The organism is Streptomyces sp. Inha503 (assembly GCF_047215865.1).
Lineage (GTDB): Bacteria > Actinomycetota > Actinomycetes > Streptomycetales > Streptomycetaceae > Streptomyces > Streptomyces lycopersici.
Genome location: NZ_CP178360.1, coordinates 1 through 56013 on the forward strand (window position 1 = coordinate 1; position 56013 = coordinate 56013).

The following is a 56013-nucleotide window of genomic DNA, read 5'->3' on the forward strand; positions in this document are numbered from 1 at the left end:
CACGCCCGCGCCTACGCCAACGAACATGGCCACCTGTGCGCCCCCACCTCCACACGCCAGGACGGCTTCCCCATCGGCAAATGGCTGCACAGCCAGCGAGTACGCGCACGACGCGGCCAACTCGACCTCGCACTCGACCAGGCGCTGACCGACATCGACTCCGGCTGGAACCCGCCCTGGCCCACCGACTGGCAACGCGAACACCACATCGCCCACGCCGCCGTCGCCGCGGGCAGTCTCCTCGATCCCGAAGCCGGATTCCGCAACTTCGACGACCTCACCGGGCAGTGGCTGTATGCCCAGTGCGTCAACTACACCGCCCTCCAGCCCGGCCAACAGCACCTCCTCGCCCGCCTCGGCCTCACCAAACCCCTCGCCGCCACCGCCCAGCCCAACCCGGCCACCCGACACCCGGCCATGGAGACCGGCCTGCGCTACGCCCGCGCCTGGGCAGCCGAACACGGCACCCTCGGCCTCTCCCGCACCACCCACCACGGCGGATTCCCCCTCGGCCGCTGGCTGGTCCGACAACGACACCAGGCCAACCTCCACCGCGAACTCTTCGACACCCCCTGGCCGCACGAAGAGGCCATCGCCCGCATCGACCCGTACTGGAACCCGCCCTGGGGCATGAAATGGCAGCGCCGCTACCAGGCCGCCCGCACACAGCTCACCCCCGGCCAAAGCCTCGCCCCGAACAAGGGCTTCCCCGGCACACCGGACTGGACCGGACAGTGGCTGTACAGCCAGTGCGCCGTCTACGACGAACTCCATCCCCGCCAGCAGCAGCTCCTCGCCGACATCGGCCTCACCGCTCAAGGCGCCCGCACCGCCCGGCCCCGCCGCATCCCCCAAGCCGCAGCCTTCGCGGCCGGTCTCGCCCACGCCCGCTCCTGGGCTGCCCAGCACGGCCACCTCACAGTCGCCGGAGACACCTCCCACGACAGCTACCGCCTCGGCGCCTGGCTGCGCACCCAACGTCGCCGCGCCACCCGAGGAAAACTACCCACCGACCGCATCAAAGCCCTGGAAGCCATCGACCCTCACCGGAACCCGGCAGGAGGACCGCGCTGGCACCAGACCTACCTCACCGCCCGCACCCACACCACCGGCCGCTCCCTGGCCACCACCGCCGACCTCGACGCGCTCCCATCCGCGACAGCGAAATGGCTGTTCACCCAGTGCTCCAGCTACGACAGCCTCCACCCCGAGCAGCAACAGCTGCTCGCCGAGATCGGCCTCACCAGCGAACGCCCCGCGCGCTGGCACCGCCCCCGAAAGCTCCCCAACCAGCCCGCCCGGCCCGCCCGCGGCTGAAGAACCCGCCCTCCGCCTTCGCGGCCGGCCTGCCCTACGCCCAAGCCTGGGCCACCCAGCACGGCCACCTCACCTCAGCCGGCTACCGCACCGAACACGACGGCTTCCCCCTGGGATGGTGGCTGCACAAACAACGCCGAGCCGCTTATACCCACCTGAAACGAACCGGCCAGCCCTGGCCCCACCACAATCAACTCGCCGCGCTCGACCCGTGGTGGAACCCACCCTGGCGCGCCACCTGGAACCACAGCTGGCACCAAGCCCACACCCACCACAGCACCGGCCTGCCCTTCCCCAACCAGACCACCAAATGGATCCGCACCCAGCAACGCACCTGGGAACAGCTCCACCCCACCAACAACACCTCATGACCACCATCGGCATCCACAGCCCCACACCCCTATGCCGCTACAACAGCCGCCCAGCGAACCTGACCGACCAACCAACAGAACTGATCAACACCCACGAAACCACCCCGGAACAGGAAACCCGCAGCTCACAAGCCCGCCCAGTCCGGGCCCGCAAGCAACGCCAAGCACCTCACCAGCACACACCACACCGCCGGACCCAACCAACCAACTGATCAACCCAGCTCAACACCCCGGATGCCGATCAGAACGGACGAACCGCGACAGGTGGAGCTGACCTTGCTGCCCGAGCACCGCCGCGGGCACGGCGCGATGTACGACGGGCTCAACCAAGGCCGGATCGACACCGACAGACTGCGGTCATTGCTGGTCAGCATGCCCCTACCCCAGTTCCCCGACGGGCGCCTGGTGCTGGCCGTCGACGTCTCGCCATGGCTGCGGTCAGATGCGCCGTGCTCGCCGGAACGGCTTTTCTGCCGCGTCTACGGCCGGGCCAAGACAGCCTCGCAGTTCATCCCCGGCTGGCCGTACTCGTTCGTCGCGGTGCTGGAGATGGGCGCCAGGTCCTGGACACAGATCCTGGACGTCGTCCGGCTCGGCCCGGCAGACGACGCCACCGCGGTCACCGCCGCCCAGCTCCGCGATGTCGTCGACCGGCTCATCACCGCGGGCCAGTGGCAGCCCGGCGAGCCGGACATCCTCATCGTGACCGACGCCGGCTATGACGTCACCCGCCTGGCCTGGGTCCTGCGCGGCCTCCCGGTCGAGCTGGTCGGGCGCATCCGCAGCGACCGCGTGATGCGGTTACCGAAGCCGCCGCGGTTGCCCGGGACGAACGGTCGGCCGCCCAAGCACGGGCCGGAGTTCCGCTTCGCCAAGCCGGAGACCTGGCCCGAACCGACGGTCACTACCCGCACCGCCACCGCGAACTACGGCAAGGCTGGTCACCCAGGCGTGGGGCCGGGTCCATCCCCGGCTCACCCACCGGGCCGCCTGGCTCGACCACGAAGGCGGACTCCCCTTGATCGAGGGCACATTGATCCGGTTGGAAGTCGAGCACCTGTCGAAGGACCGGGAGGCACCGGCGGTGTGGTTGTGGTCCTCGAGGACCGGTGCCACCGACGCGGACGCCGACCGGGCCTGGCAGGCGTTCCTGCGGCGCTTCGACCTGGAGCACACGTTCCGGTTGTTCAAGCAGACGCTGGGCTGGACCAAACCCGGGCTGCGGGAGCCGGAAGCAGGCCGACCGATGGACCTGGTTGATCACCGCTGCCTACACCCAGCTCCGGCTCGCCCGCCCACTGGCCCAGGACCTGCGGCACCCATGGGAGAGGCCAGCCGCCCCCGGTCGGCTCACCCCGGCCCGGGTCCGCCGGACGTTTCGGAACCTCCGCCAGCACATGCCCTGTCCCGCCGGAGCACCGAAACCCCATCGGCCTGGCCCGGGACGACCGCCCGGCACCAGGAACAGGCACCGGGCACCCCGCTACGACGTGGGCAGAACCGTCCGCCGCGAGAAGACGCTCATCGCCTTGCAACGGTTGAAAGGTTAAAGAACAAGCTAAGTGACGTGCCATGCGTCACCGGTTTGGTGCGGGTGTGACGTGTGGGGGGCGCGTGGCGCAGTTGGAGTGTGGCGGCTGGTTATCGGCGAGTCGGATCCGCAGGCTCTCCATGTCTGTGGATCTCTTTCTCCGGTACGGGCGGAGAGCCCTGCCCGTACCACAGTCCGCGCCGGTCCCGGACCGCGGTTGTGGTCCCGGTCGCCTCATACAAGAGATCACTGATGAAGGAAGCGTGCTTTATGAGCAACCAAGCCCAGATCGAGACCCGCGAGATATCCGACGCCGACTTGGACGGCGTTGCCGGCGGCGCGGCCGGTCTGGCCCTGCAGGGCGGCCCGGGCCACCTGGAGGGCATCGGCGGCGCGGAGCTGGCCGGCCACAGCGTCACCGTGGACGGTGCGGCGAACCTGCAGAGCGGCCAGGCAGGCCTCAACGTCACCGCCGTCTGATCAGCCGTAACGGCTGAGCATCCTCGATGCCTGAACCCCCTCGGCCGCAGTGTCGCCGAGGGGGTTTCGTCATACGCAGGCGCCTCGCGGCCGTATGCGCGGGGCGAGGTTGGCCAGGCTGCGCTTGAGGTGCGCCCACACGCCCTCGACCGGGTTCAGGTCGGACGAGTAGGCGGGCAGCAGGAACACCGTGAGCCATTCCCGTGCCTCGATCAACTCTCGCACCGTGCGGGAGACATGGGTGTTGAGCCGGTCCCAGACCAACACGACCGGTGCCTTGATGAGCTGGTGGGTGCCGTCGAGCAGGGCGAGGAAGTCGCGCTCGCTCATGCTGCGGCGCTTGCCCTTGCCCGCCGGGGGCGCGATCAGCCGGTGGCACAGCCGGGACCGTGAGCCGGGCCGCAGCGCGATCAGCCCGGCCACCGACAGCCGTCCCGAGCGCCGTCCGCTGACCGTCACGACCGGGGTGTGTCCGCATCGGCCCCAGGTCCGGCCTCGCGGCGGTCTGCGGGTGAAGCCTGCCTCGTCCTCGAAGCAGATGTAGGCCCCGCAGGCCGCCCTGGCCCTTTTACCTCCGCCCAGGTCGCCTCCTTCCGCACCCTCACGGCCTCCTCGTCGCGCTCGGCCACCCGCCGGACGGGCACCCGCGGGGAGAACCCGAGCCGGTGCATCAGCCGGGTGGCGCCCGAGACGCTGTAGGAGACGTGGAACTTCCGGCCGATCAGCGTGGCCACCCGCGCGGCGGTCCACACCTGGTCCTCCACCCAGCCATGCGCGGCCGGCGGTCCCCTGCGGGCTGAATCCGCTCGCCCTCAGCAGCTTGCCGACGGAGCCCGGTGAGCAGTTCGACACCGAGACCTCGCGCGGTTCACCTCCGCCCGCGTGGAGAAGAGCAGGGCCTTCTTCAAGCGCTGCGCAGGGTTCACGTGCTGAGGTCTGTCTTGCGCACGACCTGAGGCGTGGACACATGGGCATCGTGAAGGACGGAGGCTTGTACGAGCACGGCGACACCGGCGACCAAAGAACGGCTGGCTCCGTTCTCGGCCAGCCGGCGGGCTGCGGCGACAGTGCCGTAGGTGGACCAGCCGCCGATGAGTACGACGCGTTTGCTCGGGTTGAGGGGATTCGGGGCTGAGACGACGTAGCCGCAGTCGCGTACGACCTCGCCGTCCGTGGCCTTCGATCAGCCATGCAAGGACCCTGCCGACACCTCGACCAGGATCAGAGTCCGGCCAGCACAAGAGGTTGGCGACCGGGCTCGCGCGATGCGTCTCGGCGGGCCAGGCGGCGGTACGCGGTACCCGCTGGAACTGGCGGCGGCCCTGCTGGCGACGTTGCCGGTGGCGGCGCTGTTCGAAACAGCACTGGACCGAACAGCCCGCACCCACGGCCAGCGCGTGCGGAACTTCTCAGACGAACAAAAGTCCGCTTCCTTCGCCGCCGCGGCACTCGTGATCGAGGACCTCTCCCCCAGCCTCGCCCACCGCCTCCTCGGCCCCCTCCGCCTCGCACTCGGCGACACCTACCCCGTCCCCGCATGGGCCGACAACCCGTAACCCGAGACGGCCTCAGGGACACGCGCCCCCGAGCCCGGCGAACATGATCGTCAACAGAGGCGATAGAGGCCAGCATCCCGGCAACCCAGTCCAGTTCAAACAGACAGCCCGTCCAAACGCCGCCGCATACCAACGAACACTGAATCTGAACCCCGCACAACGCAGACGACACAACCTGATCACCCAACAGCTACCTGACAGACCCGCAGGCCAGACCCTCCCTCAAACACAACACCCACAACCACTACAGCTACTCGCACACCGCAATCCCCCCACCCGCAGACACACCACAAACTGATCAACGCAGGCCAGACCACCCACTACAGGCCCGTCTCGGCTGCGCGGGCCGACTGCCCGTCGGCGTGGCCCCGCCCGCGCCGCGCACTCGGTGCCGGGGCGCGGTGCCGGGGCGCGGTGCCGGGCACCGGTATGGCCCGCCGAAAGAATGTGCGCGGGGATGTCGATCCAGGCAGGCTCTGTACGACGCAGGGGTGAGAGAACGACATCAGCACGAGAGGCGAAGGCCATGCCCAAGGTCCGCGTACACAACGTGACGATCTCCCTCGACGGCTTCGCGGCCGGCTCGAACCAGCGACTGGACGCCCCGTTCGGCGACGGTGTCGGCTGGGGTGACGACCTGCACAGCTGGTTCGTCTCCGCGGCGGAGGATTCCGCCGCGGGGAAGACCGGAATCGATGTCGGCTACTTCGCCCGCGGCGAGCAGAACATCGGCGCCACGATCATGGGGCGGAACATGTTCGGCCCGCAGCGCGGGCCGTGGGAGGACGAGTCCTGGAAGGGCTGGTGGGGCGACAACCCGCCCTACCACCACGACGTTTTCGTGCACACCCACCATCTGCGCCCGACGCTGGAGATGGCCGGCGGAACGACCTTCCACTTCACCGACGAGCCGCTGGAGACGGTGCTCCAGCGCGCGTTCGACGCCGCGGGCGGCAAAGACGTCCGGATCGGCGGCGGCGCGGCTGTCATCCAGCAGTATCTGCGCGCCGGGCTGATCGACGAGTTCCACCTCGTGATCGCGCCGCTGCTCATCGGGCGCGGGGAGCGGCTGCTCGGCAATCTGGGTGACGGGATCGACGGCTACCGGGTGTCCGAGCTGGTCGGCTCGCCGACCGTCACGCACGCGGTGCTGGTCCGCCGCTGACGCGCGGGGCCGGGGTTCGCCGGGGTGGGTGTGCTGCCGCGCCCGCCTCGGTGGTTCGTCGTCGTGGTCCTGGCCCTCGTCGCCGCACGGCGGGCCGTCGGCCGGCGTGGTCGGCGTAGGGGCTCGGTGGGTGTGCCGGGGCCGGCCCCGTGCGGGAGTGGGGCCGGCTGTTCGGCAGCAACTGGCGTTCGATGACTTCGCGGAAGCAACCTCCTGAGAGACCACTGTCAGCCACGGTGGGCGGGGCTTTCGCGTTCTCGGTACCCAGCGCGACCATCGTGGCGGTCAGCTTGCCGGATCCGGCGCCCAGGTCGAGCACACATGGGGCCGGGCGCGGCTTCGGGCCCCCGGCACACCGCGCTGGATGCTCGTCGAGCGGCGCAGGCCGTGTGCGACACCGCACGCTGACGCCTCCGGCCCTCCCCTGCTCGGCCGGCGGGCGGCGTATCTCGCGACGCTGCGGACACCGCTTTCCCGAGCCAACGACCGCTGATCACAGAGGATGAGAAACAGGCTCTGAGCTTGTTGTTCATCGACCGAGATCTTCCAGGCTTGCCGATGGCCCTTGAGGGTCTCAGGGCGTTTGGCGGTCTTGCCGACGTCGTAGCGGGGTGCTCGATGTTTTGTTCTTGGTGCCGGGTGGCCGTCCGGGGCCGGCACCTCGGGGTTTGGGAACACGGGTCGGGCAGGCGAGGTGGGCGCGGATGTTCCTGACCCCCCGGCGGACCCCGGGCCGGGGTGAGTCGGCCGGAGCTCGTGGGCCTGTCCCGGGGCCGGCGGAGGTCCGCGGCGAGGGCCCGGGCGAGCCGGAGCTGGGTGTGCCGGAGCTGGGTCTGGGCGGTGATCAGAATCCAGGTCCAGCGGTCTGCCGCCTCGGGCGTACGTAGTTTCGGGGTGGTCCAGCCGAGGGTCTGCTTCGCGAAGCGGAAGGTGTGCTCCAGATCGAAGCGGCGCGGAAATGCCTGCCGGAAGCGGTCCGCGTCGTCCGGGGTGGCGCCGATTGGGGAGGACCATAACCACACTGGCGGGGCCTCCCGTTCCGTCGACGGATGCTCGGCCTTCAGTGGCATCAACGTCCCTTCGACCGGCGGAAGTTCACCGTCGTGGTCGAGTCAGGAGGAGCGGTGGGTGAGCCTTGGGTGGGCCCGGTCCCATGCCTGGGTTTCGGTCTTGCCGTCGTTGGTGGTGTCCGTGACCGTGGTGATCGCAGGCTCGGGCCAGGTCTCCGGCTTGGTGAACCGGAATTCCGGGCCGTGCTGGGGCGGCCGGCCGTTGACGCCGTGCGTTCTCGGTGGTTTCGGCAGCCGCGTGACACGGTCGGAGCGGACCCGGCCGGCCAGTTCGGCCGGCAGGTCGCGCAGGGCCCAGGCCAGGCGGGTGACGTCGTCGCCAGCATCGCTGACGATCACGATATGCGGGTCCCCGGCCTGCCATTGACCAGCGGCGATGAGCCGCTCGACGACACCCCGGAACTGGGCGGCGGTGATCGCAGTTGCGTCGTCCGCCGGTCCGAGCCGGACCGCGTCCAGGATCGCGGTCCAGGACGCGGCACCCGCTTCCAGCACGGCCACGAAGAGCGGTGGCCGGCCCGGAATGAACCGCCGAGGCTGTCTTCGCGCGCCCGCAGAGGTGGCAGAACATGGCGCTCGGCGGAGCATGGCGCGTCCGGGCGAAGCCACGGCGGCACATCGGCCGCCCAGACCAGACGCCCGCCGTCGAACCGCGGCAACCACAGCCCGGCCGGCACCGTCCGCAGCCGATCGACGTCGAGCCGGCCGTGGTTCAAGCCGCCGTACATCGCTCCGTGTGAACGTCGATGCTCGGGCAGCAGCGCCCCAGTCCACCGGCGGCCTCACCGCACCATCCGCACACAGCACCGCGTCCGCCAACGCGGACAACTCCTGACGCCGAGCGGTCAGACACTCGTAGAACTCGCCCCGGAAGCGTGAGGCTTTGGCCAGCGCTTTCCTCCGGAGAGCATCGGGCAGCAGACTCACCCTCACGGCCTTCGCCGTGATCACGTGCACCTCGGCCGGAGCACAGGATCAGACGAAGGCCGCCCCCGCGTCTGGCGGACCCCCAGGTGAGCGGCTCGGTTCGAGACACCGTTCGAGGCCGGGGGAAAGAGAACAAGCTCATCGGGCGAGAGGTTCGGGGAGACCTGTGAGCCGGATGCCGGCGTGGGTCTTGTAGCGCCTGTTGATCCCGATCAGCAGCGCGGTGATCCGCTCGCAGACACCGCTGATGTCCAGCAGGCCGCAGTCGACGGTGCGCAGCCCGGGGATACGGTCGATGAGATCCGCGGCCAGGGCCTTGTCGGCCGTGTGATCGCCGCAGAGCAATACGTCCTCGTCCAGCCGGAGTTCGATGTCCTGCAAGGTGGCGGCGCTGACGGTCTGCAGAGCCGAGACCACGCCTGTGCCGTCCGGCAGCAGGGCCTGGGCCTGTTCGGCGGCGGAACCGGCCCAGGGGACGATGGGGCGCAGGCCGCGGGGGCCAGCGGGCAGAAGGGGCGCGGTCGTGTCGATGACCAGTTGTCCGGGCCGGATGGCTTTCGCGATGGCGCGCATCGTCTCGACGTGTGCGCTGAAGGGCACGGCGACGACCACCGCCGCCGCGCCTTCGATCATGGTGGTGTTGTCCCCGCCGACCGCTCCGGGGAGTTTGTCGGCGCAGTCCTGCGCCGCTTGTGCACGCCGGGATCCGATGCGGACGTTGACGCCGCTGTGGGCCCACCGGGTGGCGAGCCCAAGACCGAGGGCGCCGGTGCCGCCGACGATGGCGACGGTGTTCTCGTGATGTGTTGTGGTGGCGGACAGCGGGTCCGGCTGGGTGACTGTCATGGGTGATCGCCTTCGGTCGGCTGGTTCGGGAGAAGAGAATGCTGGTCATTCGCTGAGGGGGTGGCTGTGTGCGTGGTGTGCGGGGCCGATCCACACGCTCTTGACGTTGGTGAACTGGCGGAGTCCGAAGACACCCAGCTCGCGCCCGTAGCCGCTGCGCTTGATGCCGCCGAACGGCAGCCGCGGATCGGAGGCGACGATCCCGTTGACGAACACCGCGCCGGCCTCGATGCCGGGAATCAGGCGATCGGCGCGCTCGAGGTCGGTTGTCCACAGCGCGGCGCCGAGACCGAATTCGGTGGCGTTGGCGATGTCGACGGCCTGGGCCGGGTCCTTCGCGGAGACGACGGCGGCCACCGGGCCGAACGTCTCCTCCGCTGCGACAGCCATCGTCGGGGTGACCTGGTCGAGGACGGCAGGCACATAGAAATACCCGGGGCCGTCGGGGACCGTGCCGCCGGTGACGACGCGGGCGCCCGCCGCGGTGCTGCGCTCGACCTGGTCGACGAGGTCGGAGCGAAGACCGGACCGGGCGAGCGGGCCGATCGTTACGTCTCGGCGGAACGGGTCGCCCACGGTCAGGGCAGCGACACCGGCGGTAAACGCGTCGGTGAATTCCTCGACGACCGTTTCCTCGACGATGAACCGCTTGGCGGAGATGCAGCTCTGCCCGGTGTTGTGCATGCGTGCGCTGACCGCCGCCGCGGCGGCGGCCGGGACGTCCGCGTCGGCGAGGACGATGAAGGGGTCCGAGCCGCCGAGTTCGAGGACCTGCGGCTTGAGGTGGTGCGCGGCCATGGCAGCGACGGCAGAGCCCACTTCGGTCGATCCGGTGAGGGTCACGGCGTGGATGCGGGGATCGGCGATGAGGTCCGGCACCGCGTCGGGGCCGACGAGCAGCGTGGTGAACAGACCGGGCGGGCAGCCGGCCCGGTTCCAGATGTCGGCGATGGCCAGGGCACAACGCGGCACGTTCGAGGCGTGTTTGAGCACGGCACCGTTGCCGGCCAGCAGCGCGGGCGGCGCGAAGCGGAACACCTGCCAGAGCGGATAGTTCCAGGGCATGACCGCCAGGACCAGGCCCAGCGGGTCGAAGGCGACGTGGCTGCGGGCGGCCCCGGTTGCCACGCTCTGGTGCCTCAGCAGTTCCGGTCCCTGCGTCGCGTAGTACTCGCAAGCCCAGGCGGACTTGTCGACCTCGGCTTCCGCTTCGGCGACGGGCTTGCCCATCTCCTCGGTGATGAGTGCGGCGAGCTGGTCCCGTTCGGCGCGCAGTAGCGCGGCGGCCCGCTTGAGGTGCTCGGCCCGTGCCGGTACGGGTATCGTCCGCCACCTCCTGGCGGCCAGGGATGCCCGCTCGACTGCCGCGTCGACAGCTGCCGGCGAGTGGGGGGTGAACTGGGCGATGACTTCCTCGGTGGCCGGGTTGACGGAGTTGATCTGGTGAACGGCCATGGTGGCCTGACTCCTTGGGGGTTGAGGTGATGGTCCGCGAAGGGCGGGCATGTCCGCCGGCCGGTGTCCGGGGGCGCTCCCCGCGTGGCCGGATCAGGCGACGGAAGTGCGGCCGACCAGCTCCGGGTCGGGGCCGCTCCACAGCACGTCGTCGCCGGCGACCCGCTCGTGCGCGGCGGGCGAGGCAAGCGCTTGGAGGACTTCACCGGCGACCTGCTCGTACCATCGCGCCACTTCGGCGGGATAGTCGGCGTAGCTGCCGTTCTCCCGCAGCACGGGCCCCTCGACGGTCGGGATGTCCGTGACGCCGTCGTAGGTGACGGTGTAGGGCTTGCCCAGACGGGTCGCTGTGGGCGCGTCGATGGTTGCGTCCAGCTTGATCCACCGGCCGTTGAGGAAGGCTTCGCCGAGCGAGTGCCAGGGCAGTGGCCGTCCGACCGGCCCTCCCCACAGGGTGCGGACCTCCGGTGAGAGGAATTCCATCTTCGGGGCGTGGAGCGCCTGGAACGCGATGCGGGCAGGGATGCGGGCGGCCCTGGACAGGGCGACGAACGAACTCGCCTTGCCCATGCAGAAGGCGACGCCGTGGGCGAGGACGTCGCTGGCCGCCGATTCGCCCTCGGCGAGATAGCGGAAGGAGGCGAGGATGTCGTAGGGCAGGTCGCGGACGTAGTGGTAGATGCGGCCCAGCCGTTCGCTGTCGGTGGTGGCACCGTCCGTCAGCTCTCGAGCGGTGGACACCACGAGCGGGTGGTCGGAATCGATGTAGGCGGTCGGCCTCAGGTACGCCTCGCCGATGGTGGTGAGGTCGTTGTGGGCGGTCGTCTGGGAGGTCACGGATCAGCCCTTCGCTCAGTCGCTGGCGTCGTGGTTGCGCGGCCGGGTCAGGTGGGTTGCGTGTGCCGTGCGGGCTTGATGTGGGGCAGGATCTGTTCCCCGACGACGTCGAGACAGGCCGAGTCCGCGACGTCGGGGATGGTGAACAGGAAGTGGTCGATGCCGGCGTCCTGGTAGGCGCGGATGCGCTCGACACAGGCTTCCGGCGTCCCGGTGATCAGTCCGGTGTCGGGAATCGACCGGAAGCGGGTACGCAGCTCGTCCTGCTGTGCCGGGGAGTCGGTCGGTGCGAGCAGGGTGGTGATCGACAGGCGCAGGGTCGCCGGGTCGCGGCCGATCGCCTCGCACTCACGGTCCAGGAACGCGCGGCGCTCCGCGCACTTCTCGGCGGGCCACCATCGGACGTTGATGCCGTCTGCGTGCCGGGCGGCGATGCGGTGGACCCGCAGTCCCTCGCCGCCCACCCACAGGGGCGGATGCGGCTGCTGGAGCGGGGGCGGATCGCAGACCGCCCCGTCGATGCGGTAGAAGTCGCCGTGGAAGGTCGGGTGCGGGTCGGTCCACACCCGGCGCATCACCTGGAGCGACTCGCCGAGCGCGGTGACCCGGTCCCCGGTCGGGGGGAACGGGATGCCGTAGGCCTCGTACTCCTGCTGGAACCAGCCCGCTCCCATGCCCAGGTCCAGTCGGCCGCCGGAGATGACATCGAAGGTGGCGGCCATCTTGGCGAGCACGGCGGGGTGGCGGTAGGAGTTGCACAGCACACTGGTGCCCAGGCGCACGGTGGTGGTGTCGCGGGACAGGGCCGACAGCGCGGTCCAGCATTCGAGCAGCGGGACCGACGACGAGCGGCTCTGCCGGGCATCGCCGTCGCTCTCGAATCCGGCGGTGATGCCCGCGTCCCGGACGTAGTCGTCGGGGCTGAGGGTCAGGAAGTGGTCGCACAGCCACACGGAGTCGAATCCGCAGGACTCGGCGGCCTGCGCGGCGCGGACCATGTCGGGATAGTTGCCCACGGCGAGGCCGCGGATGGTCAGGGCCAGGATCAGCCCGATGTGCGGCTCGGGCTCGTGGGCGGGACCCGCGCCGGAGGGATCGTCGTCGTTCATGGACGTCGCCTTTCTGTCATGTCGGTCATGCCGACCGGGGCACCGGAGACGGTGCGGGGAAGCGTTACGGTGAATCCGTAACGTTCCGGCCGGTAGTGGAAGATCACGACTTCCAGTGGACGGTCGTCGTGGCCGAGGCTGACCCGCTCCAGGACGAGCACGGGTGCCAACTCCTCGATCTCCAGCGCCGCGGCGACGTCCGGAGAAGCCGCGGCCGCGTGGATCTGGTGCTGGGCCTGCGCGATCCGCACCCCCAGGTGCTGCTCCCACATCGTGTACGTGGTCTCGGTGGCCGGTTCGCCGGAGCGCAGCGGCCCGGCCGCCTCCAGCACCCGCGTCGGCAGGTGGATCGTGACGAGCGCGACCGGCTTCTCCCCGTCCCCGTACCGGCGCCGGATCGTCAGTACCTCGGACTCCCCGAGGACATGGGCGATGTGGGGCGCAGCGGGTTCGACCCCGAAGCCCAGGACGTCGATGTGCGGTGTGACGCCCTGTTCGAGCAGGACCTCGGTGATGGTGCGCACGCCGGAGGACAGCTCCTGGTCCACCGGTTCGGAGACGAAGGTGCCCAGTCCTTGCTTGCGTACCACCCAGCCCTGCGACTCCAGTGCACCCACCGCGGCACGGACCGTGATGCGGCTCAGACCGGTCTCGGCCATCAGCTCCCGTTCCGTGGGCAGCCGCGTTCCCGGCGGCAGCTGCTGCTTGAGGATCAGTGCCTTGATCTGCTCCGCCAGCTGCGTCGTCGCCGATGTCCGGCCCCGTTCGATCCGGAATCCGGCGGCCGACAGGTCGAAGCGGGGCTCGTTACCCATGTCAGATGTCATAAGTCGTATTGAACCCGGCAGCAGGCCCGGACGCGCAACAACCCCTCCGGGTGTCACGGCCGGCGGGGTCACCGAACCCTTGACGCATGTCATGAGACGTTTTATAACGTCTTACATCTGGTGGGCGCAAGTAGCCCCCGCCGGGAATCAAAGGAGCCCCCGTGCCAGACCAGAACCACGTGACCGTGATCGCCCGCTTCACCCCGGCCCCAGACCGCGCTCCGCAGCTGCGGGCCCTCCTCGAAGGAATGATCGACCCGACCCGCTCCGAGCCGGGATGCCGCTCCTACGACCTCTACACCACCGAGTCGGCAGCCCCGGACTTCGTCCTCCTGGAGCGCTACCAGGACTCCGCAGCCCTGAAGGCGCACCGCACGACGGCCCACTACACGGCCTACCGCGCCCAGCTGTCCGACCTCCTCGCCAAACCGGTCGAGGTCTGCGTCCTCAGGCCGGCCAACGTCATCGGCTGACGACGGGCACGCCACGACGTCGCGCGACCGCTCAAAGGAGAGCACCATGTCCGACCTGCAAAACGACGTGTCGCCCCCCAGAACGCTCAGCCCGTCCCCAGCCGTGCGCCACATCGACAAAAGCAGCCGCCGTGCACTGTTCGCGTCCTGGCTGGGATGGACCTTCGACGGGTTCGAAACCTACGCCCTCGTCCTCGTCGGCCCCACAGCCGTCATGGCGGTGGGCACCCAAGCACAGCTGGCAGACCTTCCCACCTACGTCAGCGGCCTGCTCGCCGCCACCCTCGCCGGCTGGGCGCTCGGCGGGATCCTCGCCGGCTTCACGGCCGACCGACTCGGCCGGCGCCGCACCCTCCTCCTCTCCATCCTCTGGTACGCCCTCTTCACCGGTCTGACCGCACTCGCACCCGACTACTGGTGGCTGCTCACCCTGCGCTTCATCACCGGCATGGGACTGGGAGCGGAGTGGGGCAGTGCCACCGCCCTGATCGGCGAACTCTGGCCGGACCGTTCACGAGGACGAGCCGCCGCAGTACTCCAGTCGGGCTTCGGCGTCGGCGCGGTCATCGCCGCACTGGCCTGGTACCTGCTGGAGCCCGTGGGCGACAACGCCTGGCGCTACCTCTTCCTGACCGGCACGCTCCCGGCACTCATCGTCCTCTACGTACGGCGGGCCGTCCGCGACCCGGAGATGTGGACCTCGCTCCGCGACCGGCGGCGCAAGGCCAAAGCCGCCCAGGAAACCGGCAACACCGTCGCAGCCGCGGACAGGGAACTCCTGCGCTCCCCCTTCACCGCCGCCTTCAGCCACGCCCGCCTACGCCGCCGCGGGCTGCGACTGCTCGTACTGACTGTCGTGTCGGTCATCGGCCTGTACGCCGTGTCGGCCTGGATCCCCGCATACACCGCCCAACTCGCCAAGGACACCGGCGAAACGGGCACCCGATGGGGCGCCAACGCCGGCCTGGTGTTCAACGGCGCCTCCGTACCCGGCTACCTCCTGCTCGGCTACCTGGCCGACCGCTGGGGCCGAAAACCCACCATGCTCCTCTACTACTGCGTATCCGCGGCCGTCATCCCGGTCTTCTTCTTCGCCGTCCACACCCCGCAGGCGGCACTGGCCGTGGCAGCCGTGGCCGGGTTCTTCATCCTGGGCCAGTTCGCCTGGATGCCCATCTACATGCCCGAACTGTTCCCCACCCCGGGCCGCGCCACCGCCATCTCCACGGTGTTCAACTCCGCACGCATCGCAGGCGCGCTGGTCACCCTCGCCACCGGAATGCTCATCAGCCTCCTCGGCGGCATCACTACCGCTGCCACCGCCGTCGGAATGACGATGTACATCATCGCCACCGCCACCGTCTGGTCCGTCGGACCCGAGACCAAGGGACAACCCCTCCCCCAGTGACCGGAGACCAAGGGACAACCCCTCCCCCAGTGAACCGCACCCAGCACCCCACCGGCCACAACCACACAACAGCAACCGGTGGGACCACCACAGTGAACACCACCCGCCCGGCCAGACCACCCGACCCCACACCGAGAACGCGATCGGGCGCGCCCCCCGCGGGTGGCTCAGGGAGAGGACCGGTCAGCCGGCACCAGCCCGCCACCGTGACATCGAAGCGCACGAGCTCGAGCGCCCTGTTATGGACCCGTTTCGTCACCACCGCGATCAGCGTATGCGCCATGGCACGGGAGAGGGCGTCGCCGGCCCACTGCGCGCTCGACCGTGACCGCTGGGAGGAAGCCCTCCCTGCGCAAGACCCCTCCCCCCCGGCCGCCCGGGCCGGTCTTGGGCTCACCTCGGCGAAACCCCCTACAGGCCGAACTCCAGGTGCTCGATGTCCGTGAAGCGGACCTCCTCCAGCTGGCCGGCCCGGCGGCCACTGTCCTGGAAGTAGACCTCCTTGAGGGCTTCTGCGGCGATCTCTCTGAGCTGCTGGTCGCCGGCGCCGGCCTCCTGGGCCTCGAAGAGGCGGGCGGCGTAGCGGGGGGGCAGGGCGACGGTCAGGTGCCGGATGCGGTCCTGGTCCGTCGTCCCGATCGGTGCGGTGTAGCCGAGCCGGGCGCGGGTGTCGATGACGATGCCGCCCGTGGTCGCCGCCGTCTGCCGGGCCTTGGCCCGGATCTGCGGCTGCCACCGGGCCTTCACCTCACGCTCCAGGCGCGCGGCGAGATCGGGGCGGGGCCTTTTGATCTGGTCCCTCACGTACCGCTCCACGGTGCGCTGGGAGACCCGCAGCATCTGGGCGACCGCCCTGGTGCCCTTGAGCTGCTTGACCAGGTAGCGCATCTGCGCGGGTGCGCTCTTGGGCGCCGGACGGGTGAACGCCTTCTGCACCGCGGCGTCCAGACCGTCCCCGAACAGGCTCATCGTCGCCCTCTCCTACTCTCCGTTGTCGACATCGGTGACCGTGCCGTCCTTGATGTACCGGGCGAGGTTGAGCTCCGGGGCCTCGAACTGCTCCCTCACGCCCTCGCCCCACAGAACGGTCTGGGTGCCCTCGTGCTTGACCAGGCCCGGGTTGATGCCGAGCTTGAAGCCGCCGGGCAGCGGCCTGCCGTCCCGGTAGGGCAGGAAGTCCAGCGGGCTGGTGCCCTCAGCCGCGTACACCACGCAGTCGGACAGGATCGCGACCGGGTACTGGCCGGTGAACGCCGCATGCTTGACGATCTTGCGATGGAGATTGATCCGGGCGCGGGAGATGACGGCCGCGCGGATGTCCGGCCGCCACGTCGGGCGGGACAGGGCCCGCCACGGCTCGCCCGGCCGCCACCCCTCACCACGCGGGCGTTCGCGCAACTTGCCCAGGCCACCCTTGACCGTCGCCTTGATCGCCGAGACGACGATCGCCAGCTCGGGGTCGCGCGCCCTGTAGCCGTCCATGGCGGCCAAGAAGTCCGCCGGCGCCAGGTCCGCGCCGACGCCGAGGTCCGCCATCGTGGCGAGGTAGGCGTCGCGCAGCCGTTCGTACCAGCCGTCCAGGTAGCGGCCGTTGTCGTAGCGCACCCATGCCTCGACCGGCGCGACGTCGTAGCCCAGTTCCACCGCGTAGGCGACGGTGGGCGTGGCGTACCAGGCCGGCCCTTCCGGGCGCTCGCCCTTCGGTGTGAACGGGCTGGGCAGCAGAGCGGCGTCCAGGTCGGCCCACGTGTCCTTGCCGACCTTCACGCGGGACAGGTCGACGTGGGACAGGTCCACCAGCCACGATCCGGGCAGCTTCGGGTCGAACACCGGCGCCTTGACATACGTGGGCGCACCGAGACCGACCACGAGTCCGTTCGCTCCGGCAGCGAAGGCCATGTTCACGTCGATGCCGACCAGGTACCGCCTGGTGCATTCGGCATCCGTCATCGGCCGCGCCCAGTCGTACGCCTCCTCGAACAGCTTCTCGCCGGGGCCGCGGACGTGGAACCGCGGCAGGTCCGCCAGAAGCGGATGACCGTCCGGAGCCTCACACGGCGCACAGACCACCTGCTCCGTGCCCAGCGAGCCGGGGTTGTGCTCGGAGTGGCGCTTGCCGTCGGCGTCGGGCTTGGAAGCACGGGTCGGCGGGTGCAGAGCGGTCATCAACTCCAGGCCGGTGACGGCCGTGGAGCCGAGCGGCGTGATCACCCGGGACGCGTACGTACCCAGGAGCCGGGCCAGCTCTGCCGGTGGCAGCTGAGCGGCGGTGCCCCAGTGGCGGGAGTCCAGCGCGTCCCAGGACGGGATGCACAGCTGCACGCAAGCGCGTTCCGAACCCTTCGCCGGGCGGTAGATCCGCGCCCACGGGCCGAACCCGCGCCTGGTCAGCTTCCAGCCGGCCCGCTCCAACTGCCTGATGACCTTGTGATCCTCCGGCAGCCGCCCGGCAAGCCGTTCGCCCTCCGACAGCGTCACCGGCAATCCGTACCGCTCCAACGCAGTCTCGGTGAGCACGAGCAGCGGGTCCGCATCCTTCCCCGACCGGTGCAGCCGTGGCGCACCGAGCCACGCCTCCTTCAATGCCCACTCCACCAGCGACGGGAGAGACTTGGCGGGCACCTCCAGAACCAAGCCGCCTGCGCAGTACGCCACGACCTGACGGTCAGCATCGGCATCGATGACGGCGAGCGGACCGTGAGCGAACCGCGGATCAGCAGCGTCCGCCACCGCTGCGGTCTTCCTCGGAACGGCCTCTTGCACTCCCGGGCGCCGGGACGCCGCCGTCGGCCTGGGCGCGGCAGCCGAAACTGCCCCGGCGGCCGCAGCAGTCGATGCGGGCGGTGCAGGCGGTGCGATGGACTGAGAAGCCGTCATGCCCGTGGGCTCCGACATGGTGCCGGTGGACCCCTCGGGCACTGCCGCTTCCTGAGCGGGGACGGCGGCTGGGCGGACGCTCGCGGCCGAGCTGCTGTCGGTCGGCCCGGGTGCGGGGAAGCGGGCAGCGAGACCCTCGAGGAGCCGTGCGTATGCGGCACGTTTCGGCGGCCGCGGCTCAGTACGTCCGGCCTCCCAGTTCCCCACCGCCTCACGCCGAGTCCGCAGAGCCTCCGCGACCTGATCCTGTGTCAGCCCGGCTGCTTCGCGCAGACGTTTACGCTCCGCGGGTTCCGGCAGCGGATCCCGCACAGCCTGCTCCAGCAGCGCGTCAACAGCACCGAACAGCTCTTCCTCATTGGACAAGATCTCGCCTCCCAACCACACCCTACCAAAAAGCGCACATCGATCGCCCGTAAATCGCTCGCCAAACGCTCATCCGGGGGGAAGCAGGGCGCCGTACCGCTACACAGGTCCGTGGCGATCCGGACGGCGGGCGAAGCGGACACCTCCCCTCACCCATGCGGCCCTGGACGAGCTCCCCGAAGGCCAGGTCGTCGAGCACATCCGCAGCGTTCTCCTCGCCCCCGGAGTCCTGCCCCGGCGGGACGAGCAGATGGCCCGTCTCGAACGGCACGTGAAGGACCTCGTCGCCTCCCACGCGACGGCCGAGGGCCGGAAAATCCTGCACCGGTACCCGACGTGGCACCTCATACGCCGGCTTCGCCAACGCAGCCACGGCAAGGAGACCACGCACCACCAGCTCGCGGGCGCACGGCAACACCTGCGGGCGGCCGTCAATCTCCCGGACTGGCTCGAGGAACAGAACCTGACCGTTGCCACCCGCCGCCAGGCCGACCGCGAACGCTGGACGACCAGCGACGACGTCCGCCACCGCCAGGAAGCAGGCCACTTCGTACGCCGGGCCCTCTCCCAGAAGATCGCCCGTGACCTCAGCTTCCCAGCCGTCAGATGGAACGGCCCCACCCAGGGAATGGACGACGAAGCCCGCTGGGACACCGCCCGTCGCCTGCTGCACGACGACACCATCAGGCCCGAAGACCGCCTCGCCGACTTGCTGTTGCTTCTCCATACCCAGTGGCCCGCCGCGGTCCCCGCTCGCCCCCTCGGCATCGACATCACCGTCGCCGTCAAATGGCAGCGAGCCGCCGCCGGAGACTGGGCCGCCCACACAGCAGTGATCAGTCAACGAGCCACCCGCCACCTCCAAGGAGAAGACGTACATGCCCCTCGATGACCAGAACACTTGGGCTCTGCTCCGGCAACTCGATGACCCGCAGCACATGGAATCTCCCCGCAGCTACGACCCCGACGCCACCCGAGCCGGTTTGAGCAGCCCGCAACCCGCTTGAACGCACGGCTCCAGTGAGGGGCGTGCATCCCTCACGTTGCCGGTGAAGGCTGTGGTGTGTGTGGGCCTCGGGATGCTGGTGCTGATCGTACGCGGGCGACTTCGGTGAAGATCGCCCGTCAGCGGACGACTCCGCGGTTGGTGAGGACCAGCAGGGCTCTGACCAGTGCGGCTGCCCATTTCGGGTGTCAGGGGCGTCGGTATTGTCAAGGCCGACGAAACCCAGGTCGACAATGACGCCAAGACCGGCGACGCGGAGGCGGGCGGTAAGTCTGTCATCCCGGCAAGCGGTGATCTCCAAGGTGCAGCCGGGCCGGGCCATCGAGACCCACAGCAGCAGCCGTCGAAGTTCACCGCGCCGAGAGAGCCTCAATGACGGGATCGATTCTCAACACCTGGATTGTGGGGTCTAGCCGGGTCGGTGGGCTGGTCTGGCTCGGGGCGGCCGGTCATCCAGCGCAGCAGGCGGAAGGCGCGTTCGCTGATGGCGGCCGGGGCGAAGACAGCGGTGAGTAGAACGGTGAGCAGGAGAGCGAGTTCGGCGCTGGCCAAAACCGCGGCCAGGGTGGGGCTGGCGAGCGCGATGCCCGTGGGAGCGGCCACGATGGTCGTGGCCAGGCCGAAGGAGACCCGTCGGCCTGGAGGGCGGCTGGTGGAGGGCCTGACGGTGGAGCCAGACGTCACCATCGGCGCTCCTGGGAGGTGCCGGCGCCGAGCACGCGGCGTTGCAGGGCGGCGATCCAGGCCCAGACGACGACGGCCGGGGCATGCAGGAGGAAGTCACGCAGGAGTTTGGCGTGCTGGTCGTCCTCGTAGTCGTGGCGGGCTTCGTTGAAGTCGTCCCGCCACCGTCGCCCGGCTTCAGGGGGCATGAGCGCCGCGGCCGTTCGAATCGGCCAGGGGTCGCACGCACCGCCGATCAGGTCCGCCGGCACCGACTTCGGTCCCTTACGGGCCGAGTGGAGGAATCCGGCCGAGACCCGGATCAGGACAACGACGGCCAGGGAAAACGCGGTGAGCAGACCGACAATGAGACCGAGTGCGACGCCCGCGGCAACACCAGCGGTAACTCCGCAGATGATCAGCAAAGTGATATTGCCGCCGAGGCTCTGGGTGAGACCATCCCCGGCATCGGCACCACCCGGCATCAGCAAGATGTAGATGCCGGCGGGGATCAAACAGCCGCCTAGGAGCACGAGGCGGTTAAGACGTCGGCCGACGCGCTCGGTGGCCGTGACCAGTTTCCGGCGGGGACTTTTGAAGAAGGCACTGATGGCCAGTATGCCGCTTCCGGCAACACCTCCCGCCATAGCACCGATTACGCCGCCGCGGCCGATGGGGCTGAAGTCGTCCCCGGTCATGCCGACGTCGCGATGAACCATGCCGAGTCCAGTACCGGTTAAGGCACCGACGAAAATGCCGATCAGGGCGATCGCGACCACGACACCGAGGCTGTGCGCTGCGGTTTTGAGAAGCTGTCGACGTCCTGCACGGAGGAATAGGGTCATCAGAATGCCGTGCCTTCCCCGGTCAGGCCGCGCAGGGCGGTGCTGTGAGGGCGGTGGGCGGTAGCCAGGGCGGCGCTGGCCTGGGCGGCGCCGTTTGCGGTGAACCGGTAGTAGCGGCGAGCAGGCCGCTTTTCCACGCGGGGGTCGATGTCCTCCTTCCGGGAGGTGACCCACCCCTCGGTCTCCAGCCGCAGCAGGATCGGGTGGGTGGTGCCGGGCATGAGCCCGGTCAGTTCTGACAGCTCCCGCCCATAGAGTTCGCGAGCGGGGTCACGTAGCAGCGCCTGCAACACCAACTGGGTCTGCAGCGTCATCCGAAAGCCCATGCTCTAACTCTAACTAGGGTCGGGGCTCATGTCCACGCTAGAACTCTAACTAGGTTCATCTATGTGAGATGCTCCACGGCCGCCGCGCGGCTTCCAGGAACGACGGGGTGTGGCCTGCCCTGGGCTCGGCAAGCTCAGGAACAGGCGAGGTGTTGCGACGAGTATCCCCTCACTCATACTCCAGTCGACACCGTCAAGTGTCCGCTGATCACGCGACTTAGACCGTGTCCTACGTGGTGAGGCGGACGAGTCGCTTGTAACAGCAGATGGCTGCGGCAAGTCCGAGAAAGGCCAGGTAGTTGCGGGGATTGCGCTCGTAGCGGGGACTGAGCCTGCGGTAGCCGGACAGCCATGACATCGTCCGCTCGATCACCCACCTGCGACGGCCCAGCCGTTCGCTGGACTCGATGCCTTCGCGGGCGATACGGACTCCAATGCGCTTGCCGCGTAACCATTTGCGCAGGTCGGGCCGGTCATAGGCTTTGTCCGCGTGCAGGCGCTGGGGCTTGAAGCAGCGGCCGCAGTCCGGGTCGTGTCTCGATTGGTGACCCGTCACCATGGGCATCAGCCCTTCGCTGTCGTGGGTGTTGCCGCCCGAGACGCCGACGACCAGGGGCAGTCCGTTCGCGTCCGACAGGATGTGCATCTTGGAACCCGGCTTGCCTCGGTCCACGGGGCTCGGGCCTGTGTGTTCGCCCCCTTTTCCGCCCTGACGTGGGCAGTATCGAGGACGACGCGGGTGACGTCGACGAGGCCGGCGTCGTCGAGCCGGTGCAGGACCGCTTCGTGGAGGCGGCCCCATACTCCGGCTCTGGACCAGATGAGGAACCGGCGGTGGGCCGTGGACTTCGAGACGCCGAAGCAGGGCGGCAACGACCGCCACGCACAGCCGCTGACCAGTACGTAGATGATGGCCGCGAACAGCGTCTCATCAGGCGTGTTGGACGTCCCGCCACCCTGCGGCCGTGCCCGTTGCTCCGGGATCAGCGGCTCGGCGATCTCCCACAGCCCGTCCGGCACGATCCAACACCACGTTCCCCGCCCCATACCGAACCAACGACCGCCTCACCACGTAGGACACGGCCTTAAGGTGAGTGCTGTCATCACGATGCCGGGAGGCGATAGGGAAGGGAGTGGCACCGGTTGGCCTTCCTGACCGACGAACAGCGCCTCAACTACGGCACGTTCACCGCCGTGCCGGACGACGGGCAGCTGGCCGGGTACTTCCTGCTGGACCGCGACACCCGGCGGCGGTACAGAGCTGGAAACGCGCCGTGTCCTTCTCATCCAGCCTCAGCACGTGGAACACGTCGTTGTCACGGGCGAGCATCGACCAGGCCGGGAAGTGACGTACGACGACCGCCTCGTCGCCGAACTCCCGCGCCACAGCCCGGCACAGAGCCTCGGCGTCGTTGACCAGACCGGCGCCGAGCATCAGATCCGTGGCGATCACCAGGGTGCCGGCACCGGAAAGTCCTCTCAACGTAGGGGCACAGGGCGCCCCTTCACGCCATCCACCGACACTGACACCCACGGCGAGAAATCCAAGATCAAGTGCTTAGCGCCAACCGCTGTACCGATGGTCCCCACAGCCGCACCAGTTCAAGGAGGCCGCGCCCGAGACCCCGATCATCTTCACCGTCCACGAGCTCAAGCGCCTCGCCCGCAACGCCGCCGAGCTGATGACACTCTCCGCCGAACTCCAGGCCGGAGGCATCCAGCTCGAACTCCTCACCGGCCCGCTCACCGGCATCTACGACCCCAACTGCATGGGCGCCATATTCTTCGCCGTCCTCGCCGTCGCCGGACAGATCGAGCGGGACTACATCCGGGAGAAGCCCCTCGAAGGCCAGGTCATCGCCGCATCCAAGGGCAACCACGGCGGACGGCCGAAGGTCATCGACGACGACATGCTCACCTTCGTCCAGACCCTGAAGGGTTCCCTGGTCACCAACCAAGTCCGCGCCTATGACCTACTGCGCATGTTCGGGCGTGAGGGGCGCCCGACTCCGCTGAGTGCGGCGTTCGCGGAGTACGGGCGGATCGCCAAGACCGAGCACCTGCTGCGCGTGGTCGACCCGGTCGACGACACCTACCGGCGGCAGATGAACCGGCAGCTCACCGTGCAGGAATCCCGCCACAAGCTGGCCCGGGACGCGTGTCACGGCAAGCGCGGCACCATCCACCAGGCATACCGCGACGGCATGGAGGACCAACTCGGCGCGCTCGGCCTGGCCCTCAACGCCATCGTGCTCTGGACCACCCGCTACATCGACGCCGCCGTCGCCCAGCTCCAGGCCGAGGGCCACGAGATCCGGGAAGAGGACATCGCTCGGCTCTCCCCGCTAAAGCACCGCAACCTGAACCTGCTCGGCCGCTACAGCTTCACCGCCAGCGTCCCGGCCGCCGGCGCCCTGCGCCCACTGCGCGACCCAGACACGCCCGAGCTCGACGAGGGCGAGGACGAGGACGACTGACGACCTCACCCCCTGCGGCGGCAGCGCGATGCTGTCCGGCCCGCTAGAAGGATCGAACCGGATTTTGGCGGTAGCGGGCTGAGGCCTGCGTTCGGTGCAGGCGTCTGTGTGTTCGTCCAACGGTGGTTTCGCCGGAAGGGACCGCAGTGGCGCCGTACTGTCCCGTGAAGCCGTGGCGAGCGGTTGGTGCGGGTGCTCTCGCGCTTGGCAGTCAGGATGGCTGGACTTGGTCGAAGAGGGCGAGAGCTTCGGCGGGGTCCGGGCTCACGAGGCGTTCCAGACCGGCCGTCGTGATCTTCGCCCACCTGCCTGCCCGTGCCCACATCCGTTCCTCGAAGGCGCGGACGGCCTCGTCCAGATCTCCAGGGCCGGTGGCGATGGACTCGGCGAGTTCGGCGCCCTCCAGCATCGCGAGGTTCGCGCCTGCCCCCAAGGGGGGCATCAGATGGGCGGCGTCGCCCAGGAGCGTCACCCCGGGGACGTGGGTCCAGGTGTGGGACACGGGCAGGACGTAAAGCGGGCGGTGGACGAAAGCGGTGCCGTGGCGGAGGAGGTCGAGGACGGGAGCGGCCCAGCCATCGAACAGCGCCAGTAGGCTCAATCGCACGGCCTCGACGTCGGCCAGGTCCAGGTTCGTGTGCCAGTCCAGCGGCGCGCGGAACTGGGCGTACACCTTGACGTGGCCGCCGCTGTTGCGCTGGGCTACGAGAGCTCGGTTCACCCCGTACACGGCCACGGAACCGTCGCCGATCAACCGGGAGAGGTCGGGGTGGCGGGTGTCGACGTCGTCGAGGGAGGTTTCGACGTAGGTGACGCCGGTGTAGTGCGGTGTCACAGACGAGACTGCCGGGCGGGTCCGGGACCAGGCGCCGTCCGCGCCGACTACGAGGTCGAACGTCTCCTGTCGCCCGTCCGCGAAACGGACTACTACACCCTCCCGGGTCCCCGGCACTACCTGCGTCACGCTCCGCCCCCACCGGACGTTGAGAGGGCCGAGCAGCAGGTCACGGAGTTGCCCGCGGTCGATCTCGGGATTGGCCCGGTCATCTGGACGGGGTCGCCAGTCGCGCAGGACGGTGCCGTTCGCGTCCAGGATGCGCATGGCCTGCCCCTCGGGGCGGGACAGCGCCTGGAACTCCGTCAGCAGCCCCGCCTTGTTCAGCGCGAGCTGGCCCAGCCCCTCGTGCAGGTCCAGCGTGCCGCCTGGGGGGCGGATGTCGGGGGCGGGATCGCGTTCGAGGACGGCGACGGGGTAGCCGTGGCGGTGCAGGACACGGGCGAAGGTAAGGCCTCCGGGGCCGCTCCCGGCCACAGCGATACGATGTCTCATGGCAATACACTGTATTGCTCAATACGATGCATCGCAGCAGAACGGTGTGAACCATGAGTGTGTGGGACCGGCCGGAGCCGCCGACTCGCCCCGTGCCGCTCGACCGGGAGCGGATCGTTGCCGCCGCCATCGCGCTGGCCGACGAAGGCGGGCTGGACGGGGTGTCGTTGCGCAAGGTCGCCGCCCGGCTGAACGCGGGCCCGATGCGGCTGTACGGATACATCTCCACCAAGCAGGAGCTGTTCGACCTCATGGTGGACGAGGTCTACGCCGAGATCCTCCCCCAGGAGCAGCCCGGTGACTGGCGAGAGGCGCTGCACACCCTCGCCCACCGCACCAGACACGCTGCTCTCCGGCACGAATGGCTGGCCGACCTGCTTGGCGGCCGCCCGGCCCTGGGCCCGAACGCCCTCGCCGTGGGCGAGGCCACGCTGGCCACCCTGGACAGCCTCACCGACATCGACACCGCCATGCGCGCGGTGGAGACTGTCGGCGCCTACTTCACCGGCGCGATCAGGCGCGAGATCGCGAACCTGCGGGCCGAGCGCGTCACGGGCCTGTCGAAGCACGACTGGCAGCGCGCCTCGGGCCCGCATCTGACAAGGATGTTGGCCACCGGTCGCTTCCCGGCGCTGACCAAGGCCGTGTACGACGGCACGGACGTGGACGCCGAGGCATCCTTCGAGACTGGCCTGGACTGGGTCCTCGATGCCGTGGCCGCCAAACTCACCCGGCCGCCGGCATGACGCTCAGCCCTTGCCGAAGGTGAGCGAGCTCTGCGCCCGGTGCCCATGGGCCGTGAAGTTAGCGCTGGGCGATGGTCTGGGTTGCGCCACTGAAGGCGTTGCCACTGCACCGGACACGGGATGACGGTACTCGGTGTCGGTAAACGATGGCGAGCTCAAGCGGCCGGCGCGTCCAATGAACCCGTGCAATTAGGGGGTTCGAGGCGGCGCGAATCCAATCAGATCCGATGGTGATTGATGACAGGGTTTGACGACAGATAGGGTCCATTCCTCCGTACCGGAAGGGGCCCCGAGTGGCGAACCTGGTCTACAAGCGGGTCTCGACCGACCAACAGTCAACCGCCCGGCAGAACCTCGTCCTGGACGAGGCCGGGATCGAGGACCCGGTCGTCTTCGAGGAGGACTCCGGCACCTCCAGCCGCCTCCATCCGCTCCAGCGGCCGAAGTTCCGGGAGCTGCTCACCTACGCGCGGCCGGGCGACACCGTGCACATCTCCGAGATGTTCCGCCTCGTACGCGGCAACCAGCACATCCTCGACGTGCTCGACGTCCTCCACCGCGACCGCCTCTCCCTGCGCATCCACGACGGCGCGTTCTCCGCGATGGACCTCACCGCCCGCCACCCTCGCACCGGCGAGCTGCTGTCCACCGTGAAGTTCATGGTGCAGACCTTCCCCGCGGCCGGCGAACTCCAGCGCGACCTCCAGCGCGAGCTGACCTACGACGGGCTCCGGGCCACCGAGGCCAAGGGCAACAAGGGCGGGCGCCGCCCTGCCGTCCCGGCCGACAAGACCGACACCGTACGCACCGCGTACCTGGAAGGCCCGACTTCCTCCGTGCCGCCGAGCTGGACGACGTCGAGCGGGCCGCGCTCGACCAGGCGGTGACCGTACGGCGCGGCCAGGGCTACACCCTGCGCGTCGGCGCCGTCCCCGCCGTGCACCTCGGGCTCCTCGCCCGCTGCCAGCCCCTCGATGGCGGCCACGGCGTTCCTGCGGTCCCGGCCCAGCGCAAGGCCCGCCGCGAGTACGAGAACCGCGTCAGCACGCTGGCGCCGATCGGACCATGATCGTTCTCAGCGCCAACGGCTGTACCGGTGTTCCCCGAGGCCGGACACCGCAGGCAGTGTCCAGATGTCCGACGGCACGGAGAACGTGGCCATCGGCGTGGGCCAGGACATCACCGGCGCCGTGTCCGGAGTGATCGAGCGGCATGACGACGGCCGCGAGGTCCTGCGCTCCGTGAGCGGCTTCCGCATCGAGCTGGACGGACACGGCGGCGCCCGCGCGTTCACGCCGACGGGCGTGGAGATCCCTGTGGGCGGGTTCTTCTTCGTCCACGACCCCGAGGCCGGTTCTCACAAATGACCGGATGCGAGAGTTCAGCGACAGCCCTGAAACGATCACGTTTCCGCATGTCGCCATTTGCAAAAGCCTTCTCGAGACTCAGAGGTTATGCGAGGCACTTCTGATGCCTGCCGTAGGCCGCCTGCGGAGGGGATGCTCGCGGGCGACGGCGCAGCTGGCGCACTCCTTGCAGAGTCGCCGACGCCGACGGTCGGCTCGCCCCGCGTGCCCGCCGCGGCCTGGCCAACCTCGCCCGCATCCGGGGTGTTTTCCCCACCGCCCTGGCCTCCGTCTCCACCCTGGGCTGGGAGGGCCGCCACCACAGCGTCCTGGCTCACATCCTGTGGCCCCACGGCAATATCGACCGTGCCGTCGCCGCCTTCGAAGCCGCACGGGCCGAAGCAGAACAGCACGACGCCGCGGGCGAGCGGGCCATCGCCCAGACCCTCCTCGCCCTGGTCACCGCCTTCACCGACCCGCTCCGCGCCGACGACGAACTCACCCTCGCGCACCAGTACCTCGCCCAGCTCGACCAGCGCGCCACCACCTTCTACGCCCACGTCGCGGCCCTCGTGCGCGACGCCGACACCGACCGCGACGTCACCGACCGCGCCATCGTCCGGCACACCGAGAGCACCGTCGCCGGCCTTTCCTGGCTCACCCCGCTCATCCACACCGCCGTCGCCTTCCACCACACCGTACGCGGCGCCCAGGACGACCTGACAGCCACCATCGGCCGACTGCGCGAGGCAACCGCGAACAGTGACTTCGCCTACTACGTCGACATCGCCACCGCCATGGGCAACCTCGGTGCGGCAGACCGGGCGCGCATCAGGGAGTGCGTCGTCCGCGGCGTCGCCCACCGGCGAACTCGCCGAGGAAACCGACGTGGACGGCTTCACATCCATGATCCACGGCTTCCTGCTCGGCATCTCCACACAAGTGTGCGACGGCACGCCCGCCCGGGACCTGCACGCCGCGGCGGACGCCATCCTTGCCACCTGGCGCGCGCAGGAGTGCTAGACCACGTCGGTGGTGGCGTCCGGAAGCAGCCAGGGTCCGCTCATGGACCGTCCCAGTGGGCGCGCCGATGCTGGCGCCACCGTCGTGGCCGGGCCCGCGAGGGACCTTACGCGCCCCAACACTCCTTCGCTGGTGTGTTGCGCGCCCCGCTGCGGCGGGACAGGCCAAAGGACGGCGGCCGCTGTCGACGGCCGCCGTCCGCTCTGCCTTTGCCCGCAGCGCTTCGAGCGCCGCCCGGCCATCCCCGAAAGCTTCCTCTGGCTCACGCATCCCAGGGCCCGCGTCATGCCACTCGATAGCGGCCGTGGCTTCGTTCACCTGAACAGCAGCGTTGACCTGCCGGTTGGGGCATCGGTCGGTGATCTCGAGGCTCGTGGACGTTCACGGTCAGGCGTCGAAACGGCCGCGTGCGCTCTCGATATGACCGAGGTGCTGGTGGGTCCAGCCGCATATGACGTCGACCGCGGTGCGCAAGCCCTGGCCCGGCTCGGTGAGGGTGTACTCCACCCGCGGCGGCACGGTGGGGTGCACCTTCCGGTCGACCAGGCCGTTGCGCTCCAGCATGCGCAGGTTCTGGGTGAGCATCTTGTGGCTGACACCCTCGACCTCGTTCCGCAGCTCGCTGAAACGCAGGGTGCGCTCGCCGAGCGCCTCGATGATCAGGAGGGCCCACTTGTTGGCGACGTCCGAGAAGATCTCTCGCGCCAGGGAGTCCGCGCGCCGCAGGTCAGCGTCCTCGGGCAGGCCCTTGAGCAGATGCTTGGTCACCATGAGGTTCCTCAGTCACCGAAAAGTGCGTTCTTCCAGGTCAGACTTCACTCTCCTACAGTTTCCGAGTAACCACAAGAGAGCAGATCAGAAGGGCGAGCACCATGGCCACCATTGATGTCTTCAACTACGACGTACCGGCCGAGAGCGACTTCGGCTACTCACAGGCGATCAAGTCCGGCGAACTGATCCACGTCTCTGGACAGCTCTCGTTCGACGAGGCGGGCGAGTTCCTCCACGCGGGCGACTTCGCCGCCCAGCTCAAGCAGACCTACGCCAACATGGACAGGGTCCTGGACCACTACGGCGCCACCCGGAACCAGATCGTCTCGCAGACCCTGTACGTGGTGAACCTGCGGCAGAACGCCGCGGCGACGGCGGAGGGCAACCGGGCGTACTTCGGCGACCACCGCCCGGCGAGCACGGTCTTGGGCATCACTGAACTGACCTTGCCCGGTCAGGTCATCGAGATCAGCTTCGTCATCGACACGAAGCTGCCCGCTTGAGTGCTCCTCGCACGTCCCACAGCCGTCCGGGTCTGCGTTCGTGGAACAGTCACAGCGACCGTTCCACGAACGCTCCCGCAACACTCGCTTTCCGCGCCGACGTGGTTTGCTCCGCCCCTTCGAGCGGGGCCGTCTCGGTCCGCGGGACCGTCACGCTCCGCTCTGTCACCGCGGCGCGGCGCTCGTCGACCACTTGCCCGGTTTCGAGCTATTCGAGCATGTGGAACCGGATCTTCCCTGTTGGGACTGCCTGCCCTGAAATGACCTACCGTCTACGGGTCGCCGTCGCCACTATGAGCAACATGACGAAACGGGTACTGAGCTCCGTAGCAGGAGCGGCTTTATTCGCTGCGGTCAGCGTGACGCTGACCGCGTCGCCCGCTGCGGCTGACCCGCCGGGGTGTCCTTGGCCGTACGTGTGCTTCTACAAAACGAGCGCCTCGTACCCCAACGGCACGCCCAGCGCCATGTACAAAGACGTGACGAGCTCCTACCAGGACCTCGGTTCCGCCAGCCGCGGATCGGACTGGGTGTTCAACTCCCGCGACGACGACCGGGCCATGCTGCGGTACGTGGTAAATGGCCAGACGAAGTACCACTGCCTCGCTCCGAACTCCGACATCGGGTTCACTTCAGCCGCCACCGTGACCGGCATCAAAATCCAAACGGCTTCCACGTGCTAGACGTATTGCCCCGGAAGCCACGAGGGAGGTCTTGAACCCGACCCTCCCGCACCCACACACGTGATCACAGCCCTATATTCGCCGGCCACCTGCCCGGGGACATGGCCCTATCCCTTCCGAAATTGACCGGCCTCTTGTGGGCTGTTTCCAGGGCGGGGTCGAAGCGGTGGAGCCGGTCGGCCAGGCGTCGGTCGGGGCGGCGGACGATGACGCAGCCCGGTGCCCGGGAGGGTGCCCCTACGGGTCGGCTTCGGCCTGCCGGATCCAGGTGCGCAGGGCCTCGTGGTGCGCCCCGAGTTCCTCGGCCATGCGGCGGATGACGGGCTTCGGCTCGGTAGCGCGATACATGCGGACCGCGCGGTCACGCAACTCCAGCGGGTATTTCCTCGGGGCAGGCATCGTCTGGTCTCCTCTCGTGAGACCCATCTGACCTGCTGTCACCTCTCCCCGCATCTCGGGGGAAGCTCATGGCGGACCTTCGGGGCGGTCCAGCCGAGTGTCTGCTTCATCAGCCGGAAGGTGTACTCCAGGTCGAATCTGCGGAGGAACGCCTGCCACCACAGGTCCGCCTCGACACTGGTGGCGGCGGTGGCGGAGCACCACAGCCAGACCGGTTTCGGGTCGCGGTCGCCCGGCAGGCGCTCGACCTGCGCAGCCGCACCAACGTGCCGTGCAAGATCGGCAGTTCCTCCTGGACGTGGTCCAGCCAGGGGCCGCGGTGGGTGATTCTTGGGTGCATCCGGTCCCAGGCGGTGGCCCGGGCCTTGCCGTAGCGGGTGGTGTCCGTGGCCGTGGTGACGTTGGGCTCGTGCCAGGTGTCGGGCTTGGCGAAGGCGCGGACGCCGCCGTGTCGGCGCGGCCGTCCGCCTTTCGGGCCGGAACGGGCCGGGCCCGGGTCGCGGAGCATGACGCGGTCCGAGCGCAGACGTCCGACCAGCACGACCGGCAGGTCCGCCAGGGCGTGCGAGAGGTAGACGACGTCGTAGCCGGAGTCCATCACGATCAGAATCTCGGGATCGCCCGGATGCCAGTGTCCAGCCTGCGTCAACCGGTCGACAATATCGCGCAGTTGGGTGGCGGTGACGGCGGTCGCGTCGTCCGCCGGGCCGAGGCGGACAGCGTCCAGCAGCGCGACCCAGGAGGTGCGGCCGGTCTCCAGCGCGCCGACGAAAGAGTACGGCCATCCGGGAACCAGCTGATCCGTCTTGCGGTCCCCGCGTCCGCAGACGTGGCAGAACAGCCTCTCGTTGCTGGTGGGGGCGTCCGGACGCAGCCAGTGGGACACGTCCACGGCCGGCACGACCCTGCCGTCGGCCGCCCGTGGCAGCGGCAGGCCGGCCAGGGCCGGCGCAACCGCATCGGCTCCGCCCAGCCCCGGTCCAGAGCGGCGTACAGGGTGCCGTGCCCACGCCGGTGCTCGACCGCCAGCGACAGCTCGACCAGCGTCTTGACCGGCCCGTCCGCACACAGCACCGCGTCCGTGAGCTCGAAGAGCGCATCCGCGCGAGCGTAGAGGCATTCGTAGAACTCGGCCCGAAAGCGGGACAACTCGTCCAATGCCTCGCCTGCGGAAGCGTCGACGGGGAGACTCATGGGCAGCGGCCGTTCTCTCGTGCTTTGTGACTCGACATCTCGAAGCGTGGAGAACGGCCGCCTCCGCTGTCCCGCGAAGAGCGGACCGCGTGCTGCCGCGTGAGCGGTGACACGTATGGTCTTCGGGGCCATCAAGGCATTCATACAGAAGACTGCTGTCGGACCCAGGGGTAGGGGAAATAGACAGATGTCCATCGACGAGCAGCCTCAACGTCGTGACCGGGCTCGTAACCGCTTGGTCATGATGGCAGCCCTGGTGGCGCCGCAGCGCTGAGCGCGGCCGCTTTCGCGGTCTTCACCCAAGGGTCGGGGGCGGATAAAGACGACTCCGGCGACCAGCAGCATTCCCAGTCGCCAGATGCCTTTGCACTGCCGCCGACACAGGGCACGACCAAGCCGACCGTGCTCCCCAACGCCAAGAGCGTGAAGGACGGGGTACCGGTCGGCTACCCACGCACCCTGAACGGGGCCATCTCGGCGGCGGCCCACTTCTACGACATCCTCGACCCTTTCGACCCAGCCGCGACAGAAAAGCAGCACCGCATCACCGCTGAACCGGGCAAGGAGAAGCAGATCAGCGACGACGCTTTGCGCTTCTCCATGCGGCTGCGGAACACCGCGGGTCTGCCGCTGCTCGGGGAGTCGGACAATGCGAACTACTACACCCTGCAGTCCCGGGCGTATCGCGTCTCTTCTCGCTTCCAAGGACCGGGTGAGGGTATGGATCCTCACCGACACCGAGCTGTCTGCCCGCGGGGTCGTGGACTCGGACACGGACGTCCAGACGGCCGACCTGGTGTGGACCGCAGGGGACTGGAAGTTCACCAGCCTGGACGAGAAGGGCAGTGAGCCGGGCCCAGTGGTGCCGGACAGCGCCCAAGCGGTCAATGGATGGCAGCCTCCTCAGCGGCTCACCTCCGTTCAAGCGGAGGTGAGCCGCCCATCCGGTGCAGCAGCCGGTGACGCCGGAGACGCTGTAGGAGACGTGGAACTTCCGCCCGATCAGCGTGCATACCCGAGCGGCGGTCCACACCTGGTCGTCCGTCCAGCCACGTGCGGCCGGTCCTTCCTCCAGCCAGGCCGCGAGTCGGGCCTGCCAGTGGGTACCGAGCCGGCAGTCGTAGCCCGGCGCCCCCTTGGAATGCAGGGTCTCCCGCCCGCCCGCCTTCCAGGCACGGCGCCACTGGTAGACGGACTTCTCGCTCACCCGTAACTCCCGGGCGATGCACGGAACTTTCACACCCTCCTCGAAGAGGTGCACGGCCCGCATCCGTACCTCTTCACGGCGCTTGCGCTGCTCGGCGGTCAGTCCGCCCCCATCTGGGTACCGCATGCCTCCGGGGTACCAGCCAAGGCGAACGCCATCACCAGGTCCGACAAAGACCCAGACCCTACGACGCCGAAGTCAGTAGTCACGTGAGATGTCTGTCTCTTCCGCGCCCCCGCCTGGAAGCCCTCCATGAAGATGCCGCACGGGATCACGTCCGCAGCCTGGTAGCCGAGTTCGAGTAGCTCACCGATCCGTGCGGAGCTCGCCCGCTACGGCATCACCTGATCAGCCGGGCATTCGAAGCAAACGCCGGGCCCTGGAGGTTGTTCAGGCCGCGGTGGCTTCGGGGCGTCGGCGAGGTGACCGCTCTCGAAGCGGGCTCCGGAGCAGACGAGGGCGACGAGCTTGGATGCGGTGATCGCGCGCCAGCGAGACCGGGCGGCAGGATCCGCATCCGCAACCGGTCCCGGCGTTAGGGTTCCGGCCGTCAGACCGTCTTGATGACCCCGCCGTCGACGAGGATGTCGCTTCCGGTGATGGCGCCCGCCTGCGGGGAGGCGAGGAACGCGATCGCCGCCGCCACCTCCTCCGGCTCGATGATCCGGCCGATGCTGATGCCCGCGTCCTCCGGGAGACCGGCGAGCAATTCGTCCTGTCCGATCCCGCGCGACCGCGAAAGGGCACCGGCGAGACTGTCCGGATCCGTCCAGTTCCTCGTGCGCGTCGGTCCGGGGCTGACCGTCACCGCGCGCATCCCGCGTGGGGCGTACTCCTCGGAGAGCGCCTTGGTGAGATTGGTCAGCGCGGCTTTGGCGACGCCGTAGTCGATCGGCGGATGGGCGATCCGGGCCCCGATCGAGGAGACATTGACGATCACCCCACCACGGAGCAGCAAGGACGGCACGAGGGACCGGGTGACACGGACGGCGCTGAGCAGGTTGAGCTCAAGGGTCCGGCCCCAGGCAGCGTCGTCGATCGTGGCGAATCCGCCGAGGTGACTCGGATCGTCGTCCCCGGGCGCGAGGCCGCCAGCATTGTTCACGAGCAGGTCGAGACCCTCCGGCGCCCAGGACTCGGCCGCGGAGGCGACGGCGGTCACCCCGGAGGGCGTCGTGAGGTCCGCGCTGACCGCGAGGGATACGACCTCCTTCATCTCGGGGGTGGGGACGCGCGCCACGCCGAGAACCCGTACGCCCTCGTCGGCGAGCAGGCGCGCTGTCGCCAGGCCGATCCCCTTGCTCGCGCCGGTGACGACCGCCGAGCGGTCTTTCAGTTGCAGGTCCATCACGGTCTCCCTGTCTCCCCGTCTCCCAGCCTGTTCACCGATGTGTTGTCATGCGGTGTTGTCGGGCCCTGGTGACCAGCTAAGTTCGCACCCGTCTTTACGTCTACTGCAAAGATTGCAAGCATCATTCTCGCCTGGTGAAAACGACGGGGAGTGGAGCGCGGTGACCGACGACCTCGACCTCAATCTGCTGCGCGTCTTCGACGCGCTCATGGACACCGGCAGTGTGTCCGCAGCGGCGGAGCGCCTGCACCTGTCGGTGCCGGCGACCAGCCGCGCTCTGGGGCGTCTGCGGCGAACCCTGGGCGATCCGCTCCTGGTGCGGGCCGGCCGGGGGCTCGTGCCGACGCCCTTCGCGCTGAGGAGCGCCGGGCGGGTCAGGGAACTGCTCGAAGACGCGGCCGAGCTGTTCACCGACAGGGCCGACGACGAGCCGCGGAAATGGCGGCGATCCTTCGCCGTACGCCTCAACGACGGTCTGTCTCCTGTGCTGGCTCCGCGATTGATCAGCCGGATCGCCGGTGAGGCGCCGGACGTGACTCTCCGGTTCCTCACCGACGACTCCGATCACCCGGACGCCCTGCGCAACGGCTCGATCGATCTCGACATCGGCCTGACGCGCACGTTCGCTCCCGATGTGCGCGTGCGACGGCTCTACGTGGACCGGTTCGTCGTCGTGGTGTCCGCACGGTCGCAGCTGGGGCAAGTCGACCGGCTCACGGTCGACCAGCTGTGCCACTACCCACACGTCTCTTCCCAGGGTCAGCCCGTGAGCCTGCTCGACACCGCGTTGGAGCGGATCGGACGCTCGCGACGAGTCGTCGCCGCCCTGCCGACCTACGCCGTTTCGTCCCTGCTCGCCCTGGAAGACGACATCATCGTCGTCGTCCCCCATGTCCTCGCGCGGCACTTGGTCGAGCGCCAGGTCCCGGTGCGATGGCACGAGCTTCCGCTCTCGCTGCCGAGCCTGACGGTCGACCAACGGTGGCACGCACGCCTGGACGGTAACTACCCGTCACAGTGGCTGCGGAGCCACGTCGCGGCAGCCCTCGAAGGCCTTGCCGACGACGACGATCCGGGCAGTTCCCATCTCGACGAAGTGCCCTTCGACGAACGCCGAAACGTCTGACTCAAGAGCCTCGCGACACTCACCACGAGATCTTCCCAACCCCGATCAGCCGCCCTCCCCTGAGGCACACTCAGTGTCACGGAACGGCGGCATCAGCCACGAAGACGCGATACCTCTGCATGCGAACCCGCCCGTCCCGAAGTCGATGTTCCCAGTACCAAGGGCCGCCTGGTTCCGCCCCGGGTGCCCCCAGGACCCGGCGTTTGCCTCGGATGTCTGGTTGATCAGGTGATGCCGTAGAGGGCCAGGGCGCGGTGACATTCGGTGTGGGCTCGGCGTTCGGCGACGGTGTTGACGTACCCCGCGAGTTTGAGCGCGCCGCGGATCAGGTCGCGGACGGCGGCGAGCGCGGCGGGTGTAGCGAAGAACTCGTCCGTCTCGACGTCGAGGACTTCGAACCCGCACACCGCCTGATCCACCTGCGGGCGGAGACCACCAAGTCCCAGCGAGCACGGGAGGTGGCTTTCGGCACTACCTCGTCCCAGCGGTTCGTGGCTTACCTCACCGGCGCCGCACGATGTTCGGCCGGATCAACGGACCGCTGTTCCGCTCCGTCTCGAGCCGCAACTACGGCGCCCCGCTGGGCCCTTCCATCTGGTCGAAAACCATCGAACGCATCGCCCGCAACGCCGGAGCTGCCCGACTGTCCCCCCCCCTGCGGCATCTGCGGCTGACCGACCTGGCCCGCGCCGACTGGACCATCGACCAAATCGCCCAGTACGCCGGCCATCGCGATCTCGCCACCACCATGCGCTACATCCACCTGTCCGGCCGTGAGCTGGCCGCCCGTTTCCACCCCACGAACACCACCATCCTGACCGACCGTGAGCGACTGCTCGCCGCACTCCGGCCCGACGCCCAAGCAGCTGGGCACCGACCGCGCCTTCATCGCTCTGACCGACCTGCGCACGAAGCCGCCCCACGACCCGGATTGACCGTCACCACGCGCTCACTCCAGTGCGCGTTCCCAAGCACCCCGATGATCGGAAACCCACTGATACGCCCTCTGAACTTCACTCACCACCCCGGCATCACGAAGCCGGACCATGGCGACGACACCCGCATCAGCCTCGGTCTCGATACCGCGCCAGCACCGGTCCTGCCACCACAAGACCGTGGACACAAGACGTTGCCGGTCCGACAACTCGTAGCTGTCAGCAATCAGCCGCATACGCCGAGCCGCATCCCCGACGTCGGCCACGGCAGGGCCGAGACCGAGGTACTGCCAGCAGACATGAGCGATGTCATGGATCCGAGCGCCCGGCGCCGCGAGATCCCAGTCGATGAACGCCGCCGGCCTAAGCGAGCCACTGACCAGCCGATAGACCGTGTTCTTGGGCGACAGATCGTTGTGACACACGACCTCGTGGTCTCCAACCAGTGCAGTGCCGACCGTCAGGTCGTGGAACTCGCGCACCAGCCGGGCGACCGCGGCCAGGCTCTCGTCCGACGACACGGCAGCAGGTTGTCGCGGTTCCCACGCGACATGGCCATCAAGGTAACTAAGCACTTCGCGGCCCTTCTCGTCCACACCGAGATACCGCGGAGCTCCGCTCCAGCCACCGGCTTCGAGCAACCTCAGCAGATCGCTCACGAACTTCGCACGAGCAGAGGCTGGACGACGCACCGTGTCCCCGACACGAACGACGCCATTGACGAAACCTCCCGGCAAGGACGACTCAGGCATCCCCCAACCCTGCCCGATCGTTACCTCGAATTCTCAATAACTTGCCACTTGCAGCCGGTGTCGGCCACGTATCGGATCGCGTGCATGACCATCCGATTCCCCGCGGACACGCGAGCGAGCCCGGACGGATCGGTCCGGGCTCGCGGGCTGTTCGGAGCGTGGCCACTACAGGTCGAACTCCAGGTGCTCGATGTCCGTGAAGCGGACCTCCTCCAGCTGGCCGGCCCGGCGGCCACTGTCCTGGAAGTAGACCTCCTTGAGGGCTTCTGCGGCGATCTCTCTGAGCTGCTGGTCGCCGGCGCCGGCCTCCTGGGCCTCGAAGAGGCGGGCGGCGTAGCGAGGGGGCAGGGCGACGGTCAGGTGCCGGATGCGGTCCTGGTCCGTCGTCCCGATCGGTGCGGTGTAGCCGAGCCGGGCGCGGGTGTCGATGACGATGCCGCCCGTGGTCGCCGCCGTCTGCCGGGCCTTGGCCCGGATCTGCGGCTGCCACCGGGCCTTCACCTCACGCTCCAGGCGCGCGGCGAGATCGGGGCGGGGCCTTTTGATCTGGTCTTTCATGTACCGCTCCACGGCTCGTCGCCAAGGGCCAAGCACACCGCACCAAGCAGCAAAGGGCCGTCTTCTACTCGGCCATTGCCCCGGACGCGGCCGCTGGTACGACTGAGGCCAGCGAAGCAGCCCCCTCCTGAGGAGTTCCGGTTCTTCCGTCGCACATCCGATTGCGCGCGCCGCAGTTATCCGGAATGGCTGGGGCACGGGATGCCCCTGGGACAGGGGCAATGTCGTCGCGCTGCGGGCGGAAGTGGCAATCAGGCCGGTGCATGTGCAGTCGAGACTCTCAGAGGGTAGCCAGCACCAGCAGGGACATCCGTTCCGGGGCCTGTGGCGATTCCGCGCGGGAGTTCCACTCGCCGCGCAGGTTTCCGGGACACCTGCCGCGAGTCCGGCAGGTCGGTCACGCACCGCGACCAGACCAACTCCCCGCCCTGCCCCAGAAAACAGGAGAAGCATGACTACGGCTCTGATCACCGGCGGTAGCTCCGGTATCGGCGAAGGCTTCGCCCGGCGGCTTGCCGCCGAGGGACACGACCTGGTCCTGGTCGCGCGCAGCAAGGAACGCTTGGATGCCGCGGCCGCTGACCTTCACGACCGCTACGGCGTCTGTGTGGAGACCATCGAGGCCGATCTCACCACCATGGACGGCTGCTCCCAGATCGAAGATCGATTGCGGAACAGCGTGGTGGACATCCTGGTGAACAACGCGGGCTTCGGTCTTCCCGCGCCCTATCCGCGCAGCGCGATCGCGGATGAGGAGAGGATGATCGACATCCTGATCCGGGCCCCACTGCGGCTGACCTACGCTGCACTCCCAGGGATGACCGAGCGAGGCCGGGGCGCGATCTTCAACATCGCGTCTGTGGCTGGCCTGCTACCCACTGGCACCTACGGCGCGGCCAAGACGTGGCTGATCCGGTTTTCCGAGTCTCTCCGCCACGACCTCAAGGGGCGCGGCGTACGGGTCCTCGCTGTCGCGCCCGGGTTCACCCGTACCCCGGGTGCGGCAGGTATCCCGGTGCCCAACTGGCTCTGGCTGGAAGTCGATCAAGTCATCGACCAGGCCATGAAAGACCTGAAGCGGGGACGGCCGGTAAGCATCGCAGGCTGGCACTTCAAACTGTACGACCAAGCGGTCCGCCACCTACCACGCCGGATCGTCGCAACCATGGCCCGGTCCCGCAAGCCACCCGCATAGCGCCAGCCTGGTGAAGACCAGCACACAGAGCCTCCGGCGGAGTGTTTGAGCCGGACCCGCACCGCGCGGAACGACACAACGACATCCGCCAAGCCCCTCTTGCGGGTGGCGCCGTTCTCCTTCACCTGCTCGCGGGCGGAAACCAGGGCCGGGCGGGCGAGGCCGATGCCGATGCCGCTCAGCTCGGTGGTCATAGAATCACCGCCCTCGCCGTGTCGCCATCAAGGGGCCAGAAGGCGAGCTCGCAGCGGCCCGGCCGTCCACGGCACAGGCACAGCCGCCTCCGCGCGGGCGGCTGTCTGCTCGCGCAGCTGCTCCAGCCGCGTGCCCAGAAGGGACCGGGCGGTGTGTTCCCGGGCGATGTCGGGGCCTTCGTCGCGGCGGCAACCGCGCCCCCGCCGTTCGAATTCGCCCGGAACCAGCGGCGTTTCTGCCCGGTCGCATACGCCCGCCACGCCTCCGCCACGCCTTCCTCAGTCCGGCCCAGCACCGCCAGGGCACACCGCCGGTACCCCGGCGCCGCCTGCCGCACCACCTGGAGCACGGCGAAGGCGAGCACGGCCGCCGCGACCGGGCCCGCACCCAGGTCGCCCGACTCCACCAACTCCATAAACCCGCGCCGGGCACTGGCGATATCGGTCTCCAGGAAACCCCCTCACGCGGGCGGTGACAGCGACGACGTCGCCCGGGTCGTCCACACCGGCGGACCAGGTGGCCGCCCGGAGCGGCGTTGCCCGCGTGCACCATGTTCATCCACGGCAGGAGCAGGGGCAGGCGACGTGTCCTGTCCGGCTGCTGTGGGCGGCATCGGTCTGGCGCGTCGGGAGGGGCAGCATCCTGGGGCGGGTCGAGATGTCTTGCCGTTCGCGCGGTCCGACTGCGGGGACGGCCGCGCCGGCCGTGTATCGGCGGGACCGCTGCCAGCAGCGGCATGTGATGTCGTTGCGGTTGCCTCCGGTGAGCGTGTCTGCGGGCGGGATGCCGGTGGCATCGCACATCAGATGGCGTTCGGGGCCTGGTCGACCGCGGCCGACCAGGCCCCGTCCGGTGGCCCCCTGTTCGTCCTCCGCGGGCTGTTCACCGGAGGCTCTGGCTGTTCGCCCGCAATCAAGTTCGCGAGCTGTTACGGCTTGTTACGGAGCGTAGACCTTCTCGATGCTCACGTTCGTAATGCCCTGCGGGGCCCACCAGTCCCAGTTCTTCTGTACGTTCTTCGGGCAGGCCCACGGGCCGTCGGCGTACCCGTTGGGGTAATGCACTCGTAAGAAGACGCAGTAGCCGTCGGACTTCGTGTCCTTGACCCAGCCCATGACATGGTTGCTGTCGCAGACCTGGCCGCCGTACGTACCGAAACTGGGCGAGTTTCCGAAGGTCCAGCATGCCGCAGCGGCGCTGGAACTGGCTTCGGCCGGGATGATGCCGAGGCCTGCGATGGCTGCGGCAGCTGCGCCAACCATCAAGAGCTTCTTGCCAAGTTTCATGATCAATTTCCCTTCCAGCCTGGGCGTGAGCTGCCGAGATTCCTTCAGTGAGGGCCGACGCCAGCAGAATCGGCGTGAACGTCAAGCGGAATACGGCTTCACCTTTCGGTACCTCCGGTTCGCCCTCCAATAGCGCCGGCGCGCCGGTGTTCCTCTCTGCCCTCAATCGTGGCGCGGGCCGTGGGCTGGGAGTTGGCGATGCGTGCGGTGTTACTTGTCACTCAGCGCAGCCGCTTGCGCAGCCGGCAGGCTGCGCAGTGCGGCCTGCCGGAGCTCTCTGGGCGCCACACCGTACGCGGTGCGGAACGCCCGGCTGAAGTCCGCCGGGCGCAGGAACCCCCACCGGGCGGCGATGGCGCTGATCGACCGCCGCCGCAGCCGTGGGTTGGTGAGGTCGGCGTGGCAGCGTTCCAGGCGGCGTCGGCGTATCGAGGCTGCCACGGTCTCCCCCTGCTGCCGGAAGAGCGTGTGCAGGGAGCGCACGGAGATGTGATGGTATGCGGCGATGTCCGCCGGTCCCAGGTCCGGGTCACCGAGGTTGTGGTCGATGAAGGCGTTGACGCGGGCCAGCACGGCCTGCTGGCGGGTCTCGGCCGGGAGGTCGTCGTAGGCGCCGAGGTGCTGGGCCAGGCAGGCACCCACCAAGTCGAGCGCCATCACGCCCAATCGGCTCAGATCACGGGGGTCGCAGCCGGGGCCGTAGACGTCGAGTGTGGTCATGAACCGGGCGAGGATCGCTCCCATGCCGGTGCGGGTCGACATGGGCTGGGCGAGCAGCCGACAGACCTTGTCCGGCGGAAGCGGCAGTTCCTCGCGCGGCAACTGCATGATGACCACTTGGGTGTGGCGGCCCCTGTCGGGCACCGCGCCTTCGAAGGGGTGCGATACGTCGAAGAGCACCATGTCGCCGAGCACGAGCCCGGAGTCCTGGCGCCGCTGGCTGATCCACAAGGGAGTGCCGGAGACGAAGGTCAGCTGGTACGTGCCCGGGTCGGAGCGCCGGATGTCCGCCCGGGTGCGTCTCAGGTACGCGGGCGGACTGCTGAACGCGGCCACCCGCACGGAACCGAGGTCCAGCACCGAGGCCCGCGCAGGGAAGCCCACCGCGCCCCTCGCGCTGCTGAGGGTCAGCGGTGCCAGTTCACGAGAGACCAACTCGCCCCAGAACGGCAACTGCTCATTCGCGGGCAGTCCCTCGTTCGACACCTTCTGCCACATTCCGCCCCCCGTAATCGCCGCTCCGACAACCCTGCCATGGTTCGGGGCCCATGCCGCCCGGACCTCCTGCGCTGTGCTCAGCCCTGTTCAGCTATTTCCCCCAAGCCGGACATGAGACTGCAAACAGTCACTCAAGCGCAGATATCGAGCATGCCCGTCAGTGCGGCACGTTCGTCCTCGTCCATGGTGAGGGCGCAGGCGTGGCGTAGGCACGCTTCACCGGGATCCACGCACGGGCGTACGTGCAGCGGTAACCGACCAGGTCCGGCTGCCAACCGGAGGGGTCTCTGTCGCTCTTTGCCCGGTTGGAGCGGGCCGAGACGGCAACGAGCTGCGAATAGGCGAGATCGTCTCTGCCATGATCGCAGCACCTTTCTGAACACGACGGGATCATGCACGCGAACCGGGGCGTTCAACGCGTGACCGCCGGGCCGACGCTCTCTCATACGAGGCCCGGCGGCCGTAATGCCGGTCTGGCGGTGCGCCACGGATATTCCGACATTCTTCTCGCCACCTCCTGAAAACGCCTCAATTTTCACTCGCGCGCATAGACTGGAGGACCGCAGCGAGAGCACATCTGCCGGCCAGGGTCAAGAGTGGGGGCGAGTTCCGTTGCCTGCTCGGCGGCGGAACGGCCCCGGGCCGACCACCCGGGTCGTCTTGTTATTCAGGTTGTTCAGGTCCCTTGAGATCTCTTCAGGTCCCCTCAGAACTGCTCAGGGACGGGTCCGTGTCGATGACGTTGTCGCGGGGCCACCGTCGATGTCGTCCTGGCCGGGGCTGCCGAAGAGGTAGTCGTTGCCCCGTCCGCCCTCGACGGTGTCGCCGCCCTCTTCGCCGTAGACCGCCGCGACGCCCTTCGTGGGCAGGGTGCCGTTCAGCGCGACCTCGGTGAACCGGCCCCAACGGGTCGGTGTCAAGCATCGCCTCGCACCACCAACGGCGCAGGACCCCCCTCGGCGTCCTCCGGGGCGGCCGCCAGAAGCTCGCTGGAACTCCATCAGCCGGCCCTCTCACATCGCGAAGAGGGACAGCATCCAGGGCGAGCCGTAGGTGCGCACGACGGCCTGCGCTCCTTGGGCGGCGGAGATCACGGCACGGGCGTGCCGCTCATGCCCGAGTGAGGGACCAGGTTCGGACGGGGGACAGGTCGATCGGGGTGACCTCCGGGTACTCGGCGAGCTGCTTGCCGGGAAAGCCGTTCTGCGCGCCGAGGAGGACCGCGTCGAAATGGCCGCGAATGAACGCGTTCAGCAGGTCGATGGTGCGTTGTGAGTCCACCTTGCCGCCGCCCGGCAGCACGCTTGCGCGCTCCGTGGCCGGAATCAGGACGAAGTCCGCCAGCTCCAGATGAGTGACGTCCTCGATACGTAGCCTGTGCACGTCCGATCTGGTGCCGGCCGTACTGAGCGGCTCGAAGAAGAATTCGTTGGCATCCAGCGTGGTGAGGCCAGGAACGCCCATAGCGGCCAGCTGGCCGCGAATGTCCGAGGCGAGGTGGAGCAGCGGCACGCGGATGTCGGTGTCGAGCAGATCGGACAGGAACTGGCCGCCGTCGAGGTTGACCGCCGCCCGCACCCGCTCGTCCTGCTGTGCGGCGGAGGCGGCCGCCGCGGCGCCGAACGACATGCCCAGCACGCCGAGTCGGGTGGTGTCGCTCGCCGTGACCAAGTCGGCGGCCGGGCCCGTGACCGAGCCGCTTTCCAGTGCGTCGACGACCGCGCGGAAGTCGTCGACCCAGCGCTGCGACCACGGGCCCATCGCACGGTCGTCTAGGAACTCCGGTGTCACCTCAAAGCGCCGCGCGATGTCGCCGGTGAGCTTGTCGGAATAGCCGGGCTCGGCCAGGAGACCGACGAATTTGTCCTTGAAGCCGTCGTCGTACCTGACCAGCTCGCTGTCGCGAAAACGAACACCGCATGCCTCTCCGGGATGCGCGACGCTCCACACGACGTAACCGTGACTGGCGAGGTGCTCCATCAGCGGCGCGTTCTGCGAGACCCAACTCATCGCACCGTGCGAGAACACCAGGGTGGGAAAGCCCGAAGCGGCAACGGCGGCGCCGGTGACGCTGTGGCTGGGCATTCCGGCCAGTTGGTCCGCCCAACGCTGCGGCGCCCCGGTGGCTTCGGCGAGCCACCGCAGCACTGGCAGTTCGGCGTCTTCGCAATAACGACGGTGCTGTCCGGCGCTCGGCGACGCCGGGTACCAGACCCGGACCATGAGCCGGCGACCGTTCGCCTCCTCCGGCCGGAGCGCGGGATAGGTGGTGTCCAGGACTTCGCCGTCTCGGACGCCGACGGCATGAGGGCCGGTGGGTGCGGCGTAGGTGATCGCCACTACCTGGTCTCCTTCACGACATGGCCGCCTTGGACGACCAAGGCCACCGAGCCTGGTTCGGTGAATAGCTCAGGGTTCTCGAGCGGGTCGCCCGCCCACGCTGTGAGGTCGGCGAGCTTGCCCGCCTCGATGGTTCCCACTTCATCGGCGATACGCAGGATCTCGGCGTTGACGCGGGTCGCGGACTCCAGTGCGAGCATCGGGCTCTCGATTTCCGCCCGCAGTGTCACCTCGCGGCCCCGAAGGGCTTGGTGGGGGCCGATGAGATCGGAACCGGATCCGACCTTGACCCCGGCGGCTCGGGCGGCGAGCAGTCCGTCGACCTGGCCGCGCAGCACAGGGCCGACTCGCTCGCCGATGCCGCCCCTCAGCCCGGCCTCGGTCGCGTCGTCGAGGAGGGCGTGCATCACCGCCAACGTGGGCACCAGCGCCACGCCGCGTTCCGCCATCAGGGTGGCGATCTCGTCGTCGATCTCTGAGCCGTGCTCGACGCACTTGACGCCGGCGTCCACCGCTGTGCGAAGACCGGCGTTGTTGTGCGCGTGAACGGTGACATAGGTGCCGCGGGCGTTTGCCTCGGCCGTGGCCGCGGCGATCTCCTCGCCGGTGAACTGGGTGTCGGTGATTCGGTCATGCGTCGACATCACGCCGCCGGTCACGCACAGCTTGAGGAAGTCGGCACCGCGGCGGAATGTCTCACGGACGTTCTTGCGCATTTCCGCGGGCCCGTCGGACAGCAGCGACATCGCCCGTAGCCCGGGAATGCTGTGGTCGTACCAGTTCCTGGTCGGTTCCCAGCCGGCTGCGAAGTGCCCATGGCCGCCGGTCTGGCACTGGACGGGTCCGCACTGCAGGATCCTCGGGCCACGCACCTTGCCGCTCGCCACCACCCGCGCGAGGCCGGCGTCGATACCGCCGGTGTCGCGGACGGTCGTGAACCCGGCGTCGAGCGTCTTCCCGCAGTTGGCGAACATGTCCGCCGCGAGCTCGGCGACCGACAGCTCCCGTCGCAGGCTCGGGTCGATCTCGCTGGAGAGTCCGAAGTGGACATGCGCGTCGATCAAGCCCGGTGTGAGCACCAGCCCCGTGGCATCGAGCGTCCGCGCTCCGGCGGGGGCCGAGCCCATCCCTGCGATACGCCCGCCCTCGACGTGGACGGCCAGTCCGTCGACCGGGTCCCGGCCCGTGCCGTCGACGATCCGTGCGCCGACGATCCAGTAGTCATGCATGGTGCTCCTGCGCGGGCATGTGCTGTTCGAACCAGTCCAGGACGCGGGTGAGAAAGTCGATCTGCGCGGGATACGCGCGCACTCCATGGCCCTCTTGTGGATAGATGACCAGCACGGACGGCACCCCGTGTGCGCGCAGGGCCTGGTGGAATTCCTGGGCCTGGGTCGGGGGTGTGCAGTTGTCGAGTGCGCCGGCGACGTTCAGGCAGGGCGTGCGCACCTTGCTGGCGTGCAGCACCGGGCTGCGCGTGTGCGCTCGCGTCCCGGGCTGTTCGGGGTTCGCGTGGAGGAATCGGTTGCCCCAAGCTGCGATATTGCTGGTGAAGCTCTGGCTGTACCAGTCGGTGACCGGGGCGATCGGCACGGCGGCGGCGAACCGGTTGTCCTGGGTTACGAGCCACGAGGACATGAACCCGCCGTAGCTCGCGCCGATGAGACCGACCCTGGTGCCGTCGACGACACCGCGTTCGACGAGCGCATCGATGCCGGAAAGGTAGTCGTGGGTGTCCGCGCCGCCCATGTCGCCGACAACCCGGCCGGCGAAGTCCTGGCCACGGCCGCTGCTGCCACGGGGGTTCGGGTTGAGCACGGCGTACCCGCGCGACACGAGCAACGGCACCCACTGATAACGCATCGACCATGTGTCGCGGAACTGCCAGATCGGGCCCCCGTGAATGTTCACCACCAGTGGGAACGGCCCGTCACCCCCGGGTTTGCACAGGATGCCCTCGATCTCGGTGCCGTCGGGCGCGGCCCAGCTCACCATCTCGGCGGTGCCTGCCACCGACCGCAGGTAGTCCGTGCCGGGGTGGGCAGTGGAGCCGAGCACCCGGTGACCGTCCGCTCCGAACAGCGCCAGCCGCTGCGGGAGCTCGTAGGATTCCTCGATCGTGCAGACGCGGCCGTCAGCGGTGAAAGCCCCGTCGGTGTGGAACGTGCTGCCGCCGCACGCGAGGCCGGTGGAGAAGATTTCGGACACGCTCGCATCCCGGACCCGGACGATCCCGGCGACGGCGTCGAGGTGCCGTTGCCCGAGGTAACCGAGCCGCTCGTGATCGAGCCACTGCAACCGGGTCACATCCACGCCGTGGGTGTCGACCCGGCGCAACACCCCGGTGGCCGGATCGACCAGCAGCAGGTTGCCGGCGACGAGCCAACGGTCGCTGCACACCGCTTCGGCCACCGCGAGGCAGCGCCCGTCCGGTGCTCCGGCCGGCAAGCCGAGCTGGACCTCACTGTCCAGCACCTTCCGCGTCGCCCCGGTCAGATCCAGCAGGCTGAGGCACGCGCCGTACCAGTCGTCCTCGCCCGGTCCCTCCGAGGTGATGGCCGCGACCCGGTCCAGGCCGCACCAGGCGGCTTCCCAGCAGTTCAGGCCCTCGGGTGACACGCGGTCCAGCTCGCCGCTCGACGGCCGGTACACCCACAAGCTTCGCCACGCCTCCGCCGTGACGCCGGAATAGACCCGCGGCTCCCACGCCGACGGCCCGCCTGCCTCGGCATGGTTCGTGCCCGAGCCCTGTCCGCCGGAAAGGTCTGCGCCCAGACCGGCAACGCCAAGGAGGATCCGGGTTCCGTCGGGCGACCAGTGCAGGTACTCGATCGTGCCGGGCACCGCCGGTGCCGGTTCCGCCTCGCCCAGTCGGCCCTCGGTCAGCAAGTGCAGCTGGAACACGCCCTGTTCGGTGCGGTCTGCCAGGAAGGCCAGCGTGCGCCCGTCGGGTGAGAAACGCCCCCAGCGCGCCGACGAGCCCTCCGCCGAGATCGCCCGGAGCCGGCCGTCTTCCGCGGTGTGGAGCACGGTCCGCGGCAGGCCTTCGAGTTCGTCGAATACCTCGGCGGTCACCACAGTGCGGGTGCCGTCGGGCGCCACGTGTGGCTCCCGCAGGCTCAACGGGCGACCGAAGCCGGGCTCGTGCAGGGCGCGCAGGTGCGTCAGCACTCGTTGGCGCTGCGTCATCGCTGGGTGTTGGTCCACGCTGTCGACTCCTCGGGCGCTGGGCTTGACACGCCGTACCGTACGTGTACGTCCACGGGCTTGGAGTGGACGGATAGATGACGGCGAAGGAGCACCGTGGCAGAGAACCGACCGGAATCCGCCCGCAAGCGGGCGCCCCGCGGAACCCTCGATCGGGCTCGGGTCATCGCAGCAGCGACGGCGATCATGGACGCCGACGGGGTCGAAGCGGTCACGATCCGCCGGATCGCCGACGAGCTGCGCGTGCGCCCGATGTCGCTGTACACCCACTTCCGCAGCAAGGACGAAGTCCTCGCATGCCTGTACAACAATCTGCTCGCCTCCGTCGATGTGCCCCCGGCGACCGAGGGGCTCGACGGAGTTCGGACCATCCTGCGCTCGTACTACGCGCTCCTGGTCGAGCACGCGGAACTGGCACGGATCCACCTGACGGTCGACACCTCCGGGCCAGCCGACCTGCGACTCAGCGAAACGCTGTACGCCATCCTGCTCGGCAGCGGCCTGAGCGGCCGGGAAGCAGTGGGGATGGTCGCGACCTTGATCCGATTCACCATCGGCGCCGCCGCCGTGCACCCGACGCGCAAAGCGTGGGACGAGGACCCGGACGCGTGGCCGAGAGCGCGCCGAAGCATGCAGGACCTCCCGGCCGCCGAGTACCCGACACTGCACACCCTCGGGCAGGGCCTGCCCGCCTTCACCCAGGACGAGCTCTTCGAATACGGACTCGAGCTGATCGCCAGATCCCGCCAGCGAGCCGATGAGGTCGTCGTGGACGAGCTGACATATGCCGACTACCGCCGGGCCGAGAGGCTGCTGCCGCACAACATGGCGCGGTTCGTGCCCACGGTCCGCCCGCGCTGGGAGAGCGGCGACCGGTTCTGGTACCGCGTCGACACCGCCGAGGGCCGCCGGTTCGTGCTGGCCGACCCGGCGGCCGGGACCCGCGCGGAGGCCTTCGACCACGATCAGCTGGCAGCCGCGTTGTCGCGGACGTCGGGCACCGCGGTCGAAGGCCGGCACTTGCCATTCACCTCGATCAGCCGACGAGGCGAGGAGGTCGAGTTCACCGCGTTCGGCACCCCGTACACCTTCGACGGTGAACGCTGCACGGAACGCGACGCCGATCCGGCGCAGGCGGCTCCGCACGAGCGCCCGTCACCTGACGGCAAGTGGCTCGCCTTCGTCCGGGGCCACAACGTCTGGGTTCGCTCGGCCGACGGTGCCGAGGAGTTCGCCCTCACCACCGACGGCGAGGAGAACTTCGGCTACGCGATGAACATCGACGTGGCGGCGTCGCGAATCCTGCACCGCAATACCGGTGTTCCGCAGGCCGCTTTGCTGGCCTGGTCGCCCGACTCCACTCGGCTGATCACGCACCAGACCGACCAGCGGGCGGTCCGCGAGCAGGTTCTGGTCGAGTCGACCCCGCGAGACGGCGGACCGCCGGTGGCCCACTCCTTCCGCTACGCCATGCCCGAGGACGAGCAGCACGCGACCGTCCGGTTCGTCGTGCTGGACGTGGCGCACCGGTCGGCGTTGTGGGAAGTGGACGGGCCCGCACACCTGGGTCACTTGTCGCCCTTCGCGCGCGGCTGGGTCTGGTGGGCGGACGACAGCGCGTCCGTGTACTTCCTGCGGCGGCCGCGGTACGCGCGTTCGCTGGGTCTGTACCGCCTCGACGTCGGAAGCGGTGAAACCGAGCTCCTCGTGGAGGAGTGCGGCGACACCCGCGTCGAACCGGCTCAGGTCTTCTTCGACCCGCCGATGGTCCAGGTGCTGCGCACCGGTGAGGTGCTCTGGTACTCCCAGCGCGATGGTTGGGGACACCTGTACCTGTGCCCGCCGGACGGCAAGCCCGCGACTCAGCTCACCAGGGGAGCGTGGGCGGTCCGGAAGATCGTCCACGTCGACGAGGAGGACCGCGTCGTCGTGTTCCTCGCGTCCGGGCTCGTGCCGGGTGAGCCCTACGCCCGCCAGCTGTGCTCCGTCGCGCTGGACGGCACCGGGTTCACCAGGCTCACCGACGACGAAGCCGACCACGACGTCACGGCCGCCCCGTCCGGCGCCTACTTCGTCGACTCCGCGTCCACAGTGGAGACCCCACCGTGGACGGTCGTGCGCGACGCGGCCGGCGCGGTCGTGGTCGAGCTGGAACGCCCTGCCGTCGCCCCGCTCGTCTCGGCGGGTTGGACGCCGCCGGAGCGGTTCACCGTCAAGGCCGCCGACGGGATCACCGACCTCCACGGCACGCTCTGGCGTCCCCACGGGTTCGACCCCGCGCGGCGGTACCCGCTGGTCGACTCGCTTTACCCCGGCCCGCAGACCTTGCGCACGACCGCGGGGTTCGGCGATCCGCACTCCGCGTCGCCCGAGGCGATCGCCGCGCTCGGATTCGCCGTGCTTACCCTGGACGCACGCGGCACTCCGGGCCGAAGCAAGGCGTTCCACGACGCGTCGTACGGCAATCTCGGCAACGGTGGCTTCCTCGAAGACCACGTTGCCGCGATCCGCGAACTGGGCCAGCGCCACTCCTGGATCGACACCGACCGGGTCGGCGCGGTCGGTCTTTCCGGCGGCGGTTTCGCCACGGCGAGGGCGATGTTCACCTATCCCGGCGTGTTCAAGGTCGGGGTCGCCCTGTGCGGTGACCACGACATCCGCCACTACCTGGCTCTCTGGGCCGACGACTACCTCGGCGAGGACAGCGCGCAGGAGTGGGCCGACGTCGCGAACCCGCCGCTGGCGAGCGCACTGTCCGGCAAGTTGCTGCTCGTCCACGGCGAACTGGACGACAACGTGCTGCCGTACCAGACCCTCAACCTCGTCGACGCCCTCATCGACGCCGGCAAGGACTTTGACCTACTCATGGTCCCGGGCGTCGAGCACACATTCCAGGGCCGCTACCACTACGTCGTGCGAAGGATGTGGGACTACCTCGTCCGGCACCTCCTCGGCGCGGAGCCGCCTGCCGGCTTCGCCCTCGAACCGTTCCCCGCTCGCTTGGACTCGCTCACCGGACAGAGCTGACCCGCCTCACCGCCGATCCGTCCGCCGCCCGGCTCGCACTGGGCGGTCGCCGCGGTGGCCGAAAGCCGCGCGGCGACCAGCCGCTTCGTCGTCGCACCCATCCGCAAGTGCATCGCGCCACGGAGGACCGTCATGAACGGTGTACCCGAATCCATTCCCACGATCGGCTCGCGGACGACTCTGGTCGTCCTCACCGCGGCCCTGTTCGCCTACTCGTGTCTGGAGGCGATGCTCATCCCTGCGTTGCCGGACATCCAGCGGACAGTTGGTGCCTCGACGGCGGCGATCGCCTGGTCCGTCACCGGGCTGCTGCTCGTCGGCGCGGTGGCGACCCCGGTCGTCGGGCGGATCTGCGACATCACCGACAAGCGCCGAGTCCTGATCGCCGTCCTCGGCGTGGTGGTGGCCGGCGTCATCGTGTCGGCGACCCCAGACTCGGTCGGCCAGCTGGTGGCCGGCCAGATGCTGCAAGGCGCCGGCGCCGGGCTACAGCCATTGTCGATCGGCCTGCTCAACGACACCCAGCCGCCGCACCGGGTCAAATCCGCGATTGGCGTACTCGTCGGCGCGTCCGCGCTGGCCGCGACACTCGGTCTGCTCACTGCCGGATGGATCATCAGCGTGCTGCCCTTCGGCTGGCTGTTCTGGTTCCCGCTGATCGTCCTGGTCGCCTCGCTCCTGGCCGCCTGGCGGCTGGTACCAGATTGCCCACCGGTCGAGACCGGTCGGGTCGACTGGCTCGGCGCGCTGCTCCTGGGCGCGGGGCTGGTCACCCTGCTCCTGAGCCTGACGCTGGCTCCGCGCTCGGGCTGGATATCCCCCGCGGTGCTGGCCCTTGGCGCGGCGGCGATCGTGGTCGTGGCGGTCTTCGTAGTCGTTGAGCTCCGCTCGGGACACCCGTTGATCGACCTGCGCGGGCTGCGCGACCGCCGGATCCTGTTCACCTGCGTCGTGGCCTTCGTCGTCGGGTTCGGCACGTTCGCGCTGTACTTCGTGGTGCCCAACCTGGCCAGCCTCCCGGCGAGCACCGGGTACGGACTAGGTGCGACGACCGCGAGCGTCGGGCTGTTGTTGCTGCCGCTGGGCGTACTCGCGGTGGTCACGTCCCCGCTGGCCCCGCGCGTGGAGAGTGTGGTCGGGGCTCGATGGGGTGATGACGCTGAGCAGCGCGTTCATCGTCGTCACCAGTCTCTTGCTGGTCTTCGCGCACGGCGCCGCCTTGGGCTTGTACCTGGCCAGCGCCGCCTGCGGGATCGGGGTCGGCCTCGGCACGACCCAGTGGATGAACATCGTGGTCGCTGTCGTTCCGCCCGAGCGGGTATCGAGCGTGTCCGGCACAGTCTTCGTGCTGCGCAGCGTCGGTGCCACCCTCGGCGGTCAGATCGGAGCCAGTGTGCTCGCCTCCGGTATGGGTATGGACCCGAAGGCGCTGGTACCGACGTGGAGTGCGTACGCGACCACGTTCGTGATCGGTGCGGCGATCAGTGTTGTCGCGTTGGCTCTCAGCGTCGCGTTGCCCGCGCGGCTCCCCGCCGCGGCGGGTGCTTGATACCAGTTCACGAGATTGCCAGGAGGGTTCATGATTTCGGATGCCGTGGTGGTCGGTGCGGGCGTGATCGGCTCGGCGATCGCGCTGGAGTTGGCGCGGGCCGGTTACCGGGTGGTCGTCGTCGACCGCGCGAGCGGGCCCGGGCAGGGCTCGACGAGCGCGTCGAGCGCGGTGATCCGCTACAACTTCTCCACCCTCGCCGGCGTCGCGGCCGCGTGGGAGGCCCAGTTCTGCTGGTCCTCGTGGGCCGCGCACCTCGGCCACGACGTCGGCGCCCTGACTCGCTTCGAACGGAGCGGGCTGGTCATGCTCGACGTGGACACGGCACCGAGAGACGGCTGGCTGCCCTTGTTCGACCAGGCCGGTGTCCCCTACGAGGAATGGGACAGCGCAATGTTGGCGGACCGCATGCCCGGAATCGACGCCGGTCGCTACTGGCCGCCCAAGCGCATCGATGACGACGAGTTCTGGGCCGATGTGACGGGGACCCTCGGCGCGGTGTACACCCCGGATGCGGGATACGTCACAGACCCCCAGCTGGCAGCACAGAACCTGGCGGCCGCGGCAGTGGCGGAGGGGGCACAGTTCCGGTTCCACAACGCGGTGACGGCGGTCGAGTCGGCTGGCGGCCGGGTCACGGCGGTCGCGTTGACCGATGGCACGAGGATCTCCGCGCCCGTCGTCGTGAACGCCGCAGGCCCGTGGTCCGGCAAGCTGAACGCGCTGGCCGGGGTCGGCTCGGATTTCACCGTGCGGGTGCGGCCGCTGCGGCAGGAGGTCGCGCACGTCAGCGCGCCCGAGGAGTATCACGGTGGGCCCGTGGTCGCCGACATCGATCTCGGTACGTACTTCCGCGGAGAGATAGGGGGTGGGTTGCTCATCGGCGGTACCGAGCCGGAATGCGATCCGTTCCACTGGCTCGACGACCCCGACGACGCTGACCCCCACCCGACGATGGCGGTATTCGAGGCGCAGGTGACCCGCGCTGCACGTCGGCTCCCCGCGCTGGGGGGCCGAACCGGCCCCGGGGCATCGTCGGCGTCTACGACGTCGCCGACGACTGGACGCCGATCTATGACCGCACCGAGCTGCCCGGCTTCTACGTCGCGATCGGCACCAGCGGCAACCAGTTCAAGAACGCCCCGGTCGTCGGCAGGATGATGGCGACCTTGATCGACCAGGTCGAGGCGGGCGCGGACCACGACGCGGCGCCCGTGCGCTACCGGGGGGTCCACACCGGCCTGGACATCGACCTCGGCATCTTCTCCCGCAGGCGCGCACTGAACACCGGAAACTCCGGCACGGTGATGGGTTGAGCCGCAGCCGGTCAGCGCCGATCACCGAGCCCACTCGGCCGGAACCACCCTCGTGGCCGGGAGCCCCGTGCCGACGGGCAGCCAATGGGTTCAGGCCGCTGACGCCCGATGCCGGGCACGGAGATCAGGACCACGGAAAGAGGGTGAGTCTCCAGAAGTTCCTCGATCCTCGCGGCGCGGAGCGTGAGCTGGTCCAGCACGGAGCCAAGCGTGCAGACGAGACCGGACTGCTGTCCAGGTCGGTCGTTGATGTGGCCATGGGTGGGGACCTTGCTGATGTCAGATTGTGGGCGAGTGAACTGAATGCTGCACGAGCGGTTCGTGTATCGGTTCAACCGGTCGGAGCCGGGGGAGTCGGCACTGGCCTATTTCGGCACTGGCCTATTTGCGGGGACTGATCGCGCCGCTGCAACGCAAGAACGGCTGGACCTTGGCGGAGCAGGCCGGTCACGCAGGCCCGGACCGTATCCACCGGATGCTGAACCGGATCGACTGGGACGCCGATGAGGTTCTCGATGATGTGCGCCGGTATGTGGTCGACAACCTGGGTGACCGGGACGCTGTCCTGATCGTGGACGACACCGGCTTCCTGAAGAAAGGTGTGCGGTCGGCGGGGGTGCAACGGCAGTACTCCGGCACCGCCGGGCGGACGGAGAACTGCCAGATCGGCGTCCCAACACAAACTTCAACCACGCAGCCAGCCGACACTCCGATCACCGACCTGGTCCATCTGGCCAAGGTCCGCAGGCGCATCGAGCACGATGACCGCGAACTCAAGCACGGCCTGGGTCAGGACCACTTCGAAGGCCGTTCCTGGCCGGGCCGGCACCACCACGTCACCCTCGTGACCGCCGCCCACGCCTTCCTCACCGAACAGCGCCTGGCCCCAAAAGCACCCGAACAGGACTCACCCTCTACCAGACCCTCGACACCCTCCAGGACATCCTGAGGTGCTGGACCGGCATCTGCACCACCTGCCACCAACCCCTGCCCAGCAGGACACACACAACACCAAGATCGAGACGAACCTAACGGAGTCCCATGAGGGAAGTGGTCGCTTCCCGGACACACTCCTGGTGCCGCCGACGCATCAAGTGCCCGCTCGGGCCACCGCCCCCTGCCTCAGGATGGACTTCCTGTTCCGTCATAATTGCGCGCCTCAGTGATGCAGTCGTGCAATCGGTCGCGCACGTCCCGCAGGTCCGTCATCTGCCGGTCGAGGCGGTCGAGTTCGGCCGCGAGCAGCTCCAGCAGTTCCGGTGACACCTCACCGGAGTCGGCGAACGGCAGCACCTCGCGGATGGTTTTACTGGGCAAGCCCACGGAGTAGAGCTGCTGGATCAGCCTGACCCGTTCGACGGCGCCGGCCGGATACTGGCGCTGGCCGCCCGGACTCCGGGTGGAGTGCAGCAAGTCCTGCTGCTCGTAGTAGCGCAGCGCCCTGACGCTGACGCCCGCTTTCGCGGCGGCCTCTCCGATCCGCATCCCGGCCTCCTGACCCGATTCCACGTCCGGCTTGCACCTGACGGTGGTGTCAGGTTTTAGCCTAGCGGACACGGCGCGGGCAGTCGCTTCCGATCTCTGGAGCACGCCTATGACCAGCACGTTTCCGTAGCCGACCGCAATTGGGAGATCGTTTGCACAGTGTACGAAGTCGCCGACAGCGGTGCGCTCGATTAACTGGGCACATACCTGTCAGACGGCTACATCCTCACTCGAGCGGCCGACGGCCCTGTGCCCCGACGGCGGGTGGGAGCTGACCCCGATACCGCCCTGAGTCGGCTGTTTCCGGTGGTCGGCCCCCACAGAGTGAGCGTCCGCGAGATCGTCCCCTGAACTGCGTCATCGGCCTGATCGGCACCTCTGACGTCATCCCGGCCGACGAGTCCTGGACCATGCCCGTCGCTGAGCTCTTCTGGGCCGAAGACGGGAAGGCCACCGACATCCGCCCCCACCACTGGGGCCTCGCCGAGTTCGGCCGCATCGTCGGCATGGACTGAGCGGCGGCCTGCTCCGACTCACTTCTCAGTACCCCAGGAAGGATCAGCAATGTTCATCAGGAACACGCCCGTGATCGCCGAGAGAGCAGCGTGGTCGGCATGACCAGCATCAACAAAACCGTCGTCGTCCTGGGCGCCACGGGGCAGCAGGGAGGATCGGTCGCCGCTGCGCTGCGGGCCGACGGCTGGGGGGTGCGCGCGGTCGTGCGGGACCCGTCCGGACACCGGGCCCGGTCTCTCTCCGCCGTCGGCGTCGAAACCGTCCGCGGTGACCTCGGGGATCCGGAGTCGCTCGGCGCGGCCTTCTCCGACGCCCACGGTGTCTTCAGTGTCCAGCCGAACTCTGGCCAGGCCGGCGCCAGCGTGACCAACGAGGACGAGGTCCGCTTCGGCACGGCGGTGGCCGACATCGCCGTGCGCTGCGGCGTCGCCCACCTCGTCTACAGCTCGGCGGTCACCGCGGGCTCGACAACGGGCGTCGACCATCTCGACACCAAGAGCCATATCGAGGCCTATACGCGGAGTCTGGACATCGCCAGCACCATCATCCGGCCAGCCACGTTCATGGAGCTCCTGGTAACCCCCGGAATGGGGCTCGACCGGGGCCACCTGTCCTTCCTAATGCGCCCCGACCGGGCCATGCAGTTCATCGCGGTACGCGACATCGGCCGCATCGTCGCCGCAGTCTTTGGCTCACCCGATCGTTACGTCGGCCGCACCATGGAGATTGCCGGTGACGCTCTCACCGGCAAGGCCCTGGCCGAGCATCTGACCCAGGCCGCCGGCCAGCCGATCAGCTACAGCCGCCTGCCGACGACGCTGTC

53 protein-coding genes and 9 pseudogenes (1 of these 62 only partly in view) are annotated in these 56013 nt (G+C 68.9%); 29 read left to right on the forward strand and 33 right to left on the reverse strand.

The genetic code is table 11. The features are described from left to right. The 4 genes and pseudogenes from ACJX2R_RS00005 to ACJX2R_RS00020 form a co-directional block, all read left to right on the forward strand. Nucleotides 1–1317, forward strand: a 1317-nt coding sequence (locus tag ACJX2R_RS00005; protein ID WP_413098126.1) for a helicase associated domain-containing protein, incomplete at its 5' end; no start/stop codon positions are given. Then, the gene (locus tag ACJX2R_RS00010) at nt 1314–1688 is read left to right on the forward strand and encodes a helicase associated domain-containing protein (protein WP_413105734.1); all 375 of its coding nucleotides are present in this window, start codon (nt 1314–1316) and stop codon (nt 1686–1688) included. The genes ACJX2R_RS00005 and ACJX2R_RS00010, both read left to right, overlap by 4 nt. A 264-nt stretch (nt 1689–1952) precedes the next feature. Continuing rightward, nucleotides 1953–3238: pseudogene (locus ACJX2R_RS00015) on the forward strand (NF041680 family putative transposase); the annotation flags it as partial. A gap of 251 nt (nt 3239–3489) precedes the next feature. Continuing rightward, a complete protein-coding gene (locus tag ACJX2R_RS00020; protein WP_413098127.1) occupies nt 3490–3699 on the forward strand; it encodes a type A2 lantipeptide in 210 nt (69 codons plus the stop codon). A gap of 69 nt (nt 3700–3768) precedes the next feature. Here the strand turns inward: ACJX2R_RS00020 and ACJX2R_RS00025 are convergent, their stop codons facing one another. Continuing rightward, on the reverse strand, nt 3769–4239 hold the full coding sequence (locus tag ACJX2R_RS00025; RefSeq protein WP_413105735.1) for an IS630 family transposase: 471 nt from the start codon (nt 4237–4239) through the stop codon (nt 3769–3771). Then, nucleotides 4155–4463, reverse strand: coding sequence for a helix-turn-helix domain-containing protein (locus ACJX2R_RS00030; RefSeq protein WP_413098128.1), 309 nt, complete (start codon nt 4461–4463; stop codon nt 4155–4157). Before ACJX2R_RS00030 ends, ACJX2R_RS00025 begins: the two co-directional genes overlap by 85 nt. A 501-nt stretch (nt 4464–4964) precedes the next feature. Here ACJX2R_RS00030 and ACJX2R_RS00035 point away from each other — a divergent pair. Then, nucleotides 4965–5255, forward strand: a complete 291-nt coding sequence (locus ACJX2R_RS00035) for a hypothetical protein (protein ID WP_413098129.1) — start codon at nt 4965–4967, stop codon at nt 5253–5255. A 526-nt stretch (nt 5256–5781) separates the two neighbouring features. Further along, nucleotides 5782–6420 (forward strand): dihydrofolate reductase family protein, encoded by a 639-nt coding sequence (locus ACJX2R_RS00040; RefSeq protein ID WP_413098130.1) that lies wholly within the window; start codon nt 5782–5784, stop codon nt 6418–6420. A gap of 1112 nt (nt 6421–7532) precedes the next feature. Here the strand turns inward: ACJX2R_RS00040 and ACJX2R_RS00045 are convergent. From ACJX2R_RS00045 to ACJX2R_RS00075, 7 genes are all read right to left on the reverse strand, one after another. Further along, a complete protein-coding gene (locus ACJX2R_RS00045) occupies nt 7533–7829 on the reverse strand; it encodes a transposase (RefSeq protein ID WP_413098131.1) in 297 nt (98 codons plus the stop codon). Beyond that, nucleotides 7826–8218 (reverse strand): hypothetical protein, encoded by a 393-nt coding sequence (locus ACJX2R_RS00050; protein ID WP_413098132.1) that lies wholly within the window; start codon nt 8216–8218, stop codon nt 7826–7828. The genes ACJX2R_RS00045 and ACJX2R_RS00050 overlap by 4 nt, the downstream gene beginning before the upstream one ends. A gap of 337 nt (nt 8219–8555) precedes the next feature. Beyond that, nucleotides 8556–9263: an NADPH-dependent F420 reductase gene (gene npdG, locus ACJX2R_RS00055; RefSeq protein ID WP_413098133.1), complete on the reverse strand. Its 708-nt coding sequence runs from the start codon at nt 9261–9263 to the stop codon at nt 8556–8558. A gap of 45 nt (nt 9264–9308) precedes the next feature. After that, the gene (locus tag ACJX2R_RS00060; protein WP_413098134.1) at nt 9309–10718 is read right to left on the reverse strand and encodes an NAD-dependent succinate-semialdehyde dehydrogenase; all 1410 of its coding nucleotides are present in this window, start codon (nt 10716–10718) and stop codon (nt 9309–9311) included. A gap of 93 nt (nt 10719–10811) precedes the next feature. Next, complete coding sequence (locus tag ACJX2R_RS00065) at nt 10812–11555, reverse strand: transglutaminase-like domain-containing protein (protein WP_413098135.1); 744 nt, start codon at nt 11553–11555, stop codon at nt 10812–10814. 47 nt (nt 11556–11602) lie between these two features. Further along, complete coding sequence (locus tag ACJX2R_RS00070; protein ID WP_413098136.1) at nt 11603–12664, reverse strand: TIGR03619 family F420-dependent LLM class oxidoreductase; 1062 nt, start codon at nt 12662–12664, stop codon at nt 11603–11605. Further along, nucleotides 12661–13479 carry a GntR family transcriptional regulator gene (locus ACJX2R_RS00075; RefSeq protein ID WP_413098137.1) on the reverse strand — a complete coding sequence of 273 codons (819 nt, stop codon included), beginning with the start codon at nt 13477–13479 and terminating at the stop codon, nt 12661–12663. Before ACJX2R_RS00075 ends, ACJX2R_RS00070 begins: the two co-directional genes overlap by 4 nt. Before the next feature lie 173 nt (nt 13480–13652). Between ACJX2R_RS00075 and ACJX2R_RS00080 the strand changes: the two genes are divergently transcribed. After that, nucleotides 13653–13964, forward strand: a complete 312-nt coding sequence (locus ACJX2R_RS00080) for a putative quinol monooxygenase (protein WP_413098138.1) — start codon at nt 13653–13655, stop codon at nt 13962–13964. A gap of 46 nt (nt 13965–14010) precedes the next feature. Then, nucleotides 14011–15372, forward strand: coding sequence for an MFS transporter (locus ACJX2R_RS00085; RefSeq protein WP_413098139.1), 1362 nt, complete (start codon nt 14011–14013; stop codon nt 15370–15372). Nucleotides 15373–15783: 411 nt separating this feature from the next. On the opposite strand, the gene tpg (ACJX2R_RS00090) is transcribed toward ACJX2R_RS00085, so the two are convergent. Together tpg (ACJX2R_RS00090) and tap are read right to left on the reverse strand one after the other, a co-directional pair. Beyond that, nucleotides 15784–16341 carry a telomere-protecting terminal protein Tpg gene (gene tpg, locus ACJX2R_RS00090; RefSeq protein ID WP_413098140.1) on the reverse strand — a complete coding sequence of 186 codons (558 nt, stop codon included), beginning with the start codon at nt 16339–16341 and terminating at the stop codon, nt 15784–15786. Between the two features lie 12 nt (nt 16342–16353). Next, entirely contained in the window at nt 16354–18615 is a 2262-nt protein-coding gene (gene tap, locus ACJX2R_RS00095) for a telomere-associated protein Tap (RefSeq protein WP_413098141.1), read from the reverse strand. Between the two features lie 250 nt (nt 18616–18865). On the opposite strand from tap, the gene ACJX2R_RS00100 reads away from it, so the two are divergent. Beyond that, nucleotides 18866–19507: a hypothetical protein gene (locus ACJX2R_RS00100; RefSeq protein ID WP_413098142.1), complete on the forward strand. Its 642-nt coding sequence runs from the start codon at nt 18866–18868 to the stop codon at nt 19505–19507. A 483-nt stretch (nt 19508–19990) separates the two neighbouring features. Here the strand turns inward: ACJX2R_RS00100 and ACJX2R_RS00105 are convergent, their stop codons facing one another. The 5 genes from ACJX2R_RS00105 to ACJX2R_RS00125 form a co-directional block, all read right to left on the reverse strand. Then, entirely contained in the window at nt 19991–20308 is a 318-nt protein-coding gene (locus ACJX2R_RS00105) for a hypothetical protein (RefSeq protein ID WP_413098143.1), read from the reverse strand. Next, on the reverse strand, nt 20302–21063 hold the full coding sequence (locus tag ACJX2R_RS00110; RefSeq protein ID WP_413098144.1) for a hypothetical protein: 762 nt from the start codon (nt 21061–21063) through the stop codon (nt 20302–20304). The genes ACJX2R_RS00105 and ACJX2R_RS00110 overlap by 7 nt, the downstream gene beginning before the upstream one ends. A 65-nt stretch (nt 21064–21128) precedes the next feature. Then, nucleotides 21129–21455, reverse strand: coding sequence for a PadR family transcriptional regulator (locus ACJX2R_RS00115; RefSeq protein ID WP_413098145.1), 327 nt, complete (start codon nt 21453–21455; stop codon nt 21129–21131). A 229-nt stretch (nt 21456–21684) separates the two neighbouring features. Further along, nucleotides 21685–22502, reverse strand: a protein-coding gene (locus ACJX2R_RS00120) for an IS5 family transposase (protein ID WP_413098146.1) whose coding sequence is annotated in 2 segments (ribosomal slippage) — nt 21685–22160 and nt 22160–22502 — 819 coding nt in all. Because the reading frame shifts where the segments join, the coding sequence is not laid out codon by codon here. A gap of 139 nt (nt 22503–22641) precedes the next feature. Continuing rightward, nucleotides 22642–22908, reverse strand: coding sequence for a hypothetical protein (locus ACJX2R_RS00125; RefSeq protein WP_413098147.1), 267 nt, complete (start codon nt 22906–22908; stop codon nt 22642–22644). Between the two features lie 178 nt (nt 22909–23086). On the opposite strand from ACJX2R_RS00125, the pseudogene ACJX2R_RS00130 reads away from it, so the two are divergent. Continuing rightward, nucleotides 23087–23320, forward strand: a pseudogene (locus tag ACJX2R_RS00130) (recombinase family protein); the annotation flags it as partial. 75 nt (nt 23321–23395) lie between these two features. Continuing rightward, nucleotides 23396–23932: pseudogene (locus ACJX2R_RS00135) on the forward strand (Tn3 family transposase); the annotation flags it as partial. A 211-nt stretch (nt 23933–24143) separates the two neighbouring features. Here ACJX2R_RS00135 and ACJX2R_RS00140 read toward each other — a convergent pair. Then, a complete protein-coding gene (locus tag ACJX2R_RS00140) occupies nt 24144–25262 on the reverse strand; it encodes an FAD-dependent oxidoreductase (RefSeq protein WP_413098148.1) in 1119 nt (372 codons plus the stop codon). Between the two features lie 53 nt (nt 25263–25315). Here ACJX2R_RS00140 and ACJX2R_RS00145 point away from each other — a divergent pair, with 53 nt between their 5' ends. From ACJX2R_RS00145 to ACJX2R_RS00160, 4 genes are all read left to right on the forward strand, one after another. After that, the gene (locus ACJX2R_RS00145) at nt 25316–26008 is read left to right on the forward strand and encodes a TetR/AcrR family transcriptional regulator (RefSeq protein ID WP_413098149.1); all 693 of its coding nucleotides are present in this window, start codon (nt 25316–25318) and stop codon (nt 26006–26008) included. A gap of 293 nt (nt 26009–26301) precedes the next feature. Beyond that, a complete protein-coding gene (locus tag ACJX2R_RS00150) occupies nt 26302–26895 on the forward strand; it encodes a recombinase family protein (RefSeq protein ID WP_413098150.1) in 594 nt (197 codons plus the stop codon). Next, nucleotides 26892–27077, forward strand: a complete 186-nt coding sequence (locus ACJX2R_RS00155) for a hypothetical protein (protein WP_413098151.1) — start codon at nt 26892–26894, stop codon at nt 27075–27077. Before ACJX2R_RS00150 ends, ACJX2R_RS00155 begins: the two co-directional genes overlap by 4 nt. 64 nt (nt 27078–27141) lie before the next feature. Then, a complete protein-coding gene (locus tag ACJX2R_RS00160) occupies nt 27142–27375 on the forward strand; it encodes a hypothetical protein (protein ID WP_413098152.1) in 234 nt (77 codons plus the stop codon). Nucleotides 27376–27410: 35 nt separating this feature from the next. Here ACJX2R_RS00160 and ACJX2R_RS00165 read toward each other — a convergent pair whose 3' ends face one another. Next, nucleotides 27411–28262 carry a hypothetical protein gene (locus tag ACJX2R_RS00165; RefSeq protein WP_413098153.1) on the reverse strand — a complete coding sequence of 284 codons (852 nt, stop codon included), beginning with the start codon at nt 28260–28262 and terminating at the stop codon, nt 27411–27413. On the opposite strand from ACJX2R_RS00165, the gene ACJX2R_RS00170 reads away from it, so the two are divergent. Next, nucleotides 28243–28377, forward strand: a complete 135-nt coding sequence (locus tag ACJX2R_RS00170; RefSeq protein ID WP_413098154.1) for a hypothetical protein — start codon at nt 28243–28245, stop codon at nt 28375–28377. The genes ACJX2R_RS00165 and ACJX2R_RS00170 overlap by 20 nt on opposite strands. Nucleotides 28378–28764: 387 nt before the next feature. On the opposite strand, the gene ACJX2R_RS00175 is transcribed toward ACJX2R_RS00170, so the two are convergent. Beyond that, a complete protein-coding gene (locus ACJX2R_RS00175; RefSeq protein ID WP_413098155.1) occupies nt 28765–29148 on the reverse strand; it encodes a winged helix-turn-helix transcriptional regulator in 384 nt (127 codons plus the stop codon). 101 nt (nt 29149–29249) lie between these two features. Between ACJX2R_RS00175 and ACJX2R_RS00180 the strand changes: the two genes are divergently transcribed. Together ACJX2R_RS00180 and ACJX2R_RS00185 are read left to right on the forward strand one after the other, a co-directional pair. Then, on the forward strand, nt 29250–29651 hold the full coding sequence (locus ACJX2R_RS00180) for a RidA family protein (RefSeq protein ID WP_413098156.1): 402 nt from the start codon (nt 29250–29252) through the stop codon (nt 29649–29651). Nucleotides 29652–29944: 293 nt separating this feature from the next. Beyond that, nucleotides 29945–30334 carry a hypothetical protein gene (locus tag ACJX2R_RS00185; RefSeq protein ID WP_413098157.1) on the forward strand — a complete coding sequence of 130 codons (390 nt, stop codon included), beginning with the start codon at nt 29945–29947 and terminating at the stop codon, nt 30332–30334. A 237-nt stretch (nt 30335–30571) separates the two neighbouring features. Here ACJX2R_RS00185 and ACJX2R_RS00190 read toward each other — a convergent pair whose 3' ends face one another. Further along, the gene (locus ACJX2R_RS00190; protein ID WP_413098158.1) at nt 30572–30733 is read right to left on the reverse strand and encodes a transposase; all 162 of its coding nucleotides are present in this window, start codon (nt 30731–30733) and stop codon (nt 30572–30574) included. Nucleotides 30734–30801: 68 nt separating this feature from the next. After that, nucleotides 30802–31927 (reverse strand): annotated as a pseudogene (locus tag ACJX2R_RS00195) (transposase); the annotation flags it as partial. A 402-nt stretch (nt 31928–32329) separates the two neighbouring features. On the opposite strand from ACJX2R_RS00195, the gene ACJX2R_RS00200 reads away from it, so the two are divergent. Beyond that, nucleotides 32330–32776 (forward strand): hypothetical protein, encoded by a 447-nt coding sequence (locus ACJX2R_RS00200; protein ID WP_413106171.1) that lies wholly within the window; start codon nt 32330–32332, stop codon nt 32774–32776. 148 nt (nt 32777–32924) lie between these two features. Here the strand turns inward: ACJX2R_RS00200 and ACJX2R_RS00205 are convergent. Continuing rightward, nucleotides 32925–33260 (reverse strand): annotated as a pseudogene (locus ACJX2R_RS00205) (helix-turn-helix domain-containing protein); the annotation flags it as partial. A gap of 424 nt (nt 33261–33684) precedes the next feature. After that, nucleotides 33685–34482: an SDR family oxidoreductase gene (locus tag ACJX2R_RS00210; protein WP_413098159.1), complete on the reverse strand. Its 798-nt coding sequence runs from the start codon at nt 34480–34482 to the stop codon at nt 33685–33687. A 163-nt stretch (nt 34483–34645) separates the two neighbouring features. On the opposite strand from ACJX2R_RS00210, the gene ACJX2R_RS00215 reads away from it, so the two are divergent. Next, nucleotides 34646–35611: a LysR family transcriptional regulator gene (locus tag ACJX2R_RS00215; protein ID WP_413098160.1), complete on the forward strand. Its 966-nt coding sequence runs from the start codon at nt 34646–34648 to the stop codon at nt 35609–35611. Between the two features lie 224 nt (nt 35612–35835). On the opposite strand, the pseudogene ACJX2R_RS00220 reads toward ACJX2R_RS00215, so the two are convergent. Continuing rightward, nucleotides 35836–35970 (reverse strand): annotated as a pseudogene (locus ACJX2R_RS00220) (ISAs1 family transposase); the annotation flags it as partial. Nucleotides 35971–36128: 158 nt separating this feature from the next. Here ACJX2R_RS00220 and ACJX2R_RS00225 point away from each other — a divergent pair. Next, nucleotides 36129–36368 (forward strand): annotated as a pseudogene (locus ACJX2R_RS00225) (site-specific integrase); the annotation flags it as partial. A gap of 192 nt (nt 36369–36560) precedes the next feature. On the opposite strand, the gene ACJX2R_RS00230 reads toward ACJX2R_RS00225, so the two are convergent. Beyond that, nucleotides 36561–37298, reverse strand: coding sequence for a phosphotransferase (locus ACJX2R_RS00230; protein WP_413098161.1), 738 nt, complete (start codon nt 37296–37298; stop codon nt 36561–36563). 165 nt (nt 37299–37463) lie between these two features. Next, entirely contained in the window at nt 37464–37976 is a 513-nt protein-coding gene (gene tpg, locus ACJX2R_RS00235) for a telomere-protecting terminal protein Tpg (protein ID WP_413105736.1), read from the reverse strand. Nucleotides 37977–38307: 331 nt separating this feature from the next. Here tpg (ACJX2R_RS00235) and ACJX2R_RS00240 point away from each other — a divergent pair, with 331 nt between their 5' ends. Continuing rightward, the gene (locus ACJX2R_RS00240) at nt 38308–39051 is read left to right on the forward strand and encodes an SDR family NAD(P)-dependent oxidoreductase (RefSeq protein ID WP_413098162.1); all 744 of its coding nucleotides are present in this window, start codon (nt 38308–38310) and stop codon (nt 39049–39051) included. A gap of 1133 nt (nt 39052–40184) precedes the next feature. Here the strand turns inward: ACJX2R_RS00240 and ACJX2R_RS00245 are convergent. The 6 genes from ACJX2R_RS00245 to ACJX2R_RS00270 form a co-directional block, all read right to left on the reverse strand. Next, nucleotides 40185–40532: a hypothetical protein gene (locus ACJX2R_RS00245; protein ID WP_413098163.1), complete on the reverse strand. Its 348-nt coding sequence runs from the start codon at nt 40530–40532 to the stop codon at nt 40185–40187. A gap of 210 nt (nt 40533–40742) precedes the next feature. Next, nucleotides 40743–41738: a helix-turn-helix domain-containing protein gene (locus ACJX2R_RS00250; RefSeq protein ID WP_413098164.1), complete on the reverse strand. Its 996-nt coding sequence runs from the start codon at nt 41736–41738 to the stop codon at nt 40743–40745. Nucleotides 41739–42466: 728 nt separating this feature from the next. Then, the gene (locus ACJX2R_RS00255) at nt 42467–42670 is read right to left on the reverse strand and encodes a hypothetical protein (protein ID WP_413098165.1); all 204 of its coding nucleotides are present in this window, start codon (nt 42668–42670) and stop codon (nt 42467–42469) included. Between the two features lie 190 nt (nt 42671–42860). Continuing rightward, nucleotides 42861–44090, reverse strand: coding sequence for an alpha/beta hydrolase family protein (locus ACJX2R_RS00260; protein WP_413098166.1), 1230 nt, complete (start codon nt 44088–44090; stop codon nt 42861–42863). Further along, nucleotides 44090–45319 carry an amidohydrolase family protein gene (locus ACJX2R_RS00265; RefSeq protein ID WP_413098167.1) on the reverse strand — a complete coding sequence of 410 codons (1230 nt, stop codon included), beginning with the start codon at nt 45317–45319 and terminating at the stop codon, nt 44090–44092. Before ACJX2R_RS00265 ends, ACJX2R_RS00260 begins: the two co-directional genes overlap by 1 nt. After that, nucleotides 45312–47279, reverse strand: coding sequence for a prolyl oligopeptidase family serine peptidase (locus ACJX2R_RS00270; RefSeq protein ID WP_413098168.1), 1968 nt, complete (start codon nt 47277–47279; stop codon nt 45312–45314). The genes ACJX2R_RS00265 and ACJX2R_RS00270 overlap by 8 nt, the downstream gene beginning before the upstream one ends. Before the next feature lie 114 nt (nt 47280–47393). Between ACJX2R_RS00270 and ACJX2R_RS00275 the strand changes: the two genes are divergently transcribed. The 6 genes and pseudogenes from ACJX2R_RS00275 to ACJX2R_RS00300 all read left to right on the forward strand — a co-directional run. Continuing rightward, nucleotides 47394–50324 carry a DPP IV N-terminal domain-containing protein gene (locus ACJX2R_RS00275; protein ID WP_413098169.1) on the forward strand — a complete coding sequence of 977 codons (2931 nt, stop codon included), beginning with the start codon at nt 47394–47396 and terminating at the stop codon, nt 50322–50324. A 228-nt stretch (nt 50325–50552) separates the two neighbouring features. Then, nucleotides 50553–51392 (forward strand): annotated as a pseudogene (locus ACJX2R_RS00280) (MFS transporter); the annotation flags it as partial. A gap of 85 nt (nt 51393–51477) precedes the next feature. Next, nucleotides 51478–51873, forward strand: a complete 396-nt coding sequence (locus tag ACJX2R_RS00285; RefSeq protein WP_413098170.1) for a hypothetical protein — start codon at nt 51478–51480, stop codon at nt 51871–51873. Between the two features lie 30 nt (nt 51874–51903). After that, the gene (locus ACJX2R_RS00290; RefSeq protein WP_413098171.1) at nt 51904–53034 is read left to right on the forward strand and encodes an NAD(P)/FAD-dependent oxidoreductase; all 1131 of its coding nucleotides are present in this window, start codon (nt 51904–51906) and stop codon (nt 53032–53034) included. A gap of 8 nt (nt 53035–53042) precedes the next feature. Beyond that, nucleotides 53043–53189, forward strand: a complete 147-nt coding sequence (locus ACJX2R_RS00295) for a hypothetical protein (RefSeq protein ID WP_413098172.1) — start codon at nt 53043–53045, stop codon at nt 53187–53189. A 257-nt stretch (nt 53190–53446) separates the two neighbouring features. Next, nucleotides 53447–53862: pseudogene (locus ACJX2R_RS00300) on the forward strand (transposase); the annotation flags it as partial. Nucleotides 53863–54311: 449 nt separating this feature from the next. On the opposite strand, the gene ACJX2R_RS00305 reads toward ACJX2R_RS00300, so the two are convergent. Beyond that, nucleotides 54312–54674, reverse strand: coding sequence for a MerR family transcriptional regulator (locus ACJX2R_RS00305; protein WP_413098173.1), 363 nt, complete (start codon nt 54672–54674; stop codon nt 54312–54314). 614 nt (nt 54675–55288) lie between these two features. Here ACJX2R_RS00305 and ACJX2R_RS00310 point away from each other — a divergent pair. Then, nucleotides 55289–56013, forward strand: the 5' portion of a protein-coding gene (locus tag ACJX2R_RS00310; RefSeq protein WP_413098174.1) for an NmrA/HSCARG family protein. It continues 193 nt past the right edge of the window; the window shows 725 of its 918 coding nt (coding positions 1–725); the start codon lies at nt 55289–55291; its stop codon lies off the right edge, out of view.

What these genes read in the sequence shown, in the direction of transcription:
- ACJX2R_RS00050 (WP_413098132.1), bottom strand. Translation starts at nt 8,218, where the DNA reads ATGTACGGCGGCTTGAACCACGGCCGGCTCGACGTCGATCGGCTGCGG.
- ACJX2R_RS00040 (WP_413098130.1), top strand. Translation starts at nt 5,782, where the DNA reads ATGCCCAAGGTCCGCGTACACAACGTGACGATCTCCCTCGACGGCTTC.
- ACJX2R_RS00180 (WP_413098156.1), top strand. Translation starts at nt 29,250, where the DNA reads ATGGCCACCATTGATGTCTTCAACTACGACGTACCGGCCGAGAGCGAC.
- ACJX2R_RS00290 (WP_413098171.1), top strand. Translation starts at nt 51,904, where the DNA reads ATGATTTCGGATGCCGTGGTGGTCGGTGCGGGCGTGATCGGCTCGGCG.
- ACJX2R_RS00115 (WP_413098145.1), bottom strand. Translation starts at nt 21,455, where the DNA reads ATGGGCTTTCGGATGACGCTGCAGACCCAGTTGGTGTTGCAGGCGCTG.
- ACJX2R_RS00305 (WP_413098173.1), bottom strand. Translation starts at nt 54,674, where the DNA reads ATGCGGATCGGAGAGGCCGCCGCGAAAGCGGGCGTCAGCGTCAGGGCG.
- ACJX2R_RS00285 (WP_413098170.1), top strand. Translation starts at nt 51,478, where the DNA reads ATGACGCTGAGCAGCGCGTTCATCGTCGTCACCAGTCTCTTGCTGGTC.
- ACJX2R_RS00035 (WP_413098129.1), top strand. Translation starts at nt 4,965, where the DNA reads ATGCGTCTCGGCGGGCCAGGCGGCGGTACGCGGTACCCGCTGGAACTG.
- ACJX2R_RS00165 (WP_413098153.1), bottom strand. Translation starts at nt 28,262, where the DNA reads ATGGATGTGAAGCCGTCCACGTCGGTTTCCTCGGCGAGTTCGCCGGTG.
- ACJX2R_RS00145 (WP_413098149.1), top strand. Translation starts at nt 25,316, where the DNA reads ATGAGTGTGTGGGACCGGCCGGAGCCGCCGACTCGCCCCGTGCCGCTC.
- ACJX2R_RS00185 (WP_413098157.1), top strand. Translation starts at nt 29,945, where the DNA reads ATGAGCAACATGACGAAACGGGTACTGAGCTCCGTAGCAGGAGCGGCT.
- ACJX2R_RS00270 (WP_413098168.1), bottom strand. Translation starts at nt 47,279, where the DNA reads ATGACGCAGCGCCAACGAGTGCTGACGCACCTGCGCGCCCTGCACGAG.
- ACJX2R_RS00265 (WP_413098167.1), bottom strand. Translation starts at nt 45,319, where the DNA reads ATGCATGACTACTGGATCGTCGGCGCACGGATCGTCGACGGCACGGGC.
- ACJX2R_RS00075 (WP_413098137.1), bottom strand. Translation starts at nt 13,479, where the DNA reads ATGGGTAACGAGCCCCGCTTCGACCTGTCGGCCGCCGGATTCCGGATC.
- ACJX2R_RS00190 (WP_413098158.1), bottom strand. Translation starts at nt 30,733, where the DNA reads ATGCCTGCCCCGAGGAAATACCCGCTGGAGTTGCGTGACCGCGCGGTC.
- ACJX2R_RS00175 (WP_413098155.1), bottom strand. Translation starts at nt 29,148, where the DNA reads ATGGTGACCAAGCATCTGCTCAAGGGCCTGCCCGAGGACGCTGACCTG.
- ACJX2R_RS00160 (WP_413098152.1), top strand. Translation starts at nt 27,142, where the DNA reads ATGTCCGACGGCACGGAGAACGTGGCCATCGGCGTGGGCCAGGACATC.
- ACJX2R_RS00230 (WP_413098161.1), bottom strand. Translation starts at nt 37,298, where the DNA reads ATGCCTGAGTCGTCCTTGCCGGGAGGTTTCGTCAATGGCGTCGTTCGT.
- ACJX2R_RS00105 (WP_413098143.1), bottom strand. Translation starts at nt 20,308, where the DNA reads ATGGTGACGTCTGGCTCCACCGTCAGGCCCTCCACCAGCCGCCCTCCA.
- ACJX2R_RS00240 (WP_413098162.1), top strand. Translation starts at nt 38,308, where the DNA reads ATGACTACGGCTCTGATCACCGGCGGTAGCTCCGGTATCGGCGAAGGC.
- ACJX2R_RS00070 (WP_413098136.1), bottom strand. Translation starts at nt 12,664, where the DNA reads ATGAACGACGACGATCCCTCCGGCGCGGGTCCCGCCCACGAGCCCGAG.
- ACJX2R_RS00020 (WP_413098127.1), top strand. Translation starts at nt 3,490, where the DNA reads ATGAGCAACCAAGCCCAGATCGAGACCCGCGAGATATCCGACGCCGAC.
- npdG (WP_413098133.1), bottom strand. Translation starts at nt 9,263, where the DNA reads ATGACAGTCACCCAGCCGGACCCGCTGTCCGCCACCACAACACATCAC.
- ACJX2R_RS00060 (WP_413098134.1), bottom strand. Translation starts at nt 10,718, where the DNA reads ATGGCCGTTCACCAGATCAACTCCGTCAACCCGGCCACCGAGGAAGTC.
- ACJX2R_RS00140 (WP_413098148.1), bottom strand. Translation starts at nt 25,262, where the DNA reads ATGAGACATCGTATCGCTGTGGCCGGGAGCGGCCCCGGAGGCCTTACC.
- tpg (WP_413098140.1), bottom strand. Translation starts at nt 16,341, where the DNA reads ATGAGCCTGTTCGGGGACGGTCTGGACGCCGCGGTGCAGAAGGCGTTC.
- ACJX2R_RS00100 (WP_413098142.1), top strand. Translation starts at nt 18,866, where the DNA reads ATGGCCCGTCTCGAACGGCACGTGAAGGACCTCGTCGCCTCCCACGCG.
- ACJX2R_RS00085 (WP_413098139.1), top strand. Translation starts at nt 14,011, where the DNA reads ATGTCCGACCTGCAAAACGACGTGTCGCCCCCCAGAACGCTCAGCCCG.
- ACJX2R_RS00245 (WP_413098163.1), bottom strand. Translation starts at nt 40,532, where the DNA reads ATGAAACTTGGCAAGAAGCTCTTGATGGTTGGCGCAGCTGCCGCAGCC.
- ACJX2R_RS00210 (WP_413098159.1), bottom strand. Translation starts at nt 34,482, where the DNA reads ATGGACCTGCAACTGAAAGACCGCTCGGCGGTCGTCACCGGCGCGAGC.